At 69.2% G+C, this 56,311-nt stretch carries 51 protein-coding genes and 2 pseudogenes (1 of these 53 running past the window's edge); 24 read left to right on the top strand and 29 right to left on the bottom strand.

Annotation, left to right across the window (positions count from 1 at the left end; translation table 11 throughout):
• Positions 1-40 precede the first annotated feature (40 nt).
• The 3 genes from ACFWXC_RS12390 to ACFWXC_RS12380 all read left to right on the top strand — a co-directional run bounded on the left by ACFWXC_RS12390 (position 41) and on the right by ACFWXC_RS12380 (position 1,251).
• The gene (locus tag ACFWXC_RS12390; protein WP_384477207.1) at positions 41-448 is read left to right on the top strand and encodes a hypothetical protein; all 408 of its coding nucleotides are present in this window, start codon (positions 41-43) and stop codon (positions 446-448) included.
• A gap of 80 nt (positions 449-528) precedes the next feature.
• On the top strand, positions 529-819 hold the full coding sequence (locus ACFWXC_RS12385) for a hypothetical protein (protein ID WP_384477204.1): 291 nt from the start codon (positions 529-531) through the stop codon (positions 817-819).
• A gap of 54 nt (positions 820-873) precedes the next feature.
• On the top strand, positions 874-1,251 hold the full coding sequence (locus ACFWXC_RS12380) for a VOC family protein (RefSeq protein WP_384477201.1): 378 nt from the start codon (positions 874-876) through the stop codon (positions 1,249-1,251).
• A 76-nt stretch (positions 1,252-1,327) separates the two neighbouring features.
• On the opposite strand, the gene ACFWXC_RS12375 is transcribed toward ACFWXC_RS12380, so the two are convergent.
• The 3 genes from ACFWXC_RS12375 to ACFWXC_RS12365 all read right to left on the bottom strand — a co-directional run bounded on the left by ACFWXC_RS12375 (position 1,328) and on the right by ACFWXC_RS12365 (position 3,906).
• Entirely contained in the window at positions 1,328-1,558 is a 231-nt protein-coding gene (locus ACFWXC_RS12375) for a hypothetical protein (RefSeq protein WP_384477198.1), read from the bottom strand.
• Positions 1,559-1,579: 21 nt separating this feature from the next.
• Positions 1,580-2,791, bottom strand: a complete 1,212-nt coding sequence (locus ACFWXC_RS12370) for a HEAT repeat domain-containing protein (protein ID WP_384477196.1) — start codon at positions 2,789-2,791, stop codon at positions 1,580-1,582.
• 344 nt (positions 2,792-3,135) lie between these two features.
• Positions 3,136-3,906: a hypothetical protein gene (locus tag ACFWXC_RS12365; RefSeq protein WP_384477193.1), complete on the bottom strand. Its 771-nt coding sequence runs from the start codon at positions 3,904-3,906 to the stop codon at positions 3,136-3,138.
• A gap of 181 nt (positions 3,907-4,087) precedes the next feature.
• Between ACFWXC_RS12365 and ACFWXC_RS12360 the strand changes: the two genes are divergently transcribed.
• Positions 4,088-4,567, top strand: a complete 480-nt coding sequence (locus ACFWXC_RS12360; protein ID WP_384477190.1) for an HIT family protein — start codon at positions 4,088-4,090, stop codon at positions 4,565-4,567.
• Positions 4,568-4,758: 191 nt separating this feature from the next.
• Here ACFWXC_RS12360 and ACFWXC_RS12355 read toward each other — a convergent pair.
• The 3 genes and pseudogenes from ACFWXC_RS12355 to ACFWXC_RS12345 form a co-directional block, all read right to left on the bottom strand.
• A pseudogene (locus tag ACFWXC_RS12355) lies at positions 4,759-5,038 on the bottom strand (hypothetical protein); the annotation flags it as partial.
• Between the two features lie 931 nt (positions 5,039-5,969).
• Complete coding sequence (locus ACFWXC_RS12350) at positions 5,970-6,455, bottom strand: GNAT family N-acetyltransferase (protein ID WP_384477310.1); 486 nt, start codon at positions 6,453-6,455, stop codon at positions 5,970-5,972.
• Between the two features lie 529 nt (positions 6,456-6,984).
• Positions 6,985-7,626, bottom strand: a complete 642-nt coding sequence (locus ACFWXC_RS12345; protein ID WP_384477187.1) for a TetR/AcrR family transcriptional regulator — start codon at positions 7,624-7,626, stop codon at positions 6,985-6,987.
• A gap of 85 nt (positions 7,627-7,711) precedes the next feature.
• On the opposite strand from ACFWXC_RS12345, the gene ACFWXC_RS12340 reads away from it, so the two are divergent.
• Both ACFWXC_RS12340 and ACFWXC_RS12335 read left to right on the top strand, forming a co-directional pair.
• Positions 7,712-8,572 (top strand): SDR family NAD(P)-dependent oxidoreductase, encoded by an 861-nt coding sequence (locus tag ACFWXC_RS12340; RefSeq protein WP_384477184.1) that lies wholly within the window; start codon positions 7,712-7,714, stop codon positions 8,570-8,572.
• On the top strand, positions 8,569-8,880 hold the full coding sequence (locus tag ACFWXC_RS12335) for a putative quinol monooxygenase (RefSeq protein WP_384477181.1): 312 nt from the start codon (positions 8,569-8,571) through the stop codon (positions 8,878-8,880). The genes ACFWXC_RS12340 and ACFWXC_RS12335 overlap by 4 nt, the downstream gene beginning before the upstream one ends.
• Before the next feature lie 21 nt (positions 8,881-8,901).
• Here the strand turns inward: ACFWXC_RS12335 and ACFWXC_RS12330 are convergent.
• The 3 genes and pseudogenes from ACFWXC_RS12330 to ACFWXC_RS12320 form a co-directional block, all read right to left on the bottom strand.
• Positions 8,902-9,176: pseudogene (locus ACFWXC_RS12330) on the bottom strand (transposase); the annotation flags it as partial.
• A gap of 156 nt (positions 9,177-9,332) precedes the next feature.
• Positions 9,333-9,845 carry a hypothetical protein gene (locus tag ACFWXC_RS12325; RefSeq protein WP_384477178.1) on the bottom strand — a complete coding sequence of 171 codons (513 nt, stop codon included), beginning with the start codon at positions 9,843-9,845 and terminating at the stop codon, positions 9,333-9,335.
• A 119-nt stretch (positions 9,846-9,964) separates the two neighbouring features.
• Entirely contained in the window at positions 9,965-10,921 is a 957-nt protein-coding gene (locus tag ACFWXC_RS12320; RefSeq protein WP_384477175.1) for an ankyrin repeat domain-containing protein, read from the bottom strand.
• 254 nt (positions 10,922-11,175) lie between these two features.
• Here ACFWXC_RS12320 and ACFWXC_RS12315 point away from each other — a divergent pair, with 254 nt between their 5' ends.
• A complete protein-coding gene (locus ACFWXC_RS12315; protein WP_384477172.1) occupies positions 11,176-11,736 on the top strand; it encodes a hypothetical protein in 561 nt (186 codons plus the stop codon).
• 564 nt (positions 11,737-12,300) lie between these two features.
• On the opposite strand, the gene ACFWXC_RS12310 is transcribed toward ACFWXC_RS12315, so the two are convergent.
• The 4 genes from ACFWXC_RS12310 to ACFWXC_RS12295 form a co-directional block, all read right to left on the bottom strand.
• Complete coding sequence (locus ACFWXC_RS12310; protein WP_384477169.1) at positions 12,301-13,527, bottom strand: MFS transporter; 1,227 nt, start codon at positions 13,525-13,527, stop codon at positions 12,301-12,303.
• Between the two features lie 790 nt (positions 13,528-14,317).
• Positions 14,318-14,920 (bottom strand): HD domain-containing protein, encoded by a 603-nt coding sequence (locus ACFWXC_RS12305; protein ID WP_384477166.1) that lies wholly within the window; start codon positions 14,918-14,920, stop codon positions 14,318-14,320.
• Positions 14,921-15,007: 87 nt separating this feature from the next.
• Entirely contained in the window at positions 15,008-16,399 is a 1,392-nt protein-coding gene (locus tag ACFWXC_RS12300) for an ATP-binding protein (RefSeq protein ID WP_384477163.1), read from the bottom strand.
• Positions 16,396-17,088: a response regulator transcription factor gene (locus ACFWXC_RS12295; RefSeq protein WP_384477160.1), complete on the bottom strand. Its 693-nt coding sequence runs from the start codon at positions 17,086-17,088 to the stop codon at positions 16,396-16,398. Before ACFWXC_RS12295 ends, ACFWXC_RS12300 begins: the two co-directional genes overlap by 4 nt.
• A 285-nt stretch (positions 17,089-17,373) precedes the next feature.
• On the opposite strand from ACFWXC_RS12295, the gene ACFWXC_RS12290 reads away from it, so the two are divergent.
• Entirely contained in the window at positions 17,374-18,783 is a 1,410-nt protein-coding gene (locus ACFWXC_RS12290) for a ferric reductase-like transmembrane domain-containing protein (RefSeq protein WP_384477157.1), read from the top strand.
• 36 nt (positions 18,784-18,819) lie between these two features.
• Positions 18,820-19,050 (top strand): hypothetical protein, encoded by a 231-nt coding sequence (locus ACFWXC_RS12285; protein ID WP_384477155.1) that lies wholly within the window; start codon positions 18,820-18,822, stop codon positions 19,048-19,050.
• Positions 19,051-19,536: 486 nt separating this feature from the next.
• Here ACFWXC_RS12285 and ACFWXC_RS12280 read toward each other — a convergent pair whose 3' ends face one another.
• A complete protein-coding gene (locus tag ACFWXC_RS12280) occupies positions 19,537-20,244 on the bottom strand; it encodes an alpha/beta fold hydrolase (RefSeq protein ID WP_384477152.1) in 708 nt (235 codons plus the stop codon).
• 134 nt (positions 20,245-20,378) lie between these two features.
• Between ACFWXC_RS12280 and ACFWXC_RS12275 the strand changes: the two genes are divergently transcribed.
• A complete protein-coding gene (locus ACFWXC_RS12275; RefSeq protein ID WP_384477149.1) occupies positions 20,379-20,513 on the top strand; it encodes a hypothetical protein in 135 nt (44 codons plus the stop codon).
• Positions 20,514-20,555: 42 nt separating this feature from the next.
• On the opposite strand, the gene ACFWXC_RS12270 is transcribed toward ACFWXC_RS12275, so the two are convergent.
• From ACFWXC_RS12270 to ACFWXC_RS12255, 4 genes are all read right to left on the bottom strand, one after another.
• Positions 20,556-20,870: a hypothetical protein gene (locus ACFWXC_RS12270; RefSeq protein ID WP_384477146.1), complete on the bottom strand. Its 315-nt coding sequence runs from the start codon at positions 20,868-20,870 to the stop codon at positions 20,556-20,558.
• Positions 20,871-21,820: 950 nt separating this feature from the next.
• Positions 21,821-25,870, bottom strand: a complete 4,050-nt coding sequence (locus tag ACFWXC_RS12265) for a tetratricopeptide repeat protein (RefSeq protein ID WP_384477143.1) — start codon at positions 25,868-25,870, stop codon at positions 21,821-21,823.
• 36 nt (positions 25,871-25,906) lie between these two features.
• Positions 25,907-26,236: a trypco2 family protein gene (locus ACFWXC_RS12260; RefSeq protein ID WP_384477140.1), complete on the bottom strand. Its 330-nt coding sequence runs from the start codon at positions 26,234-26,236 to the stop codon at positions 25,907-25,909.
• Between the two features lie 52 nt (positions 26,237-26,288).
• Positions 26,289-27,983: a hypothetical protein gene (locus tag ACFWXC_RS12255; RefSeq protein WP_384477137.1), complete on the bottom strand. Its 1,695-nt coding sequence runs from the start codon at positions 27,981-27,983 to the stop codon at positions 26,289-26,291.
• 117 nt (positions 27,984-28,100) lie between these two features.
• Here ACFWXC_RS12255 and ACFWXC_RS12250 point away from each other — a divergent pair, with 117 nt between their 5' ends.
• Positions 28,101-28,265, top strand: coding sequence for a hypothetical protein (locus ACFWXC_RS12250; protein ID WP_384477134.1), 165 nt, complete (start codon positions 28,101-28,103; stop codon positions 28,263-28,265).
• Between the two features lie 160 nt (positions 28,266-28,425).
• Here the strand turns inward: ACFWXC_RS12250 and ACFWXC_RS12245 are convergent, their stop codons facing one another.
• Positions 28,426-29,070 carry a dihydrofolate reductase family protein gene (locus ACFWXC_RS12245; RefSeq protein ID WP_384477131.1) on the bottom strand — a complete coding sequence of 215 codons (645 nt, stop codon included), beginning with the start codon at positions 29,068-29,070 and terminating at the stop codon, positions 28,426-28,428.
• 490 nt (positions 29,071-29,560) lie between these two features.
• Here ACFWXC_RS12245 and ACFWXC_RS12240 point away from each other — a divergent pair, with 490 nt between their 5' ends.
• The 4 genes from ACFWXC_RS12240 (at position 29,561) to ACFWXC_RS12225 (ending at position 32,284) form a co-directional block, all read left to right on the top strand.
• Positions 29,561-30,157, top strand: a complete 597-nt coding sequence (locus ACFWXC_RS12240; RefSeq protein ID WP_384477128.1) for a hypothetical protein — start codon at positions 29,561-29,563, stop codon at positions 30,155-30,157.
• A gap of 143 nt (positions 30,158-30,300) precedes the next feature.
• Complete coding sequence (locus ACFWXC_RS12235; RefSeq protein ID WP_384477125.1) at positions 30,301-30,756, top strand: DUF1153 domain-containing protein; 456 nt, start codon at positions 30,301-30,303, stop codon at positions 30,754-30,756.
• A 151-nt stretch (positions 30,757-30,907) separates the two neighbouring features.
• Positions 30,908-31,480 carry a hypothetical protein gene (locus ACFWXC_RS12230; protein WP_384477123.1) on the top strand — a complete coding sequence of 191 codons (573 nt, stop codon included), beginning with the start codon at positions 30,908-30,910 and terminating at the stop codon, positions 31,478-31,480.
• 285 nt (positions 31,481-31,765) lie between these two features.
• Complete coding sequence (locus ACFWXC_RS12225; RefSeq protein WP_384477120.1) at positions 31,766-32,284, top strand: adenylate kinase; 519 nt, start codon at positions 31,766-31,768, stop codon at positions 32,282-32,284.
• A 536-nt stretch (positions 32,285-32,820) separates the two neighbouring features.
• On the opposite strand, the gene ACFWXC_RS12220 is transcribed toward ACFWXC_RS12225, so the two are convergent.
• The 4 genes from ACFWXC_RS12220 to ACFWXC_RS12205 all read right to left on the bottom strand — a co-directional run bounded on the left by ACFWXC_RS12220 (position 32,821) and on the right by ACFWXC_RS12205 (position 37,326).
• On the bottom strand, positions 32,821-33,192 hold the full coding sequence (locus ACFWXC_RS12220; RefSeq protein ID WP_384477117.1) for a nuclear transport factor 2 family protein: 372 nt from the start codon (positions 33,190-33,192) through the stop codon (positions 32,821-32,823).
• Between the two features lie 309 nt (positions 33,193-33,501).
• Positions 33,502-34,908 carry a S8 family serine peptidase gene (locus ACFWXC_RS12215; protein WP_384477114.1) on the bottom strand — a complete coding sequence of 469 codons (1,407 nt, stop codon included), beginning with the start codon at positions 34,906-34,908 and terminating at the stop codon, positions 33,502-33,504.
• A gap of 16 nt (positions 34,909-34,924) precedes the next feature.
• Positions 34,925-35,914, bottom strand: a complete 990-nt coding sequence (locus ACFWXC_RS12210; protein WP_384477111.1) for a cytochrome d ubiquinol oxidase subunit II — start codon at positions 35,912-35,914, stop codon at positions 34,925-34,927.
• Complete coding sequence (locus tag ACFWXC_RS12205) at positions 35,911-37,326, bottom strand: cytochrome ubiquinol oxidase subunit I (RefSeq protein ID WP_384477108.1); 1,416 nt, start codon at positions 37,324-37,326, stop codon at positions 35,911-35,913. Before ACFWXC_RS12205 ends, ACFWXC_RS12210 begins: the two co-directional genes overlap by 4 nt.
• 898 nt (positions 37,327-38,224) lie before the next feature.
• On the opposite strand from ACFWXC_RS12205, the gene ACFWXC_RS12200 reads away from it, so the two are divergent.
• Positions 38,225-40,195, top strand: a complete 1,971-nt coding sequence (locus ACFWXC_RS12200) for a protein kinase (RefSeq protein ID WP_384477105.1) — start codon at positions 38,225-38,227, stop codon at positions 40,193-40,195.
• Positions 40,196-40,572: 377 nt separating this feature from the next.
• Positions 40,573-41,160 (top strand): hypothetical protein, encoded by a 588-nt coding sequence (locus tag ACFWXC_RS12195; protein ID WP_384477102.1) that lies wholly within the window; start codon positions 40,573-40,575, stop codon positions 41,158-41,160.
• Between the two features lie 325 nt (positions 41,161-41,485).
• Here ACFWXC_RS12195 and ACFWXC_RS12190 read toward each other — a convergent pair whose 3' ends face one another.
• The 6 genes from ACFWXC_RS12190 to ACFWXC_RS12165 all read right to left on the bottom strand — a co-directional run bounded on the left by ACFWXC_RS12190 (position 41,486) and on the right by ACFWXC_RS12165 (position 47,398).
• Positions 41,486-43,156: an esterase-like activity of phytase family protein gene (locus ACFWXC_RS12190; protein ID WP_384477099.1), complete on the bottom strand. Its 1,671-nt coding sequence runs from the start codon at positions 43,154-43,156 to the stop codon at positions 41,486-41,488.
• Positions 43,157-43,253: 97 nt separating this feature from the next.
• Positions 43,254-44,198 carry an Ig-like domain-containing protein gene (locus tag ACFWXC_RS12185; RefSeq protein WP_384477307.1) on the bottom strand — a complete coding sequence of 315 codons (945 nt, stop codon included), beginning with the start codon at positions 44,196-44,198 and terminating at the stop codon, positions 43,254-43,256.
• A 251-nt stretch (positions 44,199-44,449) separates the two neighbouring features.
• Complete coding sequence (locus tag ACFWXC_RS12180; protein WP_384477096.1) at positions 44,450-45,079, bottom strand: hypothetical protein; 630 nt, start codon at positions 45,077-45,079, stop codon at positions 44,450-44,452.
• Positions 45,066-45,608 (bottom strand): RNA polymerase sigma factor, encoded by a 543-nt coding sequence (locus ACFWXC_RS12175; RefSeq protein WP_384477093.1) that lies wholly within the window; start codon positions 45,606-45,608, stop codon positions 45,066-45,068. Before ACFWXC_RS12175 ends, ACFWXC_RS12180 begins: the two co-directional genes overlap by 14 nt.
• On the bottom strand, positions 45,609-46,013 hold the full coding sequence (locus ACFWXC_RS12170; protein ID WP_384477090.1) for a hypothetical protein: 405 nt from the start codon (positions 46,011-46,013) through the stop codon (positions 45,609-45,611).
• Between the two features lie 362 nt (positions 46,014-46,375).
• A complete protein-coding gene (locus tag ACFWXC_RS12165; protein WP_384477087.1) occupies positions 46,376-47,398 on the bottom strand; it encodes a LacI family DNA-binding transcriptional regulator in 1,023 nt (340 codons plus the stop codon).
• Between the two features lie 168 nt (positions 47,399-47,566).
• Between ACFWXC_RS12165 and ACFWXC_RS12160 the strand changes: the two genes are divergently transcribed.
• The 7 genes from ACFWXC_RS12160 to ACFWXC_RS12130 all read left to right on the top strand — a co-directional run.
• The gene (locus ACFWXC_RS12160) at positions 47,567-48,838 is read left to right on the top strand and encodes an ABC transporter substrate-binding protein (protein ID WP_384477084.1); all 1,272 of its coding nucleotides are present in this window, start codon (positions 47,567-47,569) and stop codon (positions 48,836-48,838) included.
• Between the two features lie 69 nt (positions 48,839-48,907).
• Positions 48,908-49,798: a carbohydrate ABC transporter permease gene (locus tag ACFWXC_RS12155; protein ID WP_384477081.1), complete on the top strand. Its 891-nt coding sequence runs from the start codon at positions 48,908-48,910 to the stop codon at positions 49,796-49,798.
• A 107-nt stretch (positions 49,799-49,905) separates the two neighbouring features.
• The gene (locus tag ACFWXC_RS12150) at positions 49,906-50,703 is read left to right on the top strand and encodes a carbohydrate ABC transporter permease (protein WP_384477078.1); all 798 of its coding nucleotides are present in this window, start codon (positions 49,906-49,908) and stop codon (positions 50,701-50,703) included.
• A complete protein-coding gene (locus tag ACFWXC_RS12145) occupies positions 50,700-53,357 on the top strand; it encodes a hypothetical protein (protein ID WP_384477075.1) in 2,658 nt (885 codons plus the stop codon). The genes ACFWXC_RS12150 and ACFWXC_RS12145 overlap by 4 nt, the downstream gene beginning before the upstream one ends.
• A gap of 50 nt (positions 53,358-53,407) precedes the next feature.
• Positions 53,408-55,117: a class I mannose-6-phosphate isomerase gene (locus ACFWXC_RS12140; RefSeq protein ID WP_384477073.1), complete on the top strand. Its 1,710-nt coding sequence runs from the start codon at positions 53,408-53,410 to the stop codon at positions 55,115-55,117.
• Positions 55,114-56,049: an ROK family protein gene (locus ACFWXC_RS12135; RefSeq protein ID WP_384477070.1), complete on the top strand. Its 936-nt coding sequence runs from the start codon at positions 55,114-55,116 to the stop codon at positions 56,047-56,049. Before ACFWXC_RS12140 ends, ACFWXC_RS12135 begins: the two co-directional genes overlap by 4 nt.
• 74 nt (positions 56,050-56,123) lie before the next feature.
• Positions 56,124-56,311 carry the 5' end (the start) of a hypothetical protein gene (locus ACFWXC_RS12130; protein ID WP_384477067.1) on the top strand. It continues 2,692 nt past the right edge of the window, so only the first 188 of its 2,880 coding nucleotides appear in the window; it begins with the start codon at positions 56,124-56,126; the stop codon falls past the right edge of the window.

The following is a 56,311-nucleotide window of genomic DNA, read 5'->3' as shown; positions in this document are numbered from 1 at the left end:
CCCGACAGTGTCGGACATCTGATCGACTACGCTCCTGGCGGTGACCAGTGAGTACCCACACGCAGACCGCTTCCTCGGCGAGTTCAGGGAACTGAAGCACGGGAATCCGGAGGGACCCTCCCTGATCGCTGCCGTGCGCAGCGAAGGTGACCCGCACGAGGAGGACCTTGTGCGATACCTGCGTGCCGACAGCGTGATTGCCGCTACTGGATCAGCCGTCTACGACTTCCTCAGTCTCACCAAGGAGTTCATCGACAGCCTTCACCTTCTCACCGACGGTGAGTGGTTCTGGCACACCGACCTTGCCCACTACGTCGAGCGGTACCACGTCCCCCTCGATAACCGATTCGTCGATCACGCACGCCTTCGTGGATGGGTTCCCGCACAGCTGAGTGACGACCAGCTCGTGCAGATCGCGGACACCTTCTTCCCCGCCGACAAGGCATGAGACTCCACCCAGCGAGACCCCACCAGAGCCGCGCTTGACGGTTTTGCCGCAGCAGCGTCGTCCCATACAGTGCCGAAGGTATGACGGCACTCGCATCGTTCACCTTCGTGCGCCACATCGATGGGCTCTGCTACCACTTCGAGCGCGACGGCGAGCACTACGGTCGCCCCGCCTACCGCCGAACGGACGGGAACGTGTGGTGTGTCTGGTCACCGACCGACGGCTGGCACTGCGAGATCGCTGACGGCCTCGTGACCGCCCGTCCCCTCAGTAGCCACGCTGATGAACCCGAGCCCCCGGCCACCGTCTGGCGCAGCTTCAAGAACGACCGCTCCTACCTCTACGACCTCCGGCCCTACTCCAGTTGTTGATCGTGATCAGGCTCGTTTGAGACCGGTGCGCGATGCTGCTCTACGCTGCCCTGCATGATCGCCAAGCTGCAGTGTGTGGTGTTGGACTGTGCCGATGTCGGTGAGCTGTCCCGGTTCTACCAGTCGCTTCTCGGTGGCGTGGCGAACCAGCCGGATCCGCGGTGGTCGCTCGGCGACAGGTGGGCGACACTCCACACCGATGGCGGGTTCGTGATGGCCTTCCAGCGGGTGGAAGACCATCAGCCACCGCGGTGGCCGGATCCCCTTCGGCCCCAGCAGTTCCACCTCGACCTGGGGGTCGAGGACCTGGACCAAGCTCAGGGAGGCGTCCTCGCTCTGGGCGCCACACTGCTCGATGAGGGCGACGGAAAGCGGAGTTGGCGCATCTTCGCTGATCCGGCAGGTCACCCGTTCTGTCTCGTCCGGCACTGACAGGTCACACTGCAGGGGTGCGGCCACCTGGGCCGGCTGGCAACCCCCCTCCTAATACTCCAGCCGCACTTCGTGATCAGGTGGTCTCGGTGGTGAGTCGTCGCTGATAGTGGTTGCGTCTGGCGGCGGCCGGGTGGTGTCTGCGCCAGGTGGACCAGTGCAGCAGCGTGGTGGGGGTCCGCGTAGGCGGCACGAGCAGCATGCCGATGAGTCGGCGGATCTGGGAGAGGGTCAGGTCCATCGGGGTGCGGTTGCGGGCGGCCCGGGTTGGGTCTGCGGGGCGGGCCAGGAAGGCCAGCGTGAGCATGGCGACGCGTCGGGCGCCAGCCTATTGGCCAGCCTGGACAATCCCGGCGTAGACGCGCAGGTCAGAGTGCCTGGTCGGCACCTTCCACCGACGGAAAGCGTCCATCCCACCGGATGGCCAGCCAGCCACGTCCTGGTCGGCGACGAAGCGCACGACACGCTGCTGCACGTTGCTCAGGTCGCCGAAGGACTGCGGCGGTTCGGCGGGATCGTCCGGGAAAACCAGCCTGAACAGCGTCTCCGCCGTGTAGTACCTGTCGTCGAACGCCTCGACGCCCCTACAGTCAGCCAGGCCGACCAGCATGGCATCGACCGCCCGGAGCGTCGTGGCTTCGGATGTTTCGGCCAGGGCCATCGCCGCGAGACTCATGTAGGAGCCGCTCAGGAACGACATGGTCTCGGTCTTCTCAGGCGGCCGGGCGACGACCTGTGTCAGCACGTCGACGACGGCCGGGTCGGCGATGCCGAATCGCGTCAATGCGAAGGCGGAGGCCCAACGCAGCTCGACGATAGGACTGTCCAGGTAGCGCCGGATGAAGGGGACGGTCGCCGGTTCGCCGAGCAGGCCGAGTGCGACGACTCCCGTCGCCGCCGCGCCGGGCGAGTCTTCATCGGCGATGAATGCCTTCAAGAGCGGAATCGACGTTGCCGCGGACTCGGGGAACCACGCCAGCAAGTTCGCTGTCTTGGCCCGCAGTTCAGGGCTGTCCGAGGTCAGCAGGACGGCGAGTGCGGGAAGTGCTTCGCGGACGGCGTCATACGAACGCACCACCGCTTCGGCGTCGATGAGCACTTGCGCGCAGCTCCCCTCGCGCTGTTTGCTCTGCTCATCGTCCGCCGCTTCGTCGATCCACTGAGCCCAGTCGCCGGCTTCGCCGCGTATATCCGCCAGGGAGGCGCGGTCTTCCCGAGGGTCATAGCCGTTCGGCAGATAGTTGTTGTCCAGCCCGATCGCGATGGCGACCAGCAGACCGACGAACCGATGCCTGTTGACCAATCTCGGGTCGAGTGCCATCCGCACAAGGAACGGAACGGTGTACGCTGCAGCCTGCGATCGCGTGCCCTGGTGCACGATATGGTTCGCGAGCTGCGCACTCGGCGGGTACCGGCCATCCCAGACCCCCGCCTGCATCGCCCGGAGGTGTCCGGGGACGTCGTCGGCCATGCCGTAGGAGTGCTGCAGCTCGGCCCAGGGCACATCGTCCAGGCCGGTGAGAGGGTCGTCATCCGTCACAGCAGCAGATCCTGGCATACCAGGATTCCGTCCTGCGATTCGAGTGGTCATGCGATCACCCGCGCCCCGGGGGCGAGGAACACACGCGCGTCAGCTCGTGAATTGAGCCGACGTCGGCCCAGGTGAACGGCTGACGGAGCGATGCTCGGCCGGCACTCCTTCCAGCTCCCCAACCTGTCCGACGGCCTGCGTCCGCTGCGTGACCCAGACGCCACCGACGAGGAATGACCGGTTCCTGGCCCGCCCCGCCGGAGGGGAGAAATCTGGACCATCACCTGATCACGAAGTGCGGCTGGAGTACTAACCTGGCCGCTTCCCGCTGTGTGCTTCCTGCGCCGGCGGATTCACAAAAATCCGATCAGAGCTGTGAAACGGCCCTGCCCGCAGTCCGTGAAGGTCATGGCTGAGTGAGGATCCGGACCCGGAGAAGTTCGAACGAGGGCTGGCCCGTACATGGCCCACTTGAGCGGTTTCACCCGGTTTACGTTTCCTTCGACGACCCCGGAGCTCCAGGACAGGGTCAGGCCGGCGGTAACGGCGTCAAGGTCCTGACGGAGGAAGCCGGCGAAGCCCTTCATGGGCTTCAGTGCGTTCTGCTCGGCCCGCAGGATCCACTCCAGCAGCAGGTATCCCCGCCGGTGACGGACGAGATCGGCGAACGCCCGGGCGGGACCGCCGGCGCCGTCAAAAGCCTGAGCAGCCGGGTCCAGCCCGCGACCAGCCGCAGACGGGCACAACCGCGCGACCGGACGGCCGCCGAGCTCGATCGCGATCGACCGCAGCCAGCCTGTCAGCCCGGTGCTGGAGCAACGGTGCCGCTCGGACGGACCCGGCACCTGGTCGACGAACGTCTCGCGGGCACAACTCTTCGGGTCACAGAAGTACCGTCGAACCCGCTGTCGGACTTTGGACCCGGCGAAATCCCAACGGCGTCTCATCCAGGCCGCGTTGATACGTGCTGTGTGTGCGTCTCTCCTGTTTCCGGCAGTTCGGGCACCGTCCGGGGCGAACGGCGGACACCGCCTCAACCACAGGACGTCGGAGGAGTCGCTGACGCGCTCCACTCGCACATCGATCCCGGGGAGCAGCACGGCCTCGGCCATCTCACCCGTCATGCCGGGACTCTGCCGAAACGATCCCCCGCTCACTTCGTTGGCCTGGAGATTCACGGAACTGCGAGCAGAACCTTGAAATCGGCCGGGGCCGCTCCTTGTCTCACTTGGTTAGTCCTCGAGGCGAGTGAGGACCGTGGGGAGCGAAGAGAACGTCCTGATCACCCATGGGTAGGCTTGGTCCATGAGCGGTGAGTGGCGGACGGACCGGATCGGGGCTGCTCTACGGGGAGAGAACCCGACTGTGCTGCGGCGACTCGAGTCTGGCTTCGCGGTGATCGGCGACGTCCAGTTCCTGCCCGGGTACTCGGTTCTCCTCGCAGACGAACCGGGTGTTCAGCGGCTGTCTGACCTGCCGAGGGCCAAGCGACTGTCGTTTCTGTCCGACATGGACCAACTGGGAGAAGCCGTTGAGCGGGCCTGTCAACGGCTGGACGCCGGCTTCCGCCGAGTCAACCTGGAGATCCTCGGCAACACGGACCCGTTCCTGCATGCCCACGTCTGGCCGAGGTTCGAGTGGGAGCCGGCCGAGCTGGTGGGCAAGCCGGTGTGGCTGTATCCGCGTGACCGCTGGAGTGACGAGCGGTTCGGGCTCGGCCCCCAACACGATGTGCTGCGGGATGCGATCGGCAGCGAACTGGACCGGCTGAGTTCGATGGCCTGACGGTATGGGTCTGCCGACCATCAGGTCGGTGAGCCTAGTGATCAGTGACGGTCAGTGGACGTCAAGGAGTCCGTCGCAACGGGACGATTTCGGGGATGGCGGTGGAGACAGAGGGGCGGGCCGCTTCCGGCATTTGCATGAGCGTCCATGTCTTGCTCCCGCGTGAGCGTTCAGGCACCCCACCAGGCCGTCGGCTTGATCCCGCGTCTCCACAGTAGGCGACGGTATTTGTCGAAGTCGTAGCCCCGGTCGGCGTACAGATGCCGACGCTTGCGGCGGGGCCGTCCCCGTAGCCCCCTGATCGGTGGGATCGCGTCCAGCACGGGCAGGAGCCGTGTGAGACTCCAAGGTCCTTCCCTTACCGACCGGGGCGGCGCCCTCGCGCCACAACGCTGTGATCGGCTTGCTGAACTGACGCGGGCTCAGCCCGGTGAACCGGCCTATCCAGGACGGCTCCGACGCCGTGATCACCCCACCCGCAGCGAGACCATCTCACCCGTAACCCGTGGTTGGGGTGAAGCTCAGCGGGCGCCCGTGCCGTTCTGCGGTCGCTGCCCTCTGAACTGCCCGTCCTATGGCACTGGCACCTTGACTATCGGCGAAGGTACGGACCTGCCGGCGCGCGTCGTGAAGCCCTCCGGGCCGCTGCGGATTCGATGCGGCGCGTGTCGGGGGCGAGACGCGCCCGCCGCCGCTCTCGTGGCACGAGAACAGTGATCGCAACGGCCAGAAGGAACGCCACGGCTACAATTGCCATTCCCACGTACACCGTTGCCCCCTGTAAGCGCCGCAGGTCGTTGTCCCGGCGGCGCTGGCTCAGCTCGTCGATGACTGCTTAATCGACTGTACTCGCCTGATGATCGAACGTGAACAAGGCTTCCGGCATCCAAACCCAGGTGCCGCCTTCCGGCGCCTGGGGATGCAGCTTGCGCATACGCGAGAGTCCTTAAGGGTTGTCCCGTAACTGCTTGTCGCCTGATGCAGCCGACTGCCATGGCGGTGCTCCGTAGCACTCGCCTGCGTGCCGCCAGTGTTGTCAGTGCTCCGGGATACGGTGCGGTGTGATGGGCCGGACGGAGATCGTGAGGGACTCGCGGCCATGGGGGGTGGGTCGGACAGGCCCCGGCAGCCAGCTCGGGACTGGAGATGTTTTGCCGTGCACCACCCCCCACCTCCGCCATACAAGGGCTGTTCCGCGGGGCTGTTCGCGGGTGAGACGATCTTGGCGTGTCTGGTGTGATCACGGCGTCGGTGTCGTCCTGGACAGCCCCGCACAAATCTTGGGGAGCGGTCGCGGAGGGTTACTGCGGTTGTCCCGTCTCGGTCGACCTGGTCTCGGTCTCAGGCGATCTGGTCCGCCGGAGCTGCTAGTCCGGTCGCATTCAAACGACTGGCATGCCTCTTACGGCAGGGAGCGAGTGAGCCATACGAGTTCGCCTCCGCCATCTGCCGAGACATGGTCACGCTCGAACCCGAGCTTTTCGAGGACGCGGAACGACGGCGCATTCCAGGAACGCACCGTCGCCCAAAGCCGCTTCCGCCCAGTCGTGATCGCGGCGTCGAGGACCGCGGAGGCCGCCTCAGTCGCGTATCCCTGTCCGTGTACGCGCCGGAGCAACTCGTACGCGATCTCAGGCTCGTCGACGGAAGCCCGCCCCACGGTGAGCCCGCAATACCCGATAAAGTCACCCGCACCGCGGCGGTTGATGACCAGCAGGGCCAGCCCCGTCAGCTCCGACGCAGCGACCTGAGCCTCGATCACCCGCCGATTGTCCTCAAATGACTGCGTTCCAGCGCCCCGTTCGGCAACGAGCGCGCGATGGTCGTCGATGTCCTCCTCGGTCCACGGACGCAGCGTCAGCCGGGCGGTTTTGAGATGAAGCGGCATCGGCGAATACGGCACGGCGACACTCTATCGACGCCGCCTCGCGCCGAACCAGATCATCTGAGGCACCCCCGCTATCTGTGATTCCGGAAGCAGATCAACTGAGATTTCCGGCAACTACTGCCCCATCAAGCAACGTTCGCCCTGTGTGACGCGCCGTCCAGTTGATGATTCGGGCGGCGCGTTGCGCGCCCGTCTACTCCAGCCGCGTGACGCGTCTGCGGGTCACCTGCCCGGTCCCGAAGGCCCTTCGCTTTCCTGGAACCCGGGTCCCCGGGGGGGAAACCCGCCCTCCCAGTGTTCGTAGGGAACCCGGGCACGAAGCTCACGGTTGGTGCACCTCTTGAGCGCCGCTGGACCGCGAGCCCGGTTCTACTCTCGCCGTGGAGCGGCACGCGCCGGGCATCGCGCCGGGTGGACGCGTCGCTCGCTTGCGGTGCCGACCCGCGCCTGCGCACCAGTCCCGCGGCACGTGGACCGGGGCTGACGGCGTGCGCCGAACGGTCTGGTCAGCGCTCACGGACTCCACCGGTCAGTGCGTACTCGCGGTTCCAGGGCCGTTCGGCGCTCTGCGCGGGCGTGTGTCCTCGCCTCCGGGGTACGTGGCGGAAAGGGCCAGCGCCGCGCATGTGGTCGTGACCAGTGAGTCGATCATCCGGTCCAGGGCGGCGGTGTCGTCTGCGAGGCGCTTGAAGCCCTGAAGTGCACAGCTGATCATCTGTGCGAGGTCCGCGGCCGACACACCGATGCCGGCAGTGCTCGCCGGCTCCTGCAGCAGCTCGGTGAGCAAAGCCTCGAACGCCGCGTTACCGGCACGTACAGCGTCGAACCGTTCGTCGAAGAGGTCCCTGGCGTCCGGGTTGGCCCGGACGAGGTCGAAGCCGGGGGTCGCCCAGCTCTGACAGGCGTACCGCAACCGGGCTTTGAGATCGTCCTGGCCTGCGAGATGGCGCCTGATGGTGGCCAGCTCGGTCGCCACCATCGTGGCGATCACCGCGTCGAATATAGCCGCTTTGTCAGAGAATGCCGCGTACAGAGTCGGCCGGGAGATGCCAGCCGACTGGGCAATATCTGACATTTTCGTCCGATTGTAGCCGTAGCGCCGGAACACCTCGGCCGCGGCCTCGAGGCTCCGTGCGCGCCTCTCGCCGCCAGCTCCTGCAATCTCGTTCACAGGCACACTTTGGCAGTTTGACCCACGACATCAAAGCTCGTAGCCTTACAGTTGAACAAAAACTGTAAGAGTGAAGGTGTTGTTGATGGTCAGCAAGAAGACCTGGTTCATTACCGGGGCCGGAAGGGGCTTCGGCCTGCAGTGGGCACGGGCGGCCCTGTCCCGGGGAGACCGCGTAGCGGCGACCGCCCGCGACGCGGCGGCACTCGAGGGGCTCAGTTCCGAGTTCGGAGACGCTGTGCTGCCCCTCGCCCTGGACATCACTCACAGGGAGGACGTCTTCGCCGCGGTCCAGCAGGCGCACGCACACTTCGGCCGGCTCGACATCGTCCTCAGTAACGCCGGATCCGGTCTGATGGGGGCGGTCGAGGAAGTCGACATGGACATGGTTCGCGCCGCCTTCGACGTGAACGTCTTCGGCACGCTCTCGGTCGTCCAGGCAGCGCTGCCCCTGCTGCGCACACAGGGAAGCGGCCACATCATCGGCGTCTCGAGCGTTGCCGGGGTCGTGGCCGTGCCCACGGCCGGGATCTATGAAGGAACGAAGTTCGCCGTCGAAGGAATTTTCGAGGCGCTGGCGGCGGAGGTCGCCGACTTCGGCATCCACGTGACCCTGCTGGAGCCGGGCGCCTATGCCACTGACTTCTTCAGTGCAGGTTCGCTGACGACAGCCCCCGCCCTCCCGGAGTACGACCCGCTGCGCGAGCGGCTCGACTCCATGACCATGGAGAGCCTGGGAGACCCCGCCGCCACCGCGCCGGTCCTCCTGAAGGTCGTCGATGCCGAGAAGCCGCCGCTGCGGATCATCCTCGGTGACCTCCTTCCCCTCGTCCGGGAAACCTACGACCAGCGGATCAAGACCTGGGAGGAATGGCAGGACGAGTCCCTGGCCGCATTGGGGCGGGACGCGAAGCAGCTCACACCGCAATCCGGGGAGAAGGCATGATCATCGTTGCCGGCAGTGCCGTCTTTGACGTCGACGCCCTCGACGAAGTGCGGGCGGCGATCCGGGAGATCGAGGAGATCACCCGTGCCGAGGACGGCTGTCTCTACTACGCGATGGCCGTTGACGATCCGGACAAGGGCGAGGTGACCGTGCTGGAACAGTGGCGCGACAGCGCGTCACTCGACGCGCATTTGCGCACGGAGTCCCTCAAGCAGTTCCAGGCGCGCGTCATCGGTCATGCCCGTGACTTCTCGATCAAGCGCTACGAGGTGGGCACAGGGCAGGACGTCGGGATTCCCGAGGACTGACTGATCACCCTCCATGTCACCGAATGCCAGGCGGGGCGCGTCGTATCCGGCATCCGCAAGGACGAGGATGTCCGGATCGGCCGCCTGCCACTGCCCTGCCGTGATCAGTGGCTCCAGCAGATCGCGCAGCTGCTGGGCGGCGGCGGTGACGGAGTCGTCCCGGGGGCCAGGCGCAGTGCGTCCAGGGGCTCGGTCCACGAGCTGCGGCCCGGCTTGAACGTGCAGATGATCGAGTAGGGCCAGCCAGGGACGGAGATGTGCTGGTCATTGCCCCGGTCGTAGGTGTGGCACAGGATCGACGCAGCACACTCATTCTCACGGCCTTCGTGCTGGACGTGTGCCTTCCTTGGTCGGAGCACATGTTCAGACGAAGGACGCTTCTGTGTACGGCTGTTGCCAGACCGAATGATCAAGTTCGAGGCGCCATTCGACGTCGGATGTCAAAGATCAAGCTAGTCCCGGATCCCCAGGTCCTCCCGCATCAATGTCCGCATCGCCACCAGCCGGGGCTCCGCCTGCCTGACCTCGACGAGCAGGCGCTCGACGCTCTCCCCGTCACGCGCGAGGCCGCGGTCGATGCGCTTGGCCGCCGCGTCCACCTCCGCGAGGACCTTGTTGAGTTCCCGTGACGCCTCCATGATCCGCAGCGGGACGATCATCTGGGCTGCCGCGTAGCGGTCGCGATACTCCCTGCGGGAATCCTCGAGACGGGTACGGTCCTCCTCGTTGTAGACGCCGTCGCGAATGCGGTGCAGGGCGTCCTTGAGGAGCGTGTGGAACTGCTCGGAGGCGCGGTTCATGGCCGTGTACGCCTCTCGGCGCTCCTCGAACGACCTCCTACGGCCGGCGAGTTCCGCCTCGGTGGCGCGTTCGCGGGCGTTGAAGCGCTGCGGGAGCACCGCGCCGAGGAGAGCTCCGCCGAGGCCGGCCGCCGCGGTGATCGCACTCGCTATCGCGTCTGACATGCGCGGACCCTATCGTGATCCGCACGCCTCGCTGCCCGTCGGTATCCCTCAAACGCTGCGAGAATCACTGGGCCTCGCACAACACCCACGGACAGCACAGCGGCATTGGTCGGCTTGAGTCAGTGACTCCAGTAGTCGCGGCGGGGCAGTTCGACCCACACATCGGGAGGTCCGACCACGGCACGCCTGTCGGCCAGACGCAGTCCCGCAAAGGCGCAGGAGTAGGCCACGGCGCTGTGCTGATAGAGGTACGAAGCCAGCACTTCCTCGGAGGTGTCGTCCTCGTACGGCCCCCCGCCCGGGTGCAGGTCCCAGCCCTCGACAGTTCCGTCACGGGCGATGCTGCCTTGGTTGCCGCTCTTGGGATTGGCGTACAGGCCGTAGCAGACCGTGCCGGCAGACAACCGGGTCAGCACGCCCGGCATCTTCGGCGCGTATCCCCAGGGCTGTGTGACGACGCAGCCGCCTGGCACGGACGACACGCCTATGATCTGCAAGGTCTCGTCCATGTCGTACTCGTACGGAGCTTCTAGCAGCTCATCGATGACTTCGTCCTCCACCGGCGCCGCCTCCAGACGGCGCACCGCCTCGGCCGCATCGATGCCGGCCACGCAGGCCAGCCCCGTACCGTCGTAGTGGAATGTGCCCAGAGCCGTGCGGAGCCGATGGGCCTCTTCCGCTGCCGCACGCTCCGTGCCGGTCAGGCGTACCCCCTCCGGTACCGGGAACAGGCCCGGCGTCGGTCCAGCCAGGCTCAGCCGCCCCGGTGGCCAGCCGCCGATCGACAGCCGCCAAGGATCGGCCCCGGCAAGGACGAGGGCTCGTGCGTGTTCCGGTTTCCTCGACACGACGGCCTCCCAAAGCGCCGTGACCCCGTTCTCCAGCGCGTCCACATCGGCAACCAGACCAGCCAACTCCGCGACGACCTCCGAGGACCCGAACACCGCTGCGCGATGCAGCGGTCGGCCCCCGCTCCACTTCTCCGGATCGGCGCCTTCGTCCAGACGCCGGCGAATGTCGTCTGCATCGGTCCAGTCCCAACCCATGCCAGCCCAGCCGTCACTCTCCGCTGCCACCGATCCCCCTCCCACATGGCGCATGCCTTCGCGCTACACACTCGCATACGGGTCCGACACCGGGACTGTCCTCTCTCATCGAGACTCGCTGAACAAAGGTCTCTGAGCTGGGAGTTGTCATCTGAGAGTTAGACGGTTCCGTCGAGGGGCAGTTCGCTGAGCTGGACTTGGCAGTATCCGGGAGTGCGCGAGATCGGGGTCTGTGGTGGTCTCGATGTGGCCGCGCAGGGGAAAGCAGCTGAGAAACTGTGCTCATGATGGACAAGGCAGGTGGGGTTCAAGGTCAATCGGTTTACCCGGGAAAGTACTCACGCGTGGAGCGCGAGAGACGGTTCCTGCTGGCCGAACCCCCGACGTCGTCGACGACAACGCTCGCCCGTCTGATCACCGATCGGTATCTGGTGGGAACACGTCTGCGCCTGCGACGTGCGGACTTCTCAGACGGCCACTGTGAACGCAAACTCACTCAGAAAGTGCCGGTCTCTCGTCCCGGTGGTGTTCAGGGCCTGATCACCAACACCTACTTGTCCCCGACGGAGTACGACCTGCTCGCGTCGCTGCCGGCCGCGGTGCTGTCCAAGACGCGTTTCAGCGTGCCTCCGTTGGGCGTCGACGTCTTCGACGGTCCCCTGCAGGGTCTGGTCCTGGCTGAGGCTGAATTCACCACCGACGAGGAGGCCAAGTCCTTCGTTCCTCCTTCGGAGTGCGTGGCAGAGGTGACGGACGATGTCCGCTTCACCGGGGGACGGCTTGTCGAGACCACTCGCCAAGAGCTGCTCGGGTGGCTGGCCGAGTACGGGCTCCGTCCGCACTGACATCAAGGACGGCGCTCTTTCCGCCCGCCACAGGCCCCGACGACACGAGCAGCAACAGCAGCCCAGCGGTGCCAACTACAAGTCCTCGGAGCCCTTCACCCGGCAGGACCAAGGTCACGGAGCCGCCTCTCAATCTCCGTCAGACTTGATCCCGAGCCTGCGCGCGGCTTCCTGACAGAAGTACTGGTCAGCAGGCCAGTGCCCTGAGGTGAGCAAGGTCGTGACCTTGACGGTCCCGAGGTTGATTGCGAGTCCAGACCGAGACGGGGAGGGGCGAGGGGGGTCTCCCTAGGGGTCCCCCGCCGAGCGGTGATACCGGCTATGGCCAAGCAAGATGGACAGGATCCGGACCGGCAGGCGGTCGGCGTCGGCAAGCCGGTTGGGAAGAGAGCCGATCGTTTCACCGTGCGTGAGCGGCGGCCTGACAGGAGGCGCCCGCAGGCCCGTACTCACCCTGCCATCCTCACCGAAGCCGGTGACGGTGACGGTGACCGCTCGCCGAGACGGCGCCGCTCCGTGTGGTCGTTCTCGCGCCCGCCCGCGTCCTCGGGGCGCCTGTCGAGGTCAGTGCTCACGGTCTGCATGACGAGCAACTCCTTCGATGTCGTCGGGACTCGGCGAAGCAGAGACGGCCTCGGTCGTGGGGCCGTGACGGCGGGTGGTTACGGCGATGGCGGCGAGCAGCGCGAGTACGACGGCGGTGAACCAGGTCGTCGCACTGGTCAGGCTCATGGAGCGGCTGGCGACGCCGAGACCGACGGGCAGCAGGGCCAGGCCGAGGTAGGCGGCGAGGAACAGGCCGGCCAGGGCCTCGCCGCGCCCGGCCGGGGCCGCCGTACCGGCCACATGCCCGATGGCGGACTTGAACAGCACCCCCGCTCCGGCCCCGGCGATGATCCCCGCGAGCAGAAACACGGGCAGGCTGGCGAGGTGCACACCGAACGCCAGGACGACCATGCCCACGGCCTGGGCGAGCAGCCCGGCGTACCAGCGCGTGCGGACCCCGAGCCGGCCCGTGCCCGTCTGGGCCGCCGCGGCAGCCGCGAACACCGCGAACACGATCAGTCCCGTCAGTGCCCGGGACGGGTGGTGCAGGGTCCCGCCGACGAAACCGGGGACCACGGAGGTGAACAGGCCGAACACGGCCATGGACGTGAATCCCGCCGCGCCGGCCGTAAGATACCCAGGCACTCCGTGAGTGGCCCCGACCCGCTGGGGGCGGTAGGCCGGCCTGACGTCGGGCCGACGGACGGTCTCGGGAGTCAATGCGATGGCGACCGCGCCGATCACCAGCAGAACGGCGAAGACCGCGTACGGCACCCGCAGCGGCGCTCCCAGGAACTGGGCGAGAACGCCCGAGACGACGGTGCCCAGGCCGAGCCCGCCGATGTTGGCGACGGTCGACACGACCTCGAACCGCCGGGTCGAGGAACCGGGCCTGTGAGCGCTGTGCAGTTCCTGCAGATACGCGGTGGCGGTCGCCGTCAGCATGCCGACGCCGAGGCCGGTGACCAGCCGGGCGACGATCAGTACCGGCAGCGACGGCGTGGCCAGGAACAACGCGGCAGCGAGCAGTTCGAGTGCCAGCGCCGACGTCATGACCTTCTTGCGGCCCAGCCAGTCCGAGACGTGTCCGGCGAGCAGCAGGCTGGTCAACACGCCGAGGGCGTAGACGGCGAAGACGACCGTGACCGTGAACGTGGAGAACCCGTCGTGCGCCTGGTACAGCGGGTACAGCGGAGTGGGAAGTGTGGAGAAGGCCATGGCCGTCACGAACACCGCCGCGACCATCCAGAATCCGACACCGTACCGGCCGGTAGCAAGCAGCTGCTCACCGGCCCGGTCCTTCCGGACAGATACACGGCCTGTACGCAGACCCGTGACCGACGTAAGCGACATCGGAAGCCCTCCGATCCTGTCGTTGGTTTCCGCCGGCGGCCGGACCACACGGTCCTTCATTCACCGCCTGTGATTACCAACGGAAGAGCTGAGTCGTTGTTTCCCATTCGCCGGAGATAGTCAAAGATGATGGTTATCTGTGCTGGAGATAGAAAAAGCTTGAGGGCTCCTCCGGTACGCCGAGCAGGACGTTCCGTCATGTGCCGGCGGGTCGGGCTGAACCGTGCCTTCGGCCTCGACGTCGGGCATGAACCACGACGAACTCGTCTGGACGGGAGTGCTGTTCAAGGGAGTCGATGTGCCGGTCACCACGGTGGTGCACGGTGCGCGCGGGATGGTGGTGAGGCTCATTGTCCGCCGTGACGCGGGCTCGTGTCCGGGTGTCGACAGGTGTGCATGACCGCTACGAGCGACGCTTGCAGAATCTTCCGCTGGCCGGGCACGCGGTACGGATTCTGCTCTTGGTGAGGCGCTTCACATGCGTTGACGGCGCTTGTCCTCAGTGCACATTCACTGAGCAGATACCAGGGTTGACCAGCCCGTACGCCCACGTCACGGATCGGCTCCGCGCGTTGCTGAACCGGATTCACGCAATGCCCGGCCCGCTCTGCGACACTCTCTCCCCTAGTTGGCCCGTCCGTCCAGTTCGCGCTCAGAGAGTCCGCCGGGTCCTGAGGCTGGGTCAGGCGTGAATCGGGAAGGCCGATTGGAAAGCCAGGCGAGGGGCAGCGTCGGCCCCAAGCCGAGTGAGCAGATCGTCGAGCGCGACGTACTCCTCCCAGGGCTCCCGCTGTGTCGCATCCGCCAGCGCCCTGATGATCCTGTCCTCAAGGCCGGAGACGCGCTTGTCCTTCCACACTTTGTCGGCTGCGCTGACCAGGAGGTCCTCCATCGTCACATCGGGGGCGTCCCAGCTGGCATGGGTGGCGGCGAACCGAGCCAGTGCGGGCGGGAAGCCGCGGCTCAGCAGCAGGTCACGACCGGCTTCCTCGTGCACCGAGCCGGGCCCGGCGAGCTCCTCCGGATGCAGGACCTTGCCCACGTCGTGGGTCGCCGCACCGAAGAGAACACCGTCGCGGTCCACGGCCAGATCCGGGTAGCGGTCCTGCACCCATTCCACCAACTGGACCGCAACGTCATGGACCGCACGCAAGTGCGCCGCCAGCCGAGGCGGGGCGCTCAGAGAACGCAGCAGTTCGGCCACCACGGGTGGCAGCGGCTGCAGACGGGGCTCGCCCGGGGCGTCCAGGGCTCGTGCCAAGAAGTCCGTAGGCGTCGCGGTCATCCCGCAGAGATTACTCCCACGGGGCATCCCGAGGGAGACCGCATCGGTGCTGAAGTCCTGGGCGAGCTCGGCTGCGTCGCGCCAGGGTCAGCGGTCCCGGACCCCCGCACCAACTGAACACGCGGGGAGGGCAACGGTGGCCTCAAGGCCTCCGGCAGGGCTTTGGTCCAGGCTGAGGGTGCCGTGGTGGAGGTGGGTCTGCTGGTCGACGAGAGCGAGGCCGAGTCCGGATCCGGGTGAGCGGGTTCGGGTGCCGCGGGTGAAGCGCTCCTTCATGGCGTGGCGCTGGTCGGGCGGGATACCGGGCCCGTCGTCGCTGATGGTGACGCACACCGTGTTGTCGGCGGTGTCGTGGGTGAGGCGGATGTCGACGGTGCCGTCGGGGTGGCCGTGGAGGGCGGCGTTGTCGAGGAGGTTGTCCACGGCCAGGCGCAGGCCGGCGGGCCAGCCGGTCACCGTCACAGGGGTGACGGCCGCCAGGCGGTAGGTGACGGCGGGGTGGCGGCGGGAGGCGTGTGCCACGGCTTCGTCGAGGAGTTCGCTGAGGTGGACGGGGGTGCGTTCGGGCAGGGCGTGGGCGTCGCCACGGGCCAGGGTCTGCAGTCCGGTCAGGAGAGCGGTGATACGGCTGTGCTCGATACGCATTGCTTCCAGGGCGCGGGTGCGCTGGTGGGCCGGGAGGTCGGGGTTGCGCTGGAGGGTTTCGATGGTCATGCCGAGGCTGGTGAGCGGGGTGCGCAGTTCGTGGCCGGCGTCGGCGGTGAAGCGGCGGGTGGCCTCCATGCTGGTGCGTAGCTGGTCGAGCATGGTGTTCAGGGCGCGGGAGAGGTCGGCGACCTCCTGCGGGCGGGTGGCGGCGGGAAGGGGCTTCGTGGTGTCGGCGCTGATGGCGAGCGCGCCGGCCCTCAGGCGTTGGAGGGGATGGAGGATGATCCGGGTGACGAGCCAGACGCCTGCGGCTGTGGTGAGGGCGGCGAAGAGGGTGACGGCGGCGACGATGGCGGTGTTGTCGGCGAGGCGGCGTTCGATGGGGTCGATGTCCTGGAGGACTTCGAGGCGGTCGCCTGCAGTGCCGAGTGGTTCGGTCAGGGAGCGCCAGGTCTGGCCGTCCGTCTCGAGGGTGGCGTAGCCGTCGCGGGTGGGCAGGGGCAGCGGGGTGGGCGGTGTCTCGCCGCGTTGGGCGATGACCTGTCCGTCGGAGATGAGGCGGACCAGGCTCTGGCTGCCGGCCAGCAGGCCGCCGTAGTCGTCCCCGCCCGTGTCCGTGCCGGTGCCGGTGTGGTCGCCCTGGTCGAGGAGCTTGTCGGCGTCCTCGCGGACCTTCGCCGCGCGGGCGGCGAGCTGGCGGTCGGCGTCGGTGCGGTCGCGGTGGTCGATCCGGGCGACGATGACCAGCCCGGCCAGCGCGACGACGACCGTCACCAACACGGCGACCGCGGCCGTGATCTGGGAGCGCAGGCTGCGCGGGGTGAGTTTCACGAGCCGGTGCGCAGGACGAATCCGATACCGCGGACCGTCTGCAGGATGCGGGGACGGCCGTCGGCTTCTAGCTTCTTGCGGAGGTAGCCGATGAACACGTCGACGACGTTGGTGTCGACATCCCAGGTGTAGCCCCAGACCTGCTCCAGGAGCTGGGAGCGGGAGAGGACCTGGCCGGGCCGGTGGGCGAGGGCATGCAGGAGGTCGAACTCGCGTGTGGTCAGCTGCAGCTCCCGCCCGGCCCGGGAGGCTGTACGCCGGGCGGGCTCGATCGTCACATCGCCGATGACCAGGGGCCGTGTGCGAGTGGACTCGTGCAGGCGCACCATGGCGTGCAGGCGGGCGGCGAGCTCTCCGATGGAGAACGGCTTGACGACGTAGTCGTCGGCGCCGGCGGCGAGCCCGGCGACCCGGTCGTCGACCTCGTCACGGGCGGAGAGCATGCACACCGGCAACGTCCGCCCCTGCGCCCGCAACGCGCGGACGACCTCGACGCCGGACAGGCCCGGCATCGTCACATCCAGCACGATCACCGACGGCGGCCGGCCGGCGACTTCCTCCAGCGCTCTGGCGCCGTCCTCGGCCGGCCGGACGGTGAAACCTTCCAGGCCCAGGCCCAGGGCCAGGGCCTCGCGTACGCCGGGGTCGTCGTCGACCACCAGCACCTCGGGCTTGCGGCCCGCTGTCATAGAGCACCTCGGTTCCCGCGCCGGCACCACCGGGAACGGGCGCCACTGCGTCTTCCCAGGATCGGTCGGAAACGACAAAGAAGTCTAAGAACCACGCGGCCCCGCCCGATCGCCGTCACCCCCGGCTCCCTCGCCATCCGTGCAGTTCAGAGGCTGCGTGTGTCGTTCCTGCCAGACGATGGTGCCGCGTGTTTCTTAGAGCGGCCACAAGAACCGTGGTCAGGGTGACGTGCATGCCCCGCCTCCGGGGCGCTGCCCGAATTCCGCGACGAAGGAAGCCCGCCGATGACCTTGTCCACCGTGCTGCCCCGCGGGCACCGCAAGCCGCCCGGCCGCCGCCGGGGCCGGCGCGGCTTCAGCCTGGCCGACCCGCTCGGCGCCCTCGCGATCCTCTCCGCGGTCGCGGTCGTCGCGCTGTGGGTGACGAACCAGGGCGGTCCGCTCAGCCTCACCACCCCGGACCGGGCCACGGGCTCCCTCGGCCTGCTCACCGGTCTGCTCGCCTCCGACCTGATGATCCTCCAGGTTGTCCTCCTGGCCCGGATCCCCTGGGTCGAACGCTCCTGGGGCCACGACCTGCTCACCCGCCGGCACCGTTGGATCGGCTTCGCCTCGTTCTGGCTGATGATCGCCCACGTCGTCCTGTTCGCCGTCGAACGCTCCGTGCGCGAGCCGGAGGCGATCCTGGGGGCACTGGTGCGGGTATTCGTCACCGACTCCTGGATGCTGTTCGCCACCGTCGGCACCATCCTGCTGATCATGGTGGTCGTCACCTCGATCCGCGCCGCCCGCCGCCGTCTGCGCTACGAGTCATGGCACCTGCTGCACCTGTACTCCTACGCCGGGATCGCCGCCACCTTCCCCCACACCTTCACCGACGGCGCCGACTTCCACGAGACCTGGACGCGCATCTACTGGTGGTCCCTGTACGGCTTCGCGTTCGCCGCCACCCTGCTCTACCGCCTCGCCCTGCCGGCCTGGCGCTCGCTCCACCACCGCCTGCGGGTGGAGTCCGTGGTCACCGAAGCCCCCGGAACCGTCTCCGTCACGCTCAAGGGCCATCGCCTGGACAAGATGAAGACCGCGTCCGGCCAGTTCTTCGTCTGGCGCTTCCTCGACGGCCCCGGCTGGTCACGCGGCAACCCGTACACCCTCTCCGCAGCCCCCACCCCCGACCGGCTCCGCATCACCATCAAGGCCGCCGGCGACGGCAGCGAACGCGCCGCCCGCCTCACCCCCGGCACCCGCGCCCTCATCGAAGGCCCCTACGGGACCCTCACCGCCCGCCGGCGCACCCAGCCCCGCATCCTCCTGATCGCCGCCGGAATCGGCATCACCCCCATGCGCGCCCTGCTCGAGGACACCCCCTACTCCCCCGGTCAGACCACGCTCATCTACCGCTACAGCGAAGAACAGCACGCCGTCTTCGCCGACGAACTCCGCCACATCGCCGCCCGCCGCGGAGTCGAGCTCATCTTCCTGCCGGGCCCCCGCCGCGCCGACACCTCCTGGCAGGCCGCAGGCCCCGCACACCCCGGCGACGACGCCCAGGTCCTCAAAAGCCTCGTCCCGGACATCGCCCACCGCGACATCTACGTCTGCGGCCCACCCACCTGGATCACCGCCGTCCGCAAGGCCGCACACGGCGCCGGCGCCCACCGCGACACCGTCCACACCGAAGAGTTCGCCTGGTAGTCGCACGCCCAGCCCACCCACGAACCAGGAGTACCCATGCGACGCATCACCATCTGGATCACCGCCACTCTCGCCGTGGCCGGCCTCCTCCTCGCCTTCCAGCTCAACCTCTCCGGCACCACCGGCAAGTCCGCGGACGACGGCAACCACACCGAACCCAACTCCACCGCACCTGCCAGCCCCGGCCAGGAGCAGGACCAGGCCAAGCCCGGCGACGACACCCCCGGAGACGGCGAACACGTCGGCAAACCCGGCGAAAACAAATAGCCCTCGCACCCGCCACCCTGAACGCCGGGCCGCCTCCCCCGACCCGCACCCGCACCCTCGGCAAGGGTGCGCCCGGCCGCTGGAGGCTCTGCACACCCGGCGCGCGGGTCGTACGGCACGGGGGCAACCACCGCTACGCGGCCTGTATCGGGCCGCGCACCGGCCGGCGGCTCACCGCCACCTCCTACTGGGAGTCGACGGCAGCGCCTATCTGGTGAAGATGCCGGAGAACCCGGCCGGTCATGGTTTCGATCTGGCCCGCACGACGGTGATCCACCAGATCACGGAGAGCGAGTGGCCGACAATGTCCGCAGGCACGGTCCAGGCCGGCCGGGGGCAGCCCGGCCAACTCCTCGGTCAAACCGCCGGGATGTGCCAACCGAGACGCCGCTGAAGGCAGGATCGGACGAGGTCGCACGAGCCCACTTCTTGGTCACACTCGAAGAACCCGTGCGGCCGTCCGCACCTCACGACCCGTGATCGTGCTCATGCTTGGCGGGCAGGACGAAAGGGTTCGTCCAGGAACGCCGAAACCGCCTCGGTGAACGCCCCCGGCGCAGCGTGGTGGATCAGGTGTCCGACCGGGATGGTGACCACGCGCCCGCCAGGGATACGGCGGGCGAGCTCGGCAACACCGTCCTGGGGAACATGACTTTGCGGGCCGCCGGCGAGCACGAGGGTCTCGGCGGTGATCTGGCCGAGCCGCTCCAGCCACCTGGGATCGGGCTGGTCGAGCTGCCGCCTGACGGCCAGAACCATCTCCCAATCGAAGGTCAGGGCGCCGTCCGGCCTGGCCGGCGGGCTCGGCTTCCGGGGACGGAGAACCGGCACATCCTCCAGGACGAGCCGGCGTACCCGCTGCGGATGGTCCTCCGCGAGCAGGTAGGCCACGATCCCGCCCATGGAGTGCCCCATCAGATCCACTGATCCGAATCCCAGCGCGTCCAGGAACCGGAGCACATCGGCCTGCATGAGTTCGAGTGAGTAATCACCCGGCCAGTCGCTTCGACCGTGACCGCGAAGATCGAGGGCATACGCGCGTCGGCTCCGGGCGAGGGCGGGCACAACCGCCTCCCAGTCGGTGGCATTCTCGCCCAGAGCGGGCAACAGGACGAGCGGCGGAGCATCCGGCGGACCCGACACCTGATAAGCCAGCCGGACCTCGCCAACGTCGACCGAGCGTTGGTCAACCATGTCCGGAGGATATGCGGACGGGTCCTGCCCCGGATTGGCGTTCACCAGCAGCCGAACCACCATCCCCGGTCAGCGGCTCGGGTCCTCAGCCACACGGTTCTGACCCTGATCTCCAGTAGCCGACAACACCGTCAGTGCAGAGAAGCACCCTGCACACCAAGGGCGAGGTCGGCGACGCGCTGATCGCCCAGGAGATCGGCGGCCGACCGCTCCGTCAGGTGATGGGATTCAACGCCGGCACGGGGGCGAAAGCGGTGCGAGGTGTTTGAGGTGCGGGCATTGAACTCGTACAGAGCCGAGACGTACATCCGTCAGTAGTCGGTGAGATCCACGGTCACATCGCAGTGCGGGTCGTCGGAGGGCTGGTGCAGATGCTCGTTCGCCAGGAACGCGGGGGACATCAGGGAGCCGAGCAGGCCGGGCCCCGTACGGCTGATCAGTACGTCCACTCCGTACGTGCGGTCCCGTTCGGGCGAGCGGAAGTAGAGGCGCATGTTGTCGTCACCGGTGATGACCGCGCCGACGAACAGCGGCTTCCACGACACATGCGTGGTGACGAAGGACCGGACGACATCGAGGAGACGGCTGGTCGCCGCCTGCTCGGTCTCCGGATCGGGAGAGTTCACAGCTTGGCCTGTGCCGGACACTTGTTTCCCTGCTGGTTGCGGCAGTACCCCGTGCTGACGCCGGCCTTCTGACCGGGACCGGCATCCTAGTTCCCGCCTGTGGTCCTTCGTGTGCACCGCACGACGACAGTGACCTTCACCTGTCACGGCGTCGGCAGGCCCGTCTCGAACCGGCCGTGCAGGGCCGCGTAGAGAGTGGAGCGCTTCTTCATGTTGTGACGGCCCGTGAAGTCCTTCCAGCCCGGCTCCGAGTTCCCGTATCGGGTGACGATGGGTCCGCCCTCCGGGCCGATCGGGCACACATTCCGCGAGGGCGATCAACGGGGTTGTGTCTCGGTGCCACAGCGTCATCTGGGACCGTGGTGCGGTGTGACGTCCCGCTACCGGGCCGGAGTTCCCGCAGGTGGTCACGCCGTGGACGACGGCGGCCCAGTCCTTCTGGAGTGCGGGCAAATCCTCGGTGTCTTGGCCGGAGGTAGTCGCTGACCGTCTGGTGGCCACCTCGGTAGCCCATGTGCGGGAGTTCGGCGTGCAGGCAGGCGGATCGCGTTGGTGACTCCGTCTGCCCAGCGTTTGTCCAGGCGGGGCTTGTAGGGGCCGAGTTGGCTGGGCCGGGGCTGCCGCCGTCCACTCAGCGACTGATCCGGAACCGCGGCGCGGGCGGTGCGGCGGACGGTGGTGCCCCCCATGTGCAGCTCCCGGGCAATCTCGCGGATGCCATGTCCCTGGGCCGGCAGACCTGTGCGAGGACCTTTGGCGTAAGAACCGGCCCGGTCGCGGCAGATGATCTCGGATCCGGGATGCTCCCGCAGCCATGCGGCCAGGGTCGCGGTATCGCAGCCGGGAAGCAGGTCAAGCGGCCGGCCTGTCTCGCAGACAAAGGCCACAACCAGACGCCGGGTCGACGTGCTCTTCGCGTTGTTCATCTGACGCGCTCACCCCTGGGCGGATCAGGATTGACGTCGCTCGGGAAGACCATGCTCCGCCGCCTCGACGATCTGGGCGCGCAGCTGGGCGCAGTCGGCCATCTCGCGCGCGTACAGATCGGGGTTCAGGTCGGCGAGCGGGGCGAGGCTCTCCTCGGAAGCCGCCACCTCGCGCAGCGCCTTGTCGAAGGCGCCGGTCCAGGGGAGGGTGTCCGCGAGATTGTAGTGACAGGTCGCGACGGCGAGTGCGTACTGGTCGGGCTCGACGTGCGGCTCCACCTGCCGGGTCAGCTCCAGCACCTCGTACATATGGGGCAGCGCCTCGCGCTGATGGCCCATCCGGGAGAGCGTAACGGCGTACTGGGCGAGGGTGCTGGCCAAGGCTGACCGGTCGGTGGGCAGGCCGTACACGTCGAGAACCACCTGCCGGATGGCGACCGCCTGACCGAACAGGCCCTCCGCGTTGTTCATCTGCCCGGTCTCCAGGCATTCCCGGGCCTGGGCTTCGAGCTGAGCCGCCACGCTGTCGCCGTGCTGCTCGGGGTCACGGCGGACCAGGAGGCGGCGGACAATCATCACCCGGCGGATCGTGGCGCGCGCCGAGCGGCGCCGGCCGAGAGCGAAGTAGAGGTCGGCGGCGACGGACAGCATGGCCGCGTACTCGCCAAGGCGGTCGCCCGGGAGGTGCTTGATCTCGCGGTCGTAGTGGCGGACGGCCCGGTCGACGAGTCGCTTGGCCCTGCGTAGGTCACCCTGGTGGTCGGGGTTCCCCCGGGCGAGGTCGACCAGGTTCTCGGCGAGCATGATCTGGGCCTGGGCCTCCACCGTGGGGCGGGAAATCTTGCGGCGGACGAGTTCGGACCCGACCTTCAGGCACTCCTCGGCGGCATCCCGCGCCTCGTCGAGCCGACGCAGTTCCGTCAGGACGGACCCATGCTGGAGGAGGGAGCTCCAGAACAGCTCGTTCGGGGCGCCGTCGTCCGCCGCGAGGCTCCGTCGGATGGCGAGCCCGCGGCGGATCGGCTCCAGCGCCTCTTCGGGTCTGTCCATGGAGACGAGCGTCCCGCCGATGTTGTTGAGGACGATCGCCAGGGCGCCTGCCGCCACCGGGGTAGCCAGGCTCTCCGGCCGGTCGACCACGGCGAGCGCGTCGCGCAGGACGGCGAGCGCCTCCTCGAACCGGTCCAGCAGACGCAGGCGGTTGGCACGGCCGACGAGGCTGCCTACGGCGTCGTGGCCGAGGGCGTCGGGCCGCTCGTCGGCCATCTGTCGCAGGGTCTGCGCGGTGGGTTCGGACAGTGTCTCGGCGGCGGCACGGAACTCGCCTTTGCGATTGAGGGTGTTCGCGAGTTCCGCCTCGGCGTCCGCGAGACGTTCGAGTACGACGGGATCGCCGCTGTCTGCAAGGGAGTTGAGGAGAGCGATGCGTTGCTCCTGGAGGGGGCGCGCTGCATCCTCGTCGCGGTCGGCCACGAGAACACGGGCACGCTCGCCGAGAATCTCGGCCCGGGCGGGCGCCTGGTCGGCGGGGGTGAGCGTGACGACGAGGGCGGCGGCCCTGTCCAGCGCGGCCCGGGCCTCGTCGAACTCGGCGGTCCAGCGGTGCGAGCGGGCCATGGTCAAGAGCGCGGTGAACCGTGCGGCGGGGGTGGCTTCGGCCTCGCCGGAGTCGTACAGCCGCAGCGCCTCGTCACATCGGCGTACGGCCGCCCAGTGGTCCCCGGCGGCCTGGCGCCACCCCGCCTCGTGCACGAGCGCGGCAGCCCTCAGAGCCGGCGGAAGCCCCTGCGCGGCCGTGGCGGCGGTACGCGTGGCCCACCCGGCGAGCACCCGGCTGCGCCCCGCACCCAGCCGGTCGAGCAGTTCCAGCAACAGCTCGGGGTCGGTGTCGGGTGCGTCGGTGAGCCGGTGCAGGGCGTCGAGGAGGGGCTCGGGGGATTCGGTGAGGGTGGCGGCCTCCATGACGGCACCGGCGAGGGCCGGTTCACGAGCGAGGGCTTCGTCCAGGGCGCGGGCGACGGGGCTCCAGTGGCGGGGAAGCCCGGTCACGCGGGAGAGCGTGACCAAGGCGGCGAGGAGTGTGGGGGCGGCGGAGGGCGGCGGCGGGGTCTCGGCCGGTGTCGGCTGTTCGGTGCGGGTGGGAGGCGACCCCGGATTTCCTGCCGCCGTCGGCCGTTCCGGGTGGCCGTCCGCTGACGCGGTACGGCGCTCCGGGCCCGGCGGGGCGGATCGCGACTCGGGGTTCCCGGCGGGCGCCGGTTCCTCGACTCGGGACCGCCACAGCGCCGCCCCTGCCCCCGCCAACGTCAGCAGGGGCAACGTCACCAGATCCGTGTCCGCCCGCGTCCGGTCCCCCACGTGGTACTCCCCCAGGCGGTCCGGCTGGAGGGCGCCCCAGCAGCTGTCGCCCGGGACGGGGTACATCTCGGCCAGCCAGGACGTGCCCTGGTCCACGGTCGGGGCGTCCGCCGTGCGGAAGCCGGGTGAGGAGCGCAACAGTGGGGCGGCCAGGGCGGTTTCGGCGCCCGCGGTGAGGACTGCGGTGCCGACCGCGTCGGCCAGGGATACGGGGCCCGCCGCCGCCAGTCGGGGACGGCCGGCGGCGCTGTCCTCCCAGTACGCGCGCTCGTGCAGGAGGAGTTGTTCCTCGACCCGCAGGCCGGTGTCGGCCGGGCGGGTCGCGGGGTGTGTGGCGAGGAGGTCGGTGAGCGCGGTCATGTGCAGGGTGAGGGCGGAGCCGTACTCGGGGGCGCTCACATCGCGCGGGGCGACGAGGGCGACGCGTCCCGTCCAGTCACCGGTGGCGTCCCTGAGCGCCCTGGGCAGTGCCTCGGGGAGGCGCCGGGCGAGGTCGGTGAGGGCGTCGCGGTAGTGCGCGTCGCGGTCCGGTAACTCCGTCAGCGGAGGCAGTTCGTGGTGCAGGGCGTCGTAGGTCAGGTTTCTGGTCTCGCGTGTGCGGGTCCTGAGCTGGTCCCACCAGCCGCCCGTGCTGTCGCCCATCGCCCGCGCGGTGAGCAGCAGCCGTACCGGAGGGCGGCCGTCGGGCCGTCGGTCCAGCACCGTGAGCAGGGCGGTCAGCTGGGCGATCCGCAGCTCGGCGTAGTCGGCGACCAGCATCAGTGGGCGGTCCACCTCGGCGAGGACGCCGAGGTCCTCGGCCGGGCCTCGCTCGTCCAGCCAACCGCAGACCCATCCGTGCCGGTCGCGCAGTCGCGTGCACAGTTCGCGGGCGAGCCGGGATTTGCCCGCACCGCCGGGCCCGGTGAGGACGGCGAGCCGTACGCCGTCACCGTCGCACCAGTGGTCGATCAGCTCCCCGAGCAGGTGCTCGCGGCCGTGGAAGCGGACCACCTCGGCGCGCTGGTCCAGCAGCGTCGCCGGGGAGCGGACCCGCCAGTCCGCGGCGGGCGCGACAAGGCTCTGAAGGTCGACCGGCTCCCACACGGGCGCGGCGGCGGTGTGCCGGCCGACCAGGTCCGTGAACTGCGGGTCGGCCAGCAGCGCGTACGCCGGTACGGCCTCCCAGCGCGGCAGCCCCCAGCCGCTGACGTCGGTCACGACGACGCCGGTCAGCAGTGCGCCGCCGAAAAGGGCCGCGCCGGACTGACCGCTCCACGGGGAGGGTGCGCGTCGGGCGGGGTCCGCGGGCGGCGCGCTGGCGAGTTCCACGGTGTAGCGGTGGGACAGGGCGCCGGTGCCGGGGGCGAGGACGGCGCGCGGCTGCTGAAGGTCGAGGCCGCCTTCGGCCCGGCGCCCGGCCTCGGGGTAGCCGGCGACGTCGCAGGGCTGGTGCCGGGCGGTGACGAGCCGCCCCCAGCGGACCGGCGCGACCTGCTCGTGGACGTCTGTCTCGGCGAGGAGCAGGGCCGCGTCGACGTGAGTGGCGCCGCGCCAGACGACGGTGCAGGGTACGGGGCGTCCGCCGGGTACCTGTACGTCGCAGGTGGCCCGCCCGTCCAGGACGTGACGGGCCGTCAATACCAGTCTGGTTCCCAGCAGATAGCCGGTTCCGTTACCGCCGTATTGCTGCTCCGCACCCGGCAGCAGGACCGCGACGATTCGACTCAGTTCCATCTGTGCCCCCGTTCACCGCCGTACACCCACAGTGAGTTACCGGATCAGGCCGCCTCCACCGGCCAGACCGCTCGTTGGCGCATCGCTGTTGCCGATGCGGATGCCCGCACCGTCCTGGTCCACCGCGCGCAGCGTGAACGCCAGCTTGTGGGCGGTGGTTTCGGACCTCACGGCCCCCGCCTCCCCGGACACGACCCACGCCTTGATGGCCCCCTTCCCGCTCTGCTCCCGGCGCAGCTCGACCATGAACTCCAGTGAAATATCACCGAGTTCGAAGCGCACACCGGAGTCCGCGGCGCGATCGCGGGCGGCGGTCAGTTCGGCGCGAAGGTAGTCGATGGCTTCGCCCACGGTGATGTCGTTCATGGGGCCACCGTAGCGACGTACCGAGGCGGCGTCCCCGCGACGGCGGTAGCGGTCAGCCGGATAGGTCGACCAGTGTGGGCACCAGATGCCGCTGCACATGACGGACGTACTCCCCTACGCGCTCCCACCCGTCCTCCTCCCCCACCAGGCGGGTCCGCAGTCCCCAGGCCTCGGGCAGTTCGTGCTCCTTGATCCACAGCATGTAGCGGCACACCGTCTCGCGCCGGTCGCCGATCATCTCCAGCCGGCGGGCGAGGGCGCCGTCGCGGCGGGCGCGGGCGAGCGCGGCGAACATGTCCACGACGGCGTAGTAGCTGAGCACGGCCTCGGTCGCCCGGTTCATACAGGCCAGCACCACTCCGGCCTCGTACCGCGCCTGTTCTTCCAGCCGTCGGGTCCGGCCGAACCGGCTCGGCCGCCCGTGATGGAAGTGGCGCCGGATGTTGTCGAAGTCGGGTACGAAGGGGCCGTCGTCGCCGGCCCTCAGGATGAGGGCGTTCATGGTGTGGACATACGCCGCGCAGTCCGCCTGCGTCTCCAGGCGTACCTCCCGGGACAGCCCTGCGGTGAACGGCACCAGGGGCGGGTCGGCCCCGTTGCCGAGCCTGCCCTGGAGGATCGGGGTGAGCTCGCGGGCGATGAGGAAGAGTGTGCACGCGTCGAAGACCAAGTAGGGGTCTCCAGGGCCGTAGCTGCTCTCGTCCTCCGGCATGGCCATCGGGATGAGCGGCCGGGGCGGGAGCAGGGTGGCGGCGCGCGAGGGTCGCCAGAAGCGCAAATACGAGGCGACGGTGGCGTCGACGTCGGCCCAGGTGCGCTCGCGGTCGGAGGTGAAGGGGTCGAGACCGGCACCGTCGGATGCCTCTCCCCCTCGGACGGCGAAGAGGGTGGGCAGGGCCCAGGAGATGTTGGCCATCAACTCACTGGTCTGCGGCGGCAGTGCGATGACGAAGCCCTGCCGACCGTCGGCGAGGGGGCAGGCCAGCACCCGGGACTCCGGGTCGGTGGACGGCTGGACGAAGACCTCGACGGTGGAGGCCATCAGTCGGACCTCGTCCAGGTCGGGGATGCGCAGGTCGCGCACGCGGTGATCGCCGTCGTCGGTACGGGAGAAGGCGTGGGCGAGCAGGAGCAGGTCGAGCAGCCTGCGTGGCTTGCTCGACACGTCGGCCAGCCTCTTCGGGTTGTCGAGCATGGCCCCGGTGGGGTCGGCTCCGCTGACGAAGTCCGGGTCGGTGAAGACACGGGCGAGCCGGGTGGCCTCGGCGGCCAGCTCGGCGCTCTGGTGGTCGCGGAAGATGGTGCTGGCCGGGTAAGGGAGGGGCACCGGGTCCGGCGCCCCCTGTGCCAGCAGGCCGTTCAGCGCGGAGCGCAGGGCTCCGGCGTCCCGTACGGGCACGTCGCGGCGCGGCTTGCGGATCACGATCTGCCCGTGCTCGATGCGGGGGTCCGACCGCACGACGACATCGGTCGGCCCTGCGAGGCGTACGGCGATTCCGTACCGGAAGAAGTGACGGAGCGAGGCGACGGCGTCCGCGAGGGCGGCGGCGGTGGCCGTGCCGGTGAGGACGTCATCGCCGGGGACGCTGGCGCCCGGCGGGCGTAAGTCCGCGTACGCGACACCGGCTCGGCTCAACACATCTCTCGCGGCGCCCTTCTCCTCGCGATCCGACGCGGCGAAGAGATGGAAGACCACCTGTGCCCCGGTGTCGGCGCCGATAGCCGTCGATGCCGTCGCTTCCCCCATACCTCGACAGCATGACGGCAGGCGGAGGGACGAATCAACCGATCTGAGGAACATGGGGAGCGAGCGGGCGAACGTCAGCTGGTACCCCTGTCAGGGCTGAGGACGGCCGAGCGGCTGATGGACGACACCTTCGACACCTTCGACGCCTTCGACGCCTTGGACGAGCAGCCCGGCACCGTCGCGGGCACCGACGCGACCGCGCTGACCGCGCCGGGCCTCGACGCCCCGCAGGCCGCCGAGGCCACCCGGCTCCCTGACCCGACCCGCCCCCGTTTCCCTTGACCAATGGACAGGGGTCCCCGAACAACGCCAAGGCCTGCTACCCCGAGGTACTCGCCGCCCAGCGCAAGGAACGTGCCCGCATCCGCGGCGGGAAGGGCATCCGACGGGACGGACGCCCTCGCGCAGTTACAGCCTCGACCTCGGCTTGTGGGCCCCCGCGTCACCTTCGCCAGAACAGGTGGTGCCTCACGCCGCTCGGGCTGGGCACGACCTCCAGGTGGAACCGGTCGAGCAGCTCGTCGGGGGATTCCCAAAGCCGTAGTCCGGACCCGAGCTGCACCGGCGAGACCGCCACATGCATGGTGTCGACGAGGTCGGCGTCAAGGAACTGCCGGACGGTGGTGACCCCGCCGCCGAGTCGGACGTCCTTACCCTGTGCCGCTTCCCGCGCCCGCGCGAGGACCGCGGCCGGGTCGCCGTCCACGAAGTGGAACGTGGTGTCGGAGAGCGTGAACGACGGACGCTTGTGGTGGGTCATGACGAACACCGGCGTACGGAACGGGGGCTCCTCTCCCCACCAGCCGCACCACTCATGGTCCTGCCAGGGCCCACGCTGGGGCCCGAACTTGTTGCGGCCCATGATCTCGGCACCGATGTTGCGTGCGAAGTCCCGCGTGAAGTAGTCGTCCAGGCCCCGGCTCCCGCCGGGATCCGTGCGCATGGGCCAGCTCGCCGTGGCTCCGGCCCAGGCGAACAGCTTCTCAGGATGGTCGTAGCCGAACGGCCGCTCGAGACTCTGGTGCTCACCGGCACCGATTCCGTCGCTCGAGACGATGAAGTTCATGACTCTCAGTAGTTGATCCATGTGTTTCCTCTTCAGGCCCTGTCGCGTCATCGTGCGGCGAGGCGCCGCACATCCTGATGTCGAACGGAAGGTGGCCGGATCGACAGCGGCCCGCAACTTTTTCCAGGGCGCGTGAGCAAGCGGTCCCGTCGGCGGTGCAGCCGTAACGGAAGCGGACGCGGCGGACCGTCCCGGTCAGAGCACCGGACCACCCCACGACACCCCTTTGCGCGCTTTACCCGATTCAACCCGCCGGGTCAAGTCACGACCCCTCGGAACGTGACCGTGCGGCGTCCGCGGGGCCTACTTGAAGTGCGGGCCTCACCGGAAAAGAAATCCGGAAAACAAACGGGGCAGGACGGCAGGACGGAAATCCTCACAGAGGGTCCCCTCTTTCACCGAAACCGCGAACCGTCCCGGTACGGCCTGTCCGTTAAAAGCGGTCCACCGGTCATCGTCCGGGATTTCCGGGGCAGACAGAAGCTCCCCCTGTATCGATAGGAGAGAAATCATGACCCGTACTTTTCACACCAGCAGCGACGTCCGTTCCAAGCGCCGGGGCTTCCGCCTCGCGACACTCGCCGCCTCGGCTGCGGTCATCACCGGGGGCATCGCCCTTCCCGCGTCCGCCGCGACGGCCGCCCCGATGCATACCGCGCAGGTCGTGAGCTTCGTCCACGGCGGCGGCGCCGGCGGCGACGGAGGTGCCGGAGGCGGCGGCTTCATCGGCGGCGGCGGGGGCTCCGGCGGCTCCGGTGGCGGCAGCGTCCTGGGCACCGGCGGTGACGGAGGCAAGGGCGGAAAGGGCGGCAACGGCGTCCTGTCCGGCGGTGGCGGCGGTGGCGGCGGCGGTGGCGGTGACGGCGTCGTCGGCGGCAACGGCGGTGGCGGTGGCGACGGTGGCACCGGCCTGTTCGGCGGCAGCGCCGGCTCCGGCGGCTCCGGCGGCGACGGCATCCTCAAGGGCGGCAACGGCGGCAAGGGCGGCAACGGCGGCTTCGGTGTCTTCCAGGGCGGCAGCGGCGGCAAGGGCGGCGCGGGCGGGCTCGGCGTCCTCTTCGGCGGCCTGGGCGGTGCCGGTGGTGCCGGCGGCGGCAGCATCTTCTGACCGTCTCACCCCGGTGGGGGACGGAGGCCCGCGCGGCCTCCGCCCCCATCCCCCGGCCCCCGCACCGACCAGTGCGCGTAGTCAGGCGGCCGGTGCAGCACCCGCAGAACCACAACCTCGATCAAGGAAAACGGAGACCTCCCATGTCCATAACTCGCTGGCAGCGTCCGCTCGTCCTGGCGGTGGCCTCGGTGGCCCTCGCCACTGGCACCGCGTACGCCGCCCAGGCAGCGCCGGGTGTCACCACAGGCACCAGCCAGACGGCCCCGGCCGACCTGTCCCTCTGTGGCCACGGCGGGGAGGGCGGAAAGGGCGGGGAAGGCGGAAAGGGCGGTGCGCCCGGTCAGCCGGGAGAGCCCGGCAAGCCCGGCCGACTCGGCTGCTTCCCTTCCGGCGACCTCCCCGACAAGCCGAAGTCCGATCTCACGGGCACGGACAAGATACGGATCATGCTGACCGTGGAATCCGGGCAGGCGACGAAGGCCGATGTCATCAAGAAGTACAAGATCTCCGAGAAGGAGTTCGACACCTGGGACAAGCAGTTCCGCGACGGGGACTGGGCCGCGCTGACGGCACTGAATTCCCTCTTCGGCTCGTGAGGAACCCTCCCTGCGCCCCGGCCCGATGCGGGCCGGGGCGTTTCTGTCAAGCCCCGAATTCCCGGACCGTGACGCCGAGACCCGTGACCGGGTTTATTTGATACAGCAGAAACCGCAGTACGGGAAATAACTCTCTGGAAAGAGGAATGCCATGCGTATGCGTTCTTGGAAGGTCCGTCTCGGTCTCACGGTCTCGACCGCCCTGACCGCCGCCATCGCGGTCGGCGCGCCGGCCGCGATGGCGGCACCGGCGCCGCAGAGCCATACGGCCACGGCAGCCGTCCAGCAGCTTGCCGCTGACAGCACCCGGCCGGACGGCGGCAACGGCCAGTTCGGCAGCGGCCGCCTGGGGCCCATCAAGGCCGGCGACGGCAGTGTGCGGATCGGCGACCGGGTGTGTGCGGGCAATTGCAACGCAACCGCCAACGGCAGCAACGGCGGCCAGGGCGGGATCTGCGCCGGACTCTGCAACGGCAGCGCCAACGGAGGCACCGGTACGACCGGCGCGCCGGGCCGCCAGGGCGGCACCGGCGGCGCGGGCGGGATCTGCGCCGGGATCTGCGCCGGCAGTGCCAACGGCGGCACAGGCGGTACCGGCGGAGACGCGGTGGGCACCGGCGACGGCGGCCGCGGCGGCACAGGAGGTCGCGGCGGGATCTGCCTGGGGCTCGGCTGCGGAAGCGGCGGCACGGGAGGCACCGGCGGCACAGGCGGCACCGGCTGATGGACGATGCCCTCACAGACGAAACGGGCCGCGACCGCCCCCAACCCTGGAGCAGACCCGCATGCCCTTTCCCGCAGGCAAGGACTCACCGAGCAGGCCGCCACGGGAGTGACCGACCCGGCATGCCGGACCCTGAGGCTGCCCACGACCCGGTCCCTACCTCCCGGCACCGGAGGCCACGACCTGCCGGTCATCGGCACAGCTCGCACCGCAGAACTGACGTCGCAGATCCCCACGGCAGGGAGCTGAGCGCTCCTCCCAACAGTGCCGGGATAAGGTGCACCCGTGGAACGGATCTTGGTGATGGGCGTCACCGGCGCGGGCAAATCCACCCTCGCGCAAACCCTGAGCAGCCGTCTGCGCGTGCCCTACCACGAAATGGACGCCCTCTACTTCAACGGCCCCAGCTGGGCCACCAACAGCAAACTGACCGAAGACGTATCAAAGCTCATCGCCGCACCTCGCTGGATCATCGACTCCCTCGGCTATCCCGAAGTCCGTGACCTGCTGTGGGACCGCGCCGACACCGTGATCTGGCTCGACTACCCCAAACACGTCGTCATGCCCCGCGTTCTGCGCCGGTCCCTCCGCCGTACCGTCACCCGCGAGGTCCTCTTCGGCGGCAACAGGGAAACCTGGACCGGCTGGCTGCACCGCGAACACCCGGCATGGTGGGCCTGGACGCAGCACGGACCCCGCCACCGCGAAATCGAGCACCGTCTCCGCGATCCCCGTTTCGCCCCGCTCCACACACTCCATTTCCGCCGCCCCCATCACACGACGGCCTGGCTGACAACCCTCTGACCCGGGGAGCCAGACACCCGGCCCCGCATCGCCGACGGACTGACGCTCTGCCGACCTGGAGGCCGAACAGGTGGTCGTCGTCCTCCCGGACCGACGCCTACTCCACCAGCATCCACGGAGCAGCCCCGGACGCCCACGAGATCGCCAACCGTTGGCACCTACTGGTCAGCCTCGCCACAACTTGCCATCAACACCGTTCCTGCCTGCGTAAACAGGCCGACGCCGAACGGACATCGCCGAGACGGTCCCCTTCCTGACATCACCGGTGGCCGCCCATGTCAACTGCGCCGTCCTCGATGTCGACGGAGGCGGGGCCAAGCCCGTGATCTCCGGGTGACATTCCGGAGAGACGGCGGACAGAAGCACTGTTCGGGCACGCACTGGCCGGCGACGACGAAGAAGCATGTGGTGTACGAGTCGCGTCTGGAACTCGCGCGGCTGCTGTTCGCCGCCTTCGCCCCCCTTGGGACACAGCATCGCGGACCGGCCCCGTTCGTGCTGAAGGCCGCGGTCGGAGGAAAGATCCGTAGGCCGCTTCAGGAGGGTTGGCGGACTTCGGCGACGATGGTGTAGAGCTCGATGATGACGCCGTCCTTGCAGTGGGCGATGTCCATTCCGGTCGCGACGGGCGGTTGGCCGGCCGGACCGTACTGGAAGCCGAGGTGACCGAGGTCGTCGTTGACGGAGACGGGGCCGTCGGGGCGGAAGACCCAGTCCGGGGTCTGCGCACGCAGCTCTGTGGCGCGCTCGGCGAGAGCCTCGCGGCCTCGGACGACGCCGTCGGGTTCGTGCCACACGACGTCCTCGGCGTAGGTCTGGGAGATGGCCGCGCTGCGGCGCTCGGGATCCGGCTCGTTGAAGACGTCGAGGAGGTTGCGGCGCATCAGGTCGGCGACGGTGTTGCTCATGGGCGGTCCTTCGGGTCGCGCGGGCCGGGATCATCGGTCGGGCGTTCTGACAGCGGGCCAGGAAATGCCTTGTCGACGCTGGTTGCGAGGCTTCGCTGAGCAGCACGATAGCGATCTCATTGGCCTCCGCCCGCGCGGCTCGGGGATCTGATGAGTGACCCGACCCGGACGATCGTCGATCAGGCGCAGTACCCGCTCTGGCTGACGTACCGCCTGAACCGACGCGACGACTGGCACTCCCCCGTCCACTGGGGCAAGCCTGGTCGCTTCGAACAGCGCACCCCGATCACCCTGGAGGCCCAAGGCGGTTCAGCCGGCGGCCGTGGAGACGAGTTGCGGTACGAAGGCCGATACGTCGACCGTGCCGAGGCCCGAAGCCATGTCGTAGCCCTTGACCGCCTGGTACCCGTCCGGGCCGTTGTTGCCGATGGTGATGTCGACGATGCCGCCGGCGGGAACGGACTCCAGCCGGTACATCGCGCCGTGGAGGGCGCCGAGCCGGGTGCCCGCCTTCTGGTCGGCGAGCGCGATCACCGCCGCGAACATGGGGGCCGCCTCACTGGTGCCGCCGGCCGGCAGCCAGCCCGCGCCCGCCGGCAGGAAGCCCTGGTAGACCAGGGTGCCGCCGGAGGCCGAACCGTCCATGCAGATATCGGGTGTGCCGCGCCGGCCGCCGACCCGGTCCCCGACGCCGTCCTGGTAGGCGGGACGGGGGAAGGTCTGGGAGGGGCCGCCGCCGGTCGCGCCGAAACGGTCGTTCCAGACGGTGTCCGGGCCGGTCCGTCGGCCCCGGTCGTCGAGGTGGAGCCGGGACGCACCGAGGGAGAGGACGCTGGGGTCGGACGCGGGCCAGGACACCGACCTGACCCGTTGGCCGTGCGGACCGACCGGCGGAGCGGCACCGGAATCACCCGCACTGGCGACCAGCGTGACGCCGCCGGCCACGACCCGGGCCAGCAGTCCGCTGAACCGCGTGAGATCCCGGGCAGGCAGGCCGGTGTTTCCGGCCGCCGAGTACTCCTCGACACCGAAACTGATCGAGATCGCATCCGGATGATGCCGCGTCACACTCTCGGCGATGCCGTCGAGGATCAGTTCGGCACCCAACAATGCGCCCTCGGTGGCCTGCCCGACCGTCTCCCCGGTGGGAGCGGCAGAAGGACCGGGACGGTAGACAGCCGCGGGCAGCCCGATCTGGGTGACGACGATCTTCGCGTCGGGAGCGACCATGTGGACCATCTGCACGTCCAGGGTGGCCTCCATGGCGGTGTCGGCCATCTGGGAGTTCTCCGGGTCGAACGGGGCGATGTGCCCGGCCGGGTCGTAGCGGTCGACCGTCAGATCGGGAGCCGGCAGCTTCATCGCCCGGCTGAAGACCTGCAGATCCTTCCCGAGCGTGTCCGGAACCACCTGCTCATAGACGACGACCGTACGGCCCTTGCCGGTCAGCCCCGAGGAGTTGAGCTTGTCGATGCCGTAGGCCGTACGGATCAGATCGGGCGTGTAGCAGGGCGAACCGAGCACTTTGCGGCACTCGGCGACCATCGGCACCCGTGGGAAGGGATGCGCGGTCGCGGACGGGGAGGCGCTCGCCGGGGCCGCCCGCCGGAGCGTCTCGGCACTGCTGCCGCCGTTGCCCGCGCAGCCAACGGCGCTCAGCGCGACAAGGGCCGCGCAGGCAGCGGCCCTGAGACCCGGGCCGTTGGTGATCGTCACGGATTGTGCCTCCCCGTCAGCCGAGTTTGCGACGCAGTTGCAGGACGTAGAGCAGCAGGAGCGACGGCGCGACCAGGACCGCCGCCACGCAGGAGACGACGAACAACTGCCACAAGGTGGCCGACGGGGACGCCGCCTCATGGATGGTCAGATGGGTGCCCAGGAGGTAGGGATACTGCGCCACCCCCCAGCCCGCCACGACCGCGGCGATCGCGACGGCCGCAAGAGTACGGACTACGGGCGAGCTGCCCCTGCGCAGCAGAAGCAGCGCGGCCAGACCGCACACGGCGGAGACGACCAGCAGCGGCGCGCCGACCCGGCTCAGCTGGTGGAACAGCCGTGGCGCATCCGCACGCAGGATGAACACGCCCGCCAGCGCCACCAGTCCCGCGACGATGCCGGCCCCGACGGCGCGGTGACGGAACGCCGTTTCCAGAGAGGACTGCGACCGGCGCCGGGCCTGTCCGGTGAGGAACACGGCGGCAAGATAGGCACAGACCGTGACGGCTAGTACGCCGCCGAGAACGGACGTCGGATTGAGCCAGCTGGACAGCGGGGCACCGTGCCCCGCCGCGGGGACACGACCCGAGGCGATCCCGCCGGCGACGGCGCCGAAGAAGAAGGGGGTGACCACCGACGAAGAGGCGAAGACAACACCGGCGATCGCCTCGCCCCGGCCGCCCGTCAACGCGTGGCGGAAGGCAAACCCGGCGCCCCGCACCACGATACCCAGCGCCGCCAGTCCCAGGGGGATGTAGAGCGTGGTGGTGATGGCCGTGTACGCCTGCGGAAATCCCGTCCAGATCATCACCAGGATGAAGACCAGCCAGGTGTGATTGGCCTCCCACACCGGGCTGATGGAAAGGTTGATCAACTCCCTCTCGGGGCGGCCGCGGTGACGGCCACCGGCTGTCAGATCCCAGAATCCGGCCCCGAAGTCGGCGCCCCCGAAAAGGGCGTAGGCGATCACGCCGATGAACAGGACCACGGCGGTCAGCGTGCTCATACGTCATCAGCTCCGAAACCGCGCTCGCTCGTCGCCGGCACCGGCTCGGGACCGTAGGGAACCGCGACGGCCTCGGTACCCTCGCGCAACCAGCGACGATGCATCGCCCGCAGGACCAGCACCGCGCCCGTCCCGACACAGATGTAGATGGCGAGGACCGTGGCGAACAGCGGCCACAGGTTGCCGACCGTGGTGACGGCGTCCCTCGTCAGCAGGAGCCCCACGACCGTCCAGGGCTGCCGGCCGACCTCCGTCACCACCCATCCGCTCCACAACGACAGGAGCGCGAGCAGTCCGCACACCGACGCACCGCGCAGGAACCAGCGGTTCACCGGGACCTCGCGACGCCGCCACCACAGCCAGCCGAACCACAGCGACATCAGCAACAGCAGCGAGGCGGTGCCGACCATGACGTCGAACGCGAGGTGCACGATGCTCACCACCCCGTCGTCGGGGCGCACGGCCGGGGGGATCGCGTCGAAACCCTTGATCGTGGTGGACGGTCTGAAGGCCGCGAGGATCGAGGCGACGTCCGGAAGGGGGATGCCGTAACGGACCTTACCGTCGACGAAGATGCCGCCGAGCGTCTCGGGGATGTGGTCACCGGTCTCGGGAACCATTTCGATGGCGGCGAACTTGGCGGGCTCCCTTTCGAAGACCTGCCGGGCGATCGTGTCCCCGACCAGGAACTGCAAGGGCATGGCGATCGCCCCGACCGTGAACGGCACGAGGAACCCCAACTGGTGATAGCGGTCCCGGCGACCTTTGAGCAGGCCCCACGCGTACACCCCCGCGACCATGAACCCCGCGACGATGTACGACGCCAGGAGCATGTGCACCATCTCCCACCAGAACGCGCCGTTGAAGAACACCTTGGACGGGATCACCTGCACGACACGCCCGTGACTGACGACGATGCCCGCCGGCTGGTTCATCCAGCTGTTCGCCGCGATGACGGAAGCCGTTCCACCGACACTCGCCAGGGTCACCGCCACGCCCGTGAAAAAGTGCGGCCACGGTGGAAGCCTCTTCCAGCCGTAGATGTAAATGGCCACGAACACGGCTTCCAGGAAGAAGAAAAGCCCCTCGTAAGCGAACGGAAACCCGAACGCCGCCCCGTACTTTCCCATGAGTCCGGGCCACAGCAGCCCCAACTCGAAGGAAAGCACCGTGCCCGACACCGCCCCGACCGCGAACAGGACGGCAGCCACCTTCGACCAGCGTTGCGCGAGAAGCAGCGCCTCGTGATCGTCACGGCGCAGCGCCCGGTAGTGGCAGACCAGCATCATGAAGGTGAATGCGACGCCGAACGGCACCAGAACGACGTGGAAGCCCAGAGTGAACGCCATCTGCTCACGCGCAGGGAGAAGCTGTGGCGGGTCGGCGGCTGCCAGCAGCGCAGACAACAGCATGAATTCTCTTTCCGGCTCGGACAGCGGCGGACGACTCGCGTGTCGGTCACGTGCTCACCGCCGTGGGGATCAGGCAGAACGGACACCGAAGGGCTTCGTCGGAGCTGGTCGCCACAGGCGGACACGCTGGTCGCCCGCAGCGGCCGGAGGACTCATGCAAACGAGCGTTTACCGCGGGCCGTACCTCGGCATCCATGCGCGCCATCCCGCGGAACGGACGCGCCCATGCCATTCAAAACCTTCACGGCCCTTACCCCTAAGGCGATCTGAAATTACGCGAGGATGGATCTCGGGAATGCTAGTCAGCGCCCGTGACCTCGCTTGCCAGGACGGCCGACGGCGCCGCCGTTTCCCCCGTTGGGGCCATCTCACGAGTGCCAATCAGCCGAAACGGCGAGGGGTATCCGTGAGCCGTCATGGAATCCACCTCTTCCCCGGCGGTACGTCCGGAGTTGGGAGCATCCCGGCGGACGCGCGGTTGGATCTCAGGCCGACTACGCCGATGACGAAGGACGATGACGAGTTCAGCGGCTGGTGACCTCCCGCGTCTGCGGGGTTGGTCAAGTCGCCGTTCACCGTCGGCGGTAACCATGACCACAGCAGCGTCTCGGCGCGGCCGCGGTGAGGCCTCCGCCGGTTCCACCGCACAGTTCGTCAGCACGTGCCGTTCCGGGCCACGGTCCTGGAGCCGCCGACAGCAAGATCCACGGTTGCGCGGGGGCGCCGTCGAGCGTCTCTCCCGCGATGCCCGGCCCTTCGCGACGGCCTTCCCGGGCTACGCGCTGCACGGTCGAATCGAACACCAACTCGCAATTGTGCCAAGGATGTTGCGATACTCTCGCGCTGACCGACCTCAGTCACACACGTCCCACATGTCACGCGAGAGACCGGGATTCCCATGTCCGACCCCCATCTCAGCCGGTCCAACGCGCTCGCCTACGCGGTGGCCGGCATGGAACCCCCGCCTCCGACTCCGCTCCGGAAGAACGACCCCGCACGGGTCGGGCCGTACGCGCTCGTGTCGGTGCTCGGCAGTGGCGGGATGGGGCGGGTCTATCTGGGCCGTGACACCGTCGGGGGGACCGGCCTGGCTGCAGTGAAGGTGGTCCGGCCCGAGTACGCGGAGGATCCCCAGTTCCGGAAGCGTTTCGAGCGCGAGGTCGGCGCGCTGGACCGGGTCCAGGGGGCGCACATCGTACGGCTGCTGAACAGCGGCTGCGACGAGGACCTGGTGTGGGTCGCCACCGAGTACGTTCCCGGGCCCACGCTCGCCGAACTCGTCGAGGACCGCGGGCCGATCGGGGCGGCGGCCGCGTGGCGGCTGCTGGCCGACCTGGGACGTGCGGTCGAGGCCATCTGGCGCGCGGGGATCGTCCACCGTGACCTCAAGCCGTCCAATGTGATCCTGGCGGCCGACGGTGCCCGCGTCATCGACTTCGGTGTCGTCCAGGCCACCGACGGCACCTCGATCACCGCCACGGGCCAGAACGTGGGGACCCCCGCCTACATGTCCCCCGAGCAGGTCAGGGGCAAAGAGGTGACCGCCGCCTCCGACGTCTTCGCGCTGGCCTCGGCCCTCGCCTACGCCGTCACGGGACAGGCGCCGTTCGGCGAGGGCACGGGGGTCGACGTCCTGCACCGGGTGGCCTTCGAGCCGCCGCGGGAAGAGGTCCTCGACAAGGTGACGGCGGTCGATGCGGAACTGGGCGTGTTCATCCGCACCTGTCTGGACAAGGATCCCGAAGGACGTCCGTCACCGGAGACGGTGTTCCGGACCGCGATCGGGCACCAGCTGCCCGCCCCGGCCGGGCGGCCACCCCGGTCCGCGCCGAGGAGAGCGAAGGGCACGCCCTTCCGTGACCAGCGGCCTGACGCCCCTGTCTCCCCGCCGCCCGCGGCCCCGCCCGTCGACTCCGTCGCGTCCGGTACTCCCTCGCAGGGGCGAAGAAAGCTGATGGTGGGCGCCGCCACCACCGCGGGTGTCGTGGTCGTCGCGGCCGTCTCCGTGGCGCTGTTGCGGCAGGGCGACGACCATGCCCCGGCGTCGGCGGGTTCCGGGCCCGAGACATCGGTGACCGTGACGTACACCCCCGCCTCGACGCCCAGCAGTTCGCACAACACGCCGGCGCCCACCCCGTCGAAGGCCGACCAGGCGGTGAAGCAGTCGCCGAGTACGGCGGTCACGGAGGACTCGGACACCCAGGGCTCGGGGACACCGGATCTCCGCGCGGCCACCTGCCCCACCGAGATCAGCTCGGGAGCCGTCGGCGACTGCGTCAAGTCCCTGCAACTGCTCCTCGCCGGTCACGGTCTGTACGTGACGGCCGACGGCAGGTTCGGCAGTGGGACCCTCGCCGCGGTCAGGGCCTTCCAGACCGAGGCGGGGATCGCCGTCGACGGAAAGGCCGGCGAGCGGACCAAGAAGCTTCTCTACGACCTGCCCCGTGGGCCGGTCCGGAGCGGTTCGCTCACCGTGACCGAGAGCGTCAACGCCGTCTCGGTCGCCCGATGTCTCGCCACCCGCGGCGTGAATGTCCAGGTGTGGGGCTGCAAGGGCACCGGCGATCAGAAGTGGGCGCTGTATCGGCTGGCCGGCCAGAGCGCGCAGTACCGCGTGGTCAATCAGGGCACCCATCTCTGCCTGGACGCCGACGCCGGCACGACCGGCCAGAACGGCCAGAAGGTCCAGGCGCGGAGTTGCGACGGGCTCGGCGCCCAGACGTGGCGCCTCGGCGGCGGCGGAACGCTGGTCAGCGTCCCGGACGGCTTCTGCCTGGACGCGGAGGCCTCCACCTCCGGACAGGACGGTCAGGAGGTCCAGGGCTTCGGTTGTGCGGGCAGCAGCAACCAGGTGTGGACCTGGTCCTGACCTACCGTCGGCCTCGGATCCCGAGCCGGGCCGGCAGTCGCTCGTGGTGGCCCGCCGAGCAGCCGAGGTGCAGTTGCGAGGACGTGGTCGAAGTCCTCGGTCGTCTCGTCGGCCGCGTCACTGGGCGGAGCCCGTACGCCGACGTTGATACGACGTTCCCCCGCCCGGGAATTCCGAATCCCGAAAAGCATCGGGAATTGACTGATTTCATCGGACGAGTAGCCGTGAGGTTTCTCAATGGCGGCCGACTGCTCCGGTGGCGGGCGGAGTTATCGCGTGAAAAAATGTGCGAGCGCGTCTGACGCGCAGCACGCCCTCTGGACGGGAAGGGCGGAGACGCACATGAGTCGGCCCTCCGTCCTTCGAAGGAGGAGAACATGGATCTGATGTTCGATCCGTCAGTCTATCCGCCCCTGGCTCTCGGATTCTTCGGTCTCGGTACCGGATACCTCGTCTACGGGCCGCATGAACTGTTCGGATATCCGCCACAGAGCGATGAGACGGACCGTGCTCTCGGTGTCTGGGGAATATGGCTGCCGGGCTTTTGTCAGTTCGTGGCAGGAATCATTCTCTTCGTCGGGCTCAGCTGGTTCGAGGTCTTCAGCAAGTCACCGCCGCTGTACATGGCCGCACTGGCCTTCTCGGCATACGGAATCCACTGGTTCGCGATGGGCTGGAACCGTTACCGCGGCAATGAGGCGCGCACCAATGCCGGTATGTGCGTCGCCTACATGGTGATCTCCGCGATGGGCGCCACCGTGTTCTTCAAGGTCGGAGACTGGCCGGTGGGCCTCCTCTTCGTGGGGCTTTTCGTGATCTACCTCTGTCACTTCCTCTCCGTCATCGGAGTCAAACTGGGCGGACGCGGACTGGGGTTGTTCCATATCCTGACCGGCGCCTGGCTCATGTATCTGACCTACGGCGTCGCTGTGAATTCTTCCCTGGGCTATCACTGGCGGGTGTGAGCGACGAAGCGGATCAGGCCGAGAGTCACGTCGCACGAAGCTGTGCCGCCTCCTGGCGGAGTGCCGCCACCGTGGCCGTCACCTCGGGTCGCCGATGTGGCCGGTGGGGACCGCCGCGGCCGCGAGTCCGGGCAGTACGGCGATACCGAGAACCGGCGGCGACAAGACCCGGGCGAGTCGGCCATTCGCGGGCGGCGTAGGCGATCCGTGGGCGGTCGAGGGTTGGCCAGGCGCCGAACACCAGCGGCTCACCGTCCGGTCCGCCCGTTGCCGCCCTGGGTCCGTCCACCGGAGCGGACGGGCCCGGGGCGGGGCGCTGGGTGCGTCACTTCACGCGGATCGTCACCGTGACGGTCTTGAGCACGGCCGGCAACTTGGTGGTGTCGACCTTCAGGATCTCGCCGTTGTCGGTCTGGCCCGTGGCCGGCAGCACCTTCTGGTGCACGGTCCATTTCCCGTCGGGGTCGACGGCGATGGTGTCGATGCCGAAGTCGTCGTCGTTGGACAGGTACAGCGTCTTGCCGGCGTCCGCGGTGGCGACGCCCTCGACCTTGTCGTGGGCGAAGAACTTCCCGCTGGGGTCGAGCTGGCTCACCAGCGTGCCGACGTTGAGGTACGGCTGCTTCTGCGCGACCTGGACGCCGGCACCGGTGAGCGCGGTGAGCGCGGCGTTGGTGCCGACCTTGCCGACGAACGCCTCGGGCGACTTGCCACCGATCGTCAGCCCGCTGACGTCGGTCGCGCCGTTGATGTCGACCTCGTAGAGGGACTTCTGGGCGAACGGCTCGAAGTTGCCGTCCCGCTCGTCGATGACGAACTTCGTGTCGGACAGCGCCGTGATCTCGCTGTTGGCGTCACCCGTGGTGGCCGGGTCGTCCAGCAGGTACAGGTACTGCTTGGTCTGGAACGTCCGCAGGTTGATCGTGACGATGCGGGTGGGCGAGAGGTTGGACGCCTTGGTGCTGCCGAGATCCGGCTGCTGCAGCGCGGCCTGCATGACGCCCACCAGGGTCGAGCCGTCCGGCGTGACCGTCAGGCCCTCCATGCCCTTGTTCTTCAGGCGGTTGGCCAGTTCGGCCGGCAGGTAGCCGAGGATCTTGTGGTACGCGTTGTCCTGGCTGTCCTTGTACGGGGTCAGCCGACCCAGCTCGTAGCCGTTCCGGTCGAAGTGCGTGACGTACGGACCGTACTCGTCCGAGACCCAGAACGTGCCGTCGGGCAGCGCCACCAGGCCCTCGGAGTCGTAGCCGTAGGGATCCCGCTCGACGGGCGTGGGGGTGCCGTTGGCGTTCGTCGCGTTGACGTCGTCGATCACCTCGCTCGTGTCGTGCGGCGGACGGCCGCTGTACGGCACGCCCCCGAGGCTCTTCGGCCCCTTCAGGGTGACCTTCTTGACCAGCTCGGCCTTGCCCTTGACGAGCTTGAACTCGCCGATCTGCGGCGTGAAGTCGGTGAGCATCTCGGCCTTGTTGCCGTCCGGGGCGTCGGCGTTGGGACCGCGGTCGGTGAGGCCGTAGAAGTAGCCCGACTTGCCCGGCACCGGGGCGAGCGAGGAGCCGAAGCCCTCACCGGAGATCTCGGTGGTGGTGCCGCCCGGCCCCGCGACCGTCGCGAGCGAGGGCAGCGGGGCGCCGTTCGGCTGAGTGTCCTTGAACAGCTGTACGGCGTCGGTCGCCGTGTACGTGAAAGTGTCGGTGCCCTGGAATCCGGAGCTCGGCGTGTACGTGAACGTGCCGTCCGCGTTGACCGTCGCCGTGCCGTGGGACGGGTCGGTGTGCCGCACGACCGCGGTCGCGCCGGAGTCGTTGCGCAGAACGTTCCCGGTCACCTTGTCGTGGCCGGAGAAGGAGTCGGCGGCCGCGTCGAAGTCGTGCGTCGGGGCCGACAGCCAGCCGTTGGCCTGGGCCACGACGGTGCCGGTGCCCGCCACGGCGACGGTGACAGCGATCGCTATGCCGATCCGGGTGCGCTTGCGCAAGCGAGGTCTTGAGGTCATACCCATGAACCTGTAGGTCAGTGATGAACTCTGAGTCGTTTTTCGGTGAACCATCAGTTCAAAACCGGCCTGTTTTCGCCCTTGGGGTTTCAGTGCGTCAGAGCGTCGCGGTCGTCTGCTCCCCCGACGCGCTGCCCGCGAGCCACTGGTCCCATCCGAGGTTGAAGTCGGCGTAGCCGTTGTCGGCCGGGGCCTTGGCACGGGGCGAGCCGGTGATGGTCACGGGGTCGCCCTGTTTGACCTGGCCGTAGAACCACTTGGCGTCCGACATGGACAGGTGGACGCAGCCGTGCGAGCCGCGGGCGCTGCCGCTGCCCGGGTTCGGGTCGCCGGTCGAGTAGTGCACGTACGTGCCGGACTGGGTCAGGTGGACGTCCCAGGGCAGGGTCAGGTCGTAGTAGTTGGGGCTGCCCTTGTCGCAGCTGATGCCGACGCTGCAGGAGGTCATGTGGACCTTCTCCTGCTTGTCGATGACGGCCATCGTGCCGTTCCACGTCGGATACTCGGCGCTGCCCGCGTTGATCGACAGGGTGCGTACCGTCTGGCCGTTCCGGGTCACCTTCATGGTGTGGTCGGTCACCGAGACGTCCGCGCGTACATCGTCGCCGATCTTGAAGGTGTGCGTGTAACCGTGCACGCCGTAGCGTCCGTTGCCGTTGCTGACGCCCGTCATGTCGGCGTCGATCTTCACCGTCGTACCGGAGGGCCAGTACGTCTTCGGCCGCCAGTCGGCGCGCCTGTCGCCCATCCAGTGCCAGGCGCCGGCCACCGGCTGTGAGGCACTCACCTTCATGTGCTTCTCCACCGTGGCCCGCGCCTTGGCCGCCACCGGGTTCGTGAAGATCACCGAGATCGGCATGGCCACACCGACCGTGGTTCCCGTCTGCGGGGTGATCGTGTCCAGCAGCATCGGCGGGCCCGCGGGCTTCGTCGGCGTGGGCGAGGCACTCGCACTCGCACTCGGCTTCCCCGACGCCTTTGCGTCGTCACCGCTCGCCTTGTCGCTGCCGCCCCCGCCGCAGGCACTCGCACCCACCACCATCACGCTCGTGACGAGTGCGATCCCTATGCCGCCCTTGCGCCGCCCCACGGTCTGCCCCGCTCTCTCGTTCTTCGGCCCTTACGGGCCCGACTCACTGTTCAGACAGCGATGGGGCGGCCCGCAGTTGCCCCTCTCGTGTAAAACATGTCTCAAGATTCGGTGCGCACCGCAGGAAGTGCGGGTCAGACGGCAGGTCACCAGCGCCCGTGCCGGGCACACCTCGGATTGGCGAGGACATCGCCGCGGCCCGGCTAGGCGCTGTGGACGACGATCGAGATGTACTGGGTGAGCTGGTGGGCCGAGGCAGGGGCCTGGGCCGGGCTCTGGCATTGCGCCCACAGCGTGGGTTTGTTGACGACGGGAGTGGTCGGGATCGTCACCGTGGCCTCGAAGGATCCGGTGGCGAGCGCGTTGGCCGAGGCCAGCTGGTACGACCCGGCGGCCGTGGCGGTTGCCTGCGGTTGTGCCTGCGCCTTCTGCTCCTCCATCGAGAGGCTCAGCTTCGCGCCGCGGTCCCAGCGGATTCCGAACGACACCGTCTTCCCCGGAGCGCAGCCGGAGCCGGTGAGCGTGATCGTGCCGCCGGGCACGGTCTCGGACGGCGAAGCGGCCAGAGACCTGGGGGGCTCGGTAACGCTGGGCCGGAGTGTGCCGGGTGCCGTCGGACCGGGCGAGCTGGTTCCGGAACGCCCGGAGCCGACCAGCGGGAGGATGGCCACCACCGTGGCGGTCACGGCCATGGCCGCGGCCGCCACCGTCGCGGCGTCGCGGAAGGCGCGGCGGCGCCGGGCACGGCGCCGGAGGTCCGCGACCGGCGGCTGCCGCGAGGCCCGGGTGCCCTCTTCGACGAGATCGCGAAGCCTGCGCTCAGGTTCGGCCATGGCGGGACAGGGCTCCTTCCGGATCGGCGGTGAGGTGGCGGGCCAGGTTCGCGCGGGCTCGGGCGAGCCTGCCACGCACGGTGCTCACCGGCAGGCCCAACTGCTCGGCGACCTGTTCGATCGGCAGGTCCAGCACATCGTGCAGCAACAGCACAGGGCGCTGGTTCATCGGCACCCGGCGCAGCATCTCGGCGACGTCCACCGTCTGCGGCGTGAGCTGGGGCTGTGGGCGCTGGGCACCCAGGCGCAGCAGAGCCGCGGCACGTCGGCGCAACCTCCGGATCTCACTGACCGCCAGGTTGATCGCCACCCGGCGTACCCACAGTTCCGGCTCGTCGTAGGCCTGGATCCGGGGCCAGCGGTCCAGGGCCCGGATGAACGCTTCCTGTACGACATCCTCGGCCTGCTCGAGGCTGCCGGTGACCGAGAACAACTGCCCGACCAGCCGCGCGTACGCCGACTGGTAGAAGTCCTCGAAGCCCGTCAGGTCGGCCTGCCGCCCTCGGTCACCGTCGCTTTTGCGTTCCACTCAGTCGGTGCCCACCGGGGCGGCCTCCGCGCGCTTCTGAGCGGGAGTCAGCGCCAGCCAGGCAAGCTGCGCGGCGGTGGCCCTGCCTTCCGCCTTCAACTGCCCGACCAACTTGTCGGCCCTGGCCACCTGGGCGGCGGTCGGACCGACGGTCGACACCTTGATCTCCTTCTGTATCTCCAGGAGCAGCCGGTTCTCCTCGGATATCTGGGGCTTGGTCCCGTCTCCGGAGGACGCCTTCGTCTTCGCGGTCTTCTGGGTGGTAGCCCGAGAATGCTCGGGGTTCCCCGCCACGGGCTTGTGGCCGAAGGACGCCTCGGGCTTCGCGGCGCCCGTCTGCGACTGCTCGACGGCCTGCGGCCTGGTTCCGTGGTCGGACGAGGCGAGCGCCGTCGTCGCCAACACGGCGCAGAGAGTCACGCCTACGACGCCGACTGCGGCAAATCCCCATATGCGGTGCTGCATAGTCGATCCTTCGTTCGTCCTGGAGGATTGGACCGACGGCCTGGACCACAGGGGCGAGCCCCACGGCCGTCTCACCACCCCCACGCCACAGGCATCCGCTCAGCGCACATCCCACGGACGTTCGTCATCGAATCGTGACGGAAGACGGGTGCCCCGGCCAGTGAGCCCAGAAGGTCGTACCTCGACCCATCGCAGCCACTCTTCGACTCATTTCGAATAACGTTATCGCGCGTGCCATCCCGGTGACCCCGGCGCCTCTCCGTATGCACCAACAGGCCCGGACGGCGCCGTCGTCCTGGACGTCAGGCGCGCACCTCCCCGGAACCGCGGACCTTCAAGGTGACGGGGACGATCACGGACTGCACCGGGCGGCCGGGCTCGGCGATGCGGGCGCGGAGCAGTTCGACGGCGGTCCGGCCGATCTCCGCGGTCTGCTGGGCGATGACGGTGAGGGCGGGTTGCAGGAGGTCGGCCAGCGGGACTTCGTCGAAGCCGACGAGGGCCAGGCGGGAGGCCGCCTTGGGGCCGAGCTGCCGTAGGACCGCCAGCGTGGTGTCCATGTTGCCGGTGACCAGGGCGGTCGCCGGGTCCGGGCCGTGCAGTGCGGTGTCCAGGGCGGCAGCCACGCGTTCCGGGGTGATCTCGCCGGGGTGCACCAGGCCTTCGACCGCCTCGCCGTGGGCGCGCAGGGCCGCACGGAAGGCCGCGGCGCGCTCCCGGCCGGAGAAGACGCGTTCGCTGTCGCCGATGTAGGCGATGCGGCGGTGGCCGTGCTGGTGGAGGTGGTGGAAGGCCATGCCGATGCCGGAGGCGTTGTCGGACATGACGCAGTCCACGGAGATCCCGCTCATCGGGCGGTCCATGGCCACCAGCGGCACGCCCGCGTCCAGTTCGGGCTGGAGGTAGGCGTGGTTCTCGCCGAACGGTTCGACGATGATGCCGTCGAGGCGCTGCCGGCACATGGAGATCAGGACGTCGCGCTCCCTGGTCTCGTCGAAGTCCGTGGAGGCGGCGAAGAGGGTCAGGCCCGCGTCCCGGGCCGTCCGTTCGATGGCGGCGAGTTCGGGGTTGACCTCGGCGATCCGGCGGACGGCGGCGCCGATCGTTCCGGTGACGCCGGTACGCAGTTGGCGGGCGCGGTCGTCGGGGCGGTAGTTCAGCGCGGTGATCGCGGCCTGGACCTTGACGACGTACTCCGGCCCCACCGTGGGGTCGTCGTTGACCACCCGTGAGACGGTGCGCAGGGCCACCCCGGCCTCGCGCGCGACGTCGACCATCGTCGGGCGCTTGGGCCGTCCCCCGCTGTCACGCCGTGCTCGCGTCATCCGGCAACTCCTCCTCGAAACATCGGACCGATATCAGACCGACCCTTGACACATTCCCGCAACGCGCTCCTATCCTCGGGATAACGTTATCTCGAAGGATGACGCGGCGTCGACCCTGTCCCGTCCGCCACCGTCCATCGGGCCGCATCGTCCCTTCAGGAGACTTCCATGAGGCGCAAACGTCCGACCGTTGTCTGCCTTGCCGCGGCGCTCGCCCTCACCGGATGCTCTGCCGCGTCGACCGGGAGCGGGAAGGGTGGCAGCACCCTGACCTACCTCACCTTCGAGACCCCCAGCCTGACCGCGACGTTCTGGGACACCTCGATCGCGGGTGCCGAGAAGAAGGTCCCGGGCGTCACGGTGAAGAAGATCGTCGCACCGAGCACGGACCGGGACGCGTACGCCAAGCAGTTGCAGGCTTCCGGGCAGTTCCCGGATCTGCTCCAGTCGATCACCCCGTCGACATTCGCGACGGCCGGGCTGCTCAAGCCGTACGACCAGAAGTGGGTGAACGCCAACTTCCTGCTGCCCGAGGGCAACGCCTACCAGGGCAAGGTCTACATCCCGCCGACCAACTCGCAGATCATCCCCGAGGTCTTCTACAACAAGAAGCTGTTCGCCAAGGCCCACATCACCGCACCCCCGAAGACATGGCCCGAGTTCATGGCCGTGTGCGCCAAGCTCAAGGCCGCCGGTGTCACCCCGGTCGAGCTGGGCGGCGGCGATCCGTTCTCGGCGTCGATGCCGCTGGTCGGCATCCTCTCCGCCGACGTGCTGGGCAAGAACCCGAACTGGCTGAAGGAGCGCTACGCCGGCAAGGTCAAGTTCGCCGACGCCAACGTGAAGGCGGCGGTGGGCAAGTACCGGACGATGGTCAAGAACGGCTACTTCGAGGACGGCGCCCTGGGCGTGAAGTACGCCGACTCCATCGCGAACTTCACGTCCGGCAAGGCCGCGATGTACATGATGGGCAGCTGGTTCCTCGGCGCGGTGCCCAAGGACCACGCCGACGACTTCGGTGCCTTCCTCACCCCGACCGAGGACGGGTCGCTCGTGGTGCCGTTCTCGGTGGGCGGCTCCATGGCGATCAGCGCCAAGACGCCGGACCCGGCCAAGGCGACCGCGTTCGCCGAGGCCTGGTCGCTGGACCCGGCCAACTACAAGGCGCTGATCGAGGGCGACGGCGCGTTCCCGATGCTCAAGGGCAAGACCCTGGACGACTACGGCGTCAACGTCACCAAGGTCTTCAAGGACTCGTACTCCTACGTCACCCAGCAGAACACGAAGGTCTCGGCCTTCGGCTGGGCGACCAACGACGACTCCATGCCCTCGGGGCTCAACAACGCCTTCTACGCGGCCAGCCAGGCGCTGTTCTCGTCCGACGACATCGACGGGCAGCTGGCCAAGCTGGACGCCGCCTGGGACTCGGCGACCAAGTAAGCCACCTTCACCGGCCCGGGCCCGGCCGCATCGGCTCCGGCGCCGCAGATCTCCCCCGAGGGAAGAGCCATGACCACCCGAGTCCGCCCACGCCGTGGCGACCCCGCCCTGAGCGCGATCGCGCTCGTCGCACTCGGTCTGTACGCCCTGTTCATCGTCGTCCCCGTGATCATGAGCGCCTGGAAGAGCCTCACCAACGAGAACCCACTGCTGGCGCGCGCCGACTTCGTCGGCCTCTCCAACTACCAGGAGATGGCGCACGACAGCGCCCTGGCCGACAGCCTCGGCTTCACCCTGCTGCTGGCCGGCGCGGTGACGGTCGTCGCCAACGCCGTCGGCATCGGGTTCGCGATGCTGCTCAACAGGACGTCGCTGAGCTTCCGGATGATGCGTACCGTCGCGTTTTTGCCGCAGGTGCTGTCCGGCGTCATCGTCGGTTACGTCTGGCGCTACATCCTGGCCCGGGACGGCATCCTCGACAACGTCCTGATCTCGCTGGGGATCATCGACAAGCCGATCACCTGGCTGGGCAGCCCGCACTTGGCCGTCCTGTCCGTGGGGATCGTCGCGGCCTGGGTGCTGACGGGCTTCACCACCGTCGTCCACCTCGCCGCGCTCCAGTCGATCCCCGTGGAGCTGTACCAGGCCGCGATGGTCGACGGAGCCGGCCGCTGGCAGCGGTTCCGCCGGATCACGTTCCCGATGCTGGCCCCGGGCACCACCATCAGCGTCACCATCTCGCTGATCACGATGCTGAAGCTCTACGACATCATCGCGGTGCTCACCTCCGGCGGCCCGGCCAACTCCACGCAGTCCACCGCCCTTTACATCATCCAGCTCGCCTTCACGGACGACCGGTACGGCTATGCCTCGGCCGTCGCGATGCTCCTGCTCGTCGTCTCGATCGTGATCGCACTGTCCGTGACCGCACTGCTGCGCCGCCGGGAGGTGGACCTGTGAGCACGTCGACTTCGCAACGGCCCATGGCCCGGAGACGAACCGCAGCACCTCCGGCCGTACCCGCGCCGCGCGGGAGCCGCCGTCCCTGGACCGCGCGGGGACACCTCGTGGCGGCCGCGCTGCTCACGCTGGCCTTCGTCAGCCCCGTGTATCTCACGATCGTCAACGCCTTCAAGACGCAGGACCAGATCGTCCGCGACCCGGCGGCTCCCCCCGCTCCGCCGACCACGCACAACCTGACGGACGCCCTCGCCCGGCCCGACCGGATCGTCCAGATCGGACTGACCAACTCCGCGGTCACCGTGGTCGTCTCGGTGCTGCTGATCATCCCGCTGGGCGCGGCCCTCAGCTTCTGGCTGTCGCGCCGCTCGGCCCGGCTGCGCAGGATCGTCCTGGCGGGCTTCGCCGCCGGCCTGATGATCCCGCCCGCGGTGATCCTGCTGCCCACGATCCGCATCCTGACCTTCCTGCACCTCAACCACACCTATCCGGGGCTGGTCCTGGCCAACGTCGGCGGCGGCTATCTGTCGTTCGCGGTGTTCGTCTACTCCGGCTTCCTGCGGTCGGTCCCCGGCGAGATCATCGAGGCCGCGACCGTGGACGGCGCCGGGAGCCTGCGGGTCTGGTGGACGATCGTCATGCCGCTGCTGCGCCCGGCCACCGCGACCGTCACGATCTTCCTTTCGCTGTGGATCTGGAACGACTTCATGAATCCGCAGTTCATCCTCGGCCCGCTGCACGGCCAGACGATCACCACGGGGCTCTATCTGTCGGTCGGTCAGTTCTCCACCGACTACGCCCAGTTGTTCGGCGTGATGCTCCTGGCCGCGGTCGTTCCCGTCGCCGGATACCTCGCGCTGCAGAAGCAGTTCATCGCCGGACTGACCTCGGGAGCGACCAAGTGACGACGAAGACCGACGCGCAGGCCGTGGGCATCGGCAGGACGGGCGTCCCGGACCTGGACGACGTCGCCGGGCACTGGGTCGACGCCGACGAGATCGCGCACCTGCCCTCCCTGCGCAACCAACAGGGCCAGGCCCACGTCAACCACGACCTGACCTCCCTGTCCTGGCTGGCCGCCCCGCCCTTCACCTTCGGCTACCACACCGGCGAGCTGCGGGTGGACGGCCAAGTCCCGGCCGCACAGCGGTTCTTGTGGAAGCCGTGGGGCGTGCTGCGCGAACACCGCCGCGAGGACGGGCTGTTGCTGACCACCGACACCCGGATGGCGCTGTCCCGGGATCTGCTCCTGTGGCGGATCGAGATCACCAACGGGAGCCGTGAGGCCAGGACAGTCGAGCTGGCCCAGGACCTCTTCGCGATGGTCGCCCACTCCGAGGTCGGGTACGGGTGGCTGTACGACGGTCCCTGGAACCACGGCATGCACCACGACTTCATGGCGCTGGAGCGGGTCCGGGCCACCACGGGCGGAGGCGAGCCGCACTACCTGCTCTCCCCCGCACCACGACGCCTCCGCCTGGGCAAGCCCCGCATCCCGGGGATCCAACGGGACGAGGACCACGGCCCGATGCTCCTGGACGACGCGCTCCCGGCACACGTCAGCCACGACAAGGAGCCGGAGCCACGGGCCGGCGTGGCCGGGGCCGTGCGCGGGCTTCGGGTCGCGGGGGCCGACGGCGCGGTGATCCTGCGGGCCGCCGACGAGCCGATCGCGCTGACACCCGACGGCGAGACGGGTCTGGACACCTTCGCCCTCTCCCCCGGCCTGACGATCGACTTCGAACTACGGCTCGATACGGCGGGACAGTCCGGGACGGTTCTCACCCACGGAAACCACCCCGACTCACTCCAGATCGGTGTCGACAACGGCCGACTGCGGCTCGGCATCACCGGCGAACGGGAGTCCACCGACGCCGAACTCCCCGTCGGGGACTGGCATCACGTCCGGGTGGACGTCGAAGCCGACCGCGTCGTACTGAGTCTCGCGGGCTCGGAGATCGCCCGTACCCGGCACTGGACCGAGTCGCGCCGCTGGGAGTCCCGCATCGAGGACGGCACGGTCGCCTTCGCGGACTCCCGCTCGCCGGCGCACGCCGTCTACGCCTTCGCCGGGCCGCCCGGCGAGCTGCGGGCCGAGGGCGCCGGCGGCCGGGCGAGGTGGAACTGCCGGATCGAACCCGGCGGGAGCGTGTCCATCGGGATCGCCTGCGCGTACGGGACCGACGCCGACGCCGTCTCGGCCCAGGCCCGCACCGCCGCCGAGGACTTCGAGGCGACGACACGTGCCGGGGAGGAGGGTTGGCGGCGGCTGTGGGGCAGCATGTTCACGCCGGGCAACCCCGACTTCTCCGGGCATCTGCCGACCTTCACCACCGAGGACACCGGACTCGCGCGCACCTACTACATGGGCGCCCTGCAAGCGCTGTACCTGCGCAACACCCGCGTCCGGCCCGGCGAGCCGGTGTTCCTCACCGGCGGCCCCCGGCTCGGGCCGACCACCACCTACTTCTGGGACCACTGCGAGTGGAGCCGCCTGTACGCCCTGCTGGAGCCGGCCGGACTGCGCTCCTGGCTGCTGCGGGTCCTGGCCGGTCCCTACCGTGACTCCTTCGGTGTCGAGAACCTCGGCGGCGGGCCCCTGGGCAACGCCTACAGCTCCACCGACTACGCCCTGTTCCGGCTCATCGAGCATTACGTCTGCGTCAGCGGTGACTTCGCCTTTCTCGACGAGACGACCGGCGGGACGACGGTCCTCGGGCATCTGGAGCGGCTCGGCCTGGGGTGGCGCGAGCGGCGGAGCCCGGCCACCGGGGGCGTGCTCGCCGACTTCGGAGACGATCCCTGGCAGTTGCTGGAGTGCGTGCCCACCTACACCGGAGTCGTCGCCTCCTTCAACGGCGCCTACGTCGCCTCGACGCGCTCGCTGGCCGGACTGTACCGACGGCTCGGCCGCACGGAGGAGGCCGACCGGACCGAAGCCGAAGCCGGTCAACTGGACGCCGCTCTACGGGACTTGTACGCAGGCTCCGGCCGCTGGCGAATACTCCGCCCGGACGGGACCGACACCATCGGGCACTGTCTGGACTTCGGTCTGGTCGCGGCGGCCCTGCACCGCGAACTCCCGGACGGAGTACGGCAGGAGATGGCCGATTTCGTCACCGACCGCCTACTGGTGGGCAGTTGGATGCGGGCACTCAGTCCCGACGATCCCATCGCCGCCGCCTCCGACCGTCCCGACCACGGCGCGGCCGGCGCCTTCGCCGCCTGGCCCGGTGTCACCGCCCATGGCCTGGCCCGCCTCGGCTACCGCGACCGGGCGACCGCTCTCCTGCGCGACCTGTCCTGCGCCGCGTCGGGCGGGCTGTGGGGCCAGGCCATGGAGATCGTCACCGGTCCGGACGGGCTACACCGGGCCCGGGTGGCCGAGCGCGGCACCGCCACCCGCGACAACATCGCGGGCGCGGCCGGAGCCGAGGCGGTGCTCTCGGCCCTGTTCGACTTCAACCCGACGTTCGCGACCGGCGGGACCACCGGAGTACCGGCCACCTTGTCCGTCGAGGGCGTCGGAACGCTCACGCAGCTCGGCCCCGTCGCTTGAGCGACCCGAGCCCCACACACAACAAGACCCACAGAAAGGCTGCCATCGTCATGCCGGGAGTTCGTGGCTACGAAGCCGACCCCTGCCACAGCATCACAGGAGAGGTCGGCGTCGGATACCGGGACGCGGTCGCCTGGCTCGCTTCCGGGCTGGTCCTGGCCGTCGACGGCCCGGTGGCCGTCGACTGGGAAACGGTCACCGGCGGTATCCGCGACGCGCTGGCCGCCCGCGACATCACGGCGAAGCAGATCGACATGCGCGAGCACTTCGCCCCCTGGCAGGACATCCTCGCCCTCACCGCGTCCGCGGAGCTGGCGGACGACCCGGACTTCGCCCCGCTGTCCCGGGCCGGGCTCGCCGACTTCCTCACCGGGCTGCCGGACCCCGAGGCCGCCGCCGGCACCGACTCCGTCACCGTCGTCTTCGGACCGGGGGCGGCCCTGGTGCCGTACGACAGGCTCTGGTACGCGGACCTCCCCAAGCGGTACGCCGAGGCCGGGATCACCGGCGGGACGGGCCGCAACCTGGGGCAGCCGGCCGGGACCGGAGCGGGCACCACACGCCGGCTGTTCTACATCGACTGGCCCGTCCTGGACCGGCACCGCGACACCCTCGTCAGCGGCGTCGACCTGTGGCTGGACACCCAGATCCCACAGGACCCGGCCTGGCTGGAGGGCCCCGCCCTCCGCGAGACTCTCGCCGACCTGGCCGGGCGGCCCTTCCGTACCCGCCCGACCTTCAACACCACGTCCTGGGGCGGGCATTGGGCCCAGGAGCAGCTCGGCTTCAACCGCGAGGCGGCCAACACCGCGCTGGGCTACGAGCTCATCGCACCGGAGAGCGGAATCCTCGTGGGCACGCCCGACGGCCCCCGTGTCGAGGTCCCTCTGCAGGCACTCGTCTCGGTGCATCCCGAGGAGATCCTCGGAGAAGGCGTGCACGCGACGTTCGGCACCTCGTTCCCGATCCGCTTCGACTACCTCGACACCGTCGGCGGCGGCAACCTGTCCGTCCACTGCCACCCGCAGTCGGACTACATGCGGCGGGTCTTCGGGTGGCCGTACACCCAGCACGAGACCTACTACATGATGCTCGGCGGTCCAGGCCGTCAGGTCTTCCTGGGTCTTCGCCAGGACGCCGACCTCGCGGCCTTCCGGCGCGAGGCGGACCGGGCGTTCCACGACGGCGTGCCGTTCGACATCGAACGCCACGTCCAGACCTTCCCCGCCGAGCCGCACCAGCTCTTCCTCATCCCCGGTGGCACCCCGCACGGCAGCGGGGAGGGCAATGTCGTACTCGAGATCAGCGCGACGCCGTACCTGTACAGCCTTCGCTTCTACGACTGGCTGCGCACCGACCGTGCGGGGAAGCAGCGGCCGGTCCACGTGGGCCACGCCTTCGAGAACCTCGACCCCGCCCGGTCGGGGGAAGCCGTGGCGCGGGACCTGGTCCAGAAGCCACGCACCCTGCGTTCGGGCGACGGCTGGCGCGAGGACGTCATCGGCCGGCTCCCGGAGATGTTCTTCGAGGTCCGGCGCCTCGAACTGGCGCCGGACGCCGTCGCGGACGACGACACGGACCACCGCTTCCATGTCATCAACGTCGTGGCGGGCGACGGAATCCTCCTGGAGACAAACAGCGGGCACGGCTTCGAACTGGCCTACGCCGAGACCCTGACCGTCCCCGCCTCGGTCGGCGCCTACCGCGTGCGGGCCCTCGGCGCGGCACCGGTGCGCTATGTGAAGGCGCTGGTGCGATGAGACCCGGCGACGGGAGCGTCGTCTCGGTGCTGGAGGTCGGCGGTACGCACGTGACCGCGGCGCCTGTGGACATCGCGACGCGTCGTCTCCTGTCCGGCCGCTCGTTCCGTGAGCCGTTGGACGGTGACGGCAGTGCCGAGGAGATAGTGTCCGCGCTCGTCCGCTGCGCGGCCCACCTGTCCGGCCGGAGCGGGGGCCCGTGGGCTGTGGCGCTGCCCGGTCCCTTCGACTACGAGCGCGGGATCGGGCGGTACGAAGGGGTCGGCAAGTTCGACGCCCTGCGCGGGTTCGATCTCCGGGTCGCCCTGACGGCGTCGCTGCCCGGCGCCACCACCGTCAGCTTCTGGAACGACGCGGACGCGTTCGTCCTCGGTGAGTGGTGGGCAGGTGCGGCGCGCGGGCACCGCTCGGTCGCCGGGATCACCCTCGGCACCGGTGTGGGCTCCTGCTTCCTGCGCGACGGCCGCATCCTGCGGGAGGGGCCCGGGGTCCCGCCCGAAGGCCGTGTCCACACCTTGCGGTACGCGGGCAAACCGGTCGAGGAGACGGTGTCCAGACGTGCCCTGCGGCGGGCCTACGCACGGGCCACCGGCGCGTCGCCGCCCGATGTCCGGGAGATCGCCCGGCGGGCACGACAGGGAGATCGAGCAGCGGCCGGCGTCTTCGCCGCGGCCTTCACCGCCCTGGGACGCGTGCTGGGGCCGCCGCTCGCGGCCTTCGAACCGACGGTTCTCGTGGTCGGGGGTGCGATCGCGGGGGCCTGGGATCTCGTGGCCGAACCTCTGCGAGCGGGGCTCACCGAGGCCGACCCGGCCCGCGACCGACGCATCGTCATCACCCCGGCGCACCAACCCGCTCAGACCCCGCTGCTCGGCGCGGCCTATCTGGCCACGGCGTGCGGCGACCCACGCGGCCGTACCGCGCCGCTCTGAAACGCCCGCTCTCACACGCCCGCTCAGGAAGAGCGGGACCCCGGATGAAAGATGAGCAGAAAGGTCACACCGCAGTGGCATCCTCACTTCGTCACCGGCGACGCATCAGCACCCTGCTGGCCTCGGCCCTGGTGGCCGTCGGCCTGACAACCCTCCAGGGCGGCACTCCCGCAGCCGGCGCCGCACAGACCGTCGGCGATCACACCACGGCCCAAGCTCTGCGCACCGTGGCGCAGTTCAAGGGCGAGTGGGACTCCCCGCC

It is taken from the genome of Streptomyces sp. NPDC058683 (assembly GCF_042716195.1).
Classification (GTDB): Bacteria; Actinomycetota; Actinomycetes; order Streptomycetales; family Streptomycetaceae; genus Streptomyces.
Note: the sequence above shows the minus strand (reverse complement) of the source record. Positions and strands in the feature narration are given on the sequence as shown.

Excerpts from the sequence above, each read along its gene's own strand:
- ACFWXC_RS12385 (WP_384477204.1), top strand. The coding sequence starts at position 529 with ATGACGGCACTCGCATCGTTCACCTTCGTGCGCCACATCGATGGGCTC.
- ACFWXC_RS12380 (WP_384477201.1), top strand. The coding sequence starts at position 874 with ATGATCGCCAAGCTGCAGTGTGTGGTGTTGGACTGTGCCGATGTCGGT.
- ACFWXC_RS12375 (WP_384477198.1), bottom strand. The coding sequence starts at position 1,558 with ATGCTCACGCTGGCCTTCCTGGCCCGCCCCGCAGACCCAACCCGGGCC.
- ACFWXC_RS12365 (WP_384477193.1), bottom strand. The coding sequence starts at position 3,906 with ATGACGGGTGAGATGGCCGAGGCCGTGCTGCTCCCCGGGATCGATGTG.
- ACFWXC_RS12360 (WP_384477190.1), top strand. The coding sequence starts at position 4,088 with ATGAGCGGTGAGTGGCGGACGGACCGGATCGGGGCTGCTCTACGGGGA.
- ACFWXC_RS12350 (WP_384477310.1), bottom strand. The coding sequence starts at position 6,455 with ATGCCGCTTCATCTCAAAACCGCCCGGCTGACGCTGCGTCCGTGGACC.
- ACFWXC_RS12340 (WP_384477184.1), top strand. The coding sequence starts at position 7,712 with ATGGTCAGCAAGAAGACCTGGTTCATTACCGGGGCCGGAAGGGGCTTC.
- ACFWXC_RS12335 (WP_384477181.1), top strand. The coding sequence starts at position 8,569 with ATGATCATCGTTGCCGGCAGTGCCGTCTTTGACGTCGACGCCCTCGAC.
- ACFWXC_RS12325 (WP_384477178.1), bottom strand. The coding sequence starts at position 9,845 with ATGTCAGACGCGATAGCGAGTGCGATCACCGCGGCGGCCGGCCTCGGC.
- ACFWXC_RS12315 (WP_384477172.1), top strand. The coding sequence starts at position 11,176 with ATGATGGACAAGGCAGGTGGGGTTCAAGGTCAATCGGTTTACCCGGGA.
- ACFWXC_RS12310 (WP_384477169.1), bottom strand. The coding sequence starts at position 13,527 with ATGGTCGCGGCGGTGTTCGTGACGGCCATGGCCTTCTCCACACTTCCC.
- ACFWXC_RS12305 (WP_384477166.1), bottom strand. The coding sequence starts at position 14,920 with ATGACCGCGACGCCTACGGACTTCTTGGCACGAGCCCTGGACGCCCCG.
- ACFWXC_RS12295 (WP_384477160.1), bottom strand. The coding sequence starts at position 17,088 with ATGACAGCGGGCCGCAAGCCCGAGGTGCTGGTGGTCGACGACGACCCC.
- ACFWXC_RS12290 (WP_384477157.1), top strand. The coding sequence starts at position 17,374 with ATGACCTTGTCCACCGTGCTGCCCCGCGGGCACCGCAAGCCGCCCGGC.
- ACFWXC_RS12285 (WP_384477155.1), top strand. The coding sequence starts at position 18,820 with ATGCGACGCATCACCATCTGGATCACCGCCACTCTCGCCGTGGCCGGC.
- ACFWXC_RS12280 (WP_384477152.1), bottom strand. The coding sequence starts at position 20,244 with ATGGTTGACCAACGCTCGGTCGACGTTGGCGAGGTCCGGCTGGCTTAT.
- ACFWXC_RS12265 (WP_384477143.1), bottom strand. The coding sequence starts at position 25,870 with ATGGAACTGAGTCGAATCGTCGCGGTCCTGCTGCCGGGTGCGGAGCAG.
- ACFWXC_RS12260 (WP_384477140.1), bottom strand. The coding sequence starts at position 26,236 with ATGAACGACATCACCGTGGGCGAAGCCATCGACTACCTTCGCGCCGAA.
- ACFWXC_RS12255 (WP_384477137.1), bottom strand. The coding sequence starts at position 27,983 with ATGGGGGAAGCGACGGCATCGACGGCTATCGGCGCCGACACCGGGGCA.
- ACFWXC_RS12250 (WP_384477134.1), top strand. The coding sequence starts at position 28,101 with ATGGACGACACCTTCGACACCTTCGACGCCTTCGACGCCTTGGACGAG.
- ACFWXC_RS12245 (WP_384477131.1), bottom strand. The coding sequence starts at position 29,070 with ATGGATCAACTACTGAGAGTCATGAACTTCATCGTCTCGAGCGACGGA.
- ACFWXC_RS12240 (WP_384477128.1), top strand. The coding sequence starts at position 29,561 with ATGACCCGTACTTTTCACACCAGCAGCGACGTCCGTTCCAAGCGCCGG.
- ACFWXC_RS12235 (WP_384477125.1), top strand. The coding sequence starts at position 30,301 with ATGTCCATAACTCGCTGGCAGCGTCCGCTCGTCCTGGCGGTGGCCTCG.
- ACFWXC_RS12230 (WP_384477123.1), top strand. The coding sequence starts at position 30,908 with ATGCGTATGCGTTCTTGGAAGGTCCGTCTCGGTCTCACGGTCTCGACC.
- ACFWXC_RS12220 (WP_384477117.1), bottom strand. The coding sequence starts at position 33,192 with ATGAGCAACACCGTCGCCGACCTGATGCGCCGCAACCTCCTCGACGTC.
- ACFWXC_RS12210 (WP_384477111.1), bottom strand. The coding sequence starts at position 35,914 with ATGAGCACGCTGACCGCCGTGGTCCTGTTCATCGGCGTGATCGCCTAC.
- ACFWXC_RS12205 (WP_384477108.1), bottom strand. The coding sequence starts at position 37,326 with ATGCTGTTGTCTGCGCTGCTGGCAGCCGCCGACCCGCCACAGCTTCTC.
- ACFWXC_RS12200 (WP_384477105.1), top strand. The coding sequence starts at position 38,225 with ATGTCCGACCCCCATCTCAGCCGGTCCAACGCGCTCGCCTACGCGGTG.
- ACFWXC_RS12195 (WP_384477102.1), top strand. The coding sequence starts at position 40,573 with ATGGATCTGATGTTCGATCCGTCAGTCTATCCGCCCCTGGCTCTCGGA.
- ACFWXC_RS12190 (WP_384477099.1), bottom strand. The coding sequence starts at position 43,156 with ATGACCTCAAGACCTCGCTTGCGCAAGCGCACCCGGATCGGCATAGCG.
- ACFWXC_RS12185 (WP_384477307.1), bottom strand. The coding sequence starts at position 44,198 with ATGGTGGTGGGTGCGAGTGCCTGCGGCGGGGGCGGCAGCGACAAGGCG.
- ACFWXC_RS12180 (WP_384477096.1), bottom strand. The coding sequence starts at position 45,079 with ATGGCCGAACCTGAGCGCAGGCTTCGCGATCTCGTCGAAGAGGGCACC.
- ACFWXC_RS12165 (WP_384477087.1), bottom strand. The coding sequence starts at position 47,398 with ATGACGCGAGCACGGCGTGACAGCGGGGGACGGCCCAAGCGCCCGACG.
- ACFWXC_RS12160 (WP_384477084.1), top strand. The coding sequence starts at position 47,567 with ATGAGGCGCAAACGTCCGACCGTTGTCTGCCTTGCCGCGGCGCTCGCC.
- ACFWXC_RS12155 (WP_384477081.1), top strand. The coding sequence starts at position 48,908 with ATGACCACCCGAGTCCGCCCACGCCGTGGCGACCCCGCCCTGAGCGCG.
- ACFWXC_RS12140 (WP_384477073.1), top strand. The coding sequence starts at position 53,408 with ATGCCGGGAGTTCGTGGCTACGAAGCCGACCCCTGCCACAGCATCACA.
- ACFWXC_RS12135 (WP_384477070.1), top strand. The coding sequence starts at position 55,114 with ATGAGACCCGGCGACGGGAGCGTCGTCTCGGTGCTGGAGGTCGGCGGT.